The sequence below is a fragment of the Microbacterium gilvum genome, from assembly GCF_039543865.1.
In the GTDB taxonomy this organism is placed as follows: Bacteria; Actinomycetota; Actinomycetes; order Actinomycetales; family Microbacteriaceae; genus Microbacterium; species Microbacterium gilvum.
Genome location: NZ_BAABKO010000001.1, coordinates 162,991 through 219,796, shown reverse-complemented (window position 1 = coordinate 219,796; position 56,806 = coordinate 162,991). Strand labels below are relative to the sequence as shown.

Here is a 56,806-nt window from a genome sequence, read left to right as displayed (position 1 = left end):
GTTGGCGCCGATGACGAAGGTCGCGTCCTCGCCCTTGGCGGGAGCCGAGATGAGGACCTTCTTCGCGCCGCCCTCGATGTGCTTGCGGGCGTCGTCGGCGTTCGTGAAGCGGCCGGTCGACTCGATGACGATGTCGACGCCCAGCTCGCCCCACGGGAGCGCGGCGGGGTCGCGCTCGGCGAGCGCGGCGATCTTGTGGCCGCCGACCGTGATCGACGACTCGTCGTACGTGACGTCCTGGTCGAGCACGCCGAGGATCGAGTCGTACTTCAGCAGGTGCGCGAGGGTCTTGTTGTCGGTGAGGTCGTTGACGGCGACGATCTCGAGGTCAGCACCCTGGGCGAGAGCCGCCCGCAGGTAGTTGCGGCCGATGCGGCCGAAGCCGTTGATTCCGATCCGAACAGACACGTGGTCTTCTCCTGATTGTGTGGGGTGCGCCCGCACAGGCGCGGTGGAGGGGAGGTCGTCCGCGGCGGGCTCGCACCCCGCCGCGGACGACCGTGTCACTCAGGACGCTACCAGGAGACCGGCGGTCTTCTCGCGTGCCGTCGCGAAACGCGTCTGCACGTTGTCCCAGTTGACGATGTTCCAGAACGCCTTGACGTAGTCGGCCTTGACGTTCTGGTAGTCGAGGTAGAAGGCGTGCTCCCACATGTCGAGCAGCAGCACCGGCACCGTGCCCGCCGCGAACTGCGACTGCTGGTCGAAGAACTGCTGGATGATCAGCTGCTCGCCGATGGAGTCCCAGAAGACGCCGGCCCAGCCGGAGCCCTGGATGCCGAGCGCCGCGGCGGCGAACTGGCCCTGGAAGCCCTCGAAGCCGCCGAAGTACTCCTCGATCGCCGCGGCGATCTCGCCCTCGGGGCGCTCCTGGCCCTCGGGCGTGAGGTTGGTCCAGAAGATCGAGTGGTTGGTGTGCCCGCCGAGGTTGAACGCGAGGTCCTTCTCGAGCTTGTTCACGTTCGCGAAGTTGCCGGTGGCACGGGCCTCGGCGAGCTGCTCGAGTGCCGTGTTGGCGCCGGCGACGTACGTCGCGTGGTGCTTCGAGTGGTGGAGCTCCATGATGCGAGCGCTGATGTGCGGCTCGAGTGCCGCGTAGTCGTAGGTGAGCTCGGGGAGCGTGTACTTCGCCATGCGTCGGTTCATCCCATCTCTCGGCGCCGCGCCGCGGCGCTGTCGGTGCCTCCGCGCTGCAGCGGACGGAGGGTTCCCCTCCATCCTAGTGACGGCGCGACGGACGGGATCCGGTGTGTCGGACTACTCCGCGCCCACGGGCACGGCGGCCGCCGTGCCGGGGACGCCGTCCTGCTCCGCTCGCTTGTCGGCCATCGCGAGGAGGCGGCGAATGCGACCGGCGACGGCGTCCTTCGTGAGCGGCGGGTCCGCGTGGTGGCCGAGCTCGTCGAGGCTCGCGTCGCGGTGCGCGAGGCGGAGATCGCCGGCCTGCTTGAGGTGGTCGGGCACATCCTCGCCGAGGATCTCGAGCGCGCGCTCGACCCGCGCGCACGCGGCGACGGCCGCCTGGGCGGAGCGGCGCAGGTTCGCGTCGTCGAAGTTCACGAGCCGGTTGACGCCGGCGCGCACCTCGCGGCGCTGGCGCATCTGGTCCCACTCCGCAGCGACGTCCACGGCCCCGATCGCGTGCAGCATGGCGCGGATGCCCTCGGCCTCGCGGATGACGACGCGGGGGACGCCGCGCACCTCCCGCGACTTCGCCGAGATGCCGATGCGCCCTGCAGCGCCGACGATGGCCATCCCCGCCTCGCCCGTGGGGCAGGCGATCTCGAGCGACGCGGACCGGCCGGGCTCGGACAGGCTCCCCGCGCCGAGGAACGCCCCGCGCCAGATGGCGGCGAGGTCGTCGCGCGTGCCGGTCGTGAGCCGGTTGGGGAGGCCGCGCACCGGCCGACGACGCTGATCGAGGAGACCGGTCTGGCGGGCGAGCGTCTCGCCGCCGTCGACGACGCGCACGGCGAAGTGGTCGCCGCCCTGGGAGCCGGAGCCCTGCACGTGGGCGATCTCGGGCCGCACGCCGTAGATCTCGGCGATGTCGCGCGCGACGCGCCGCGCGAGATGCGGCGAGTCGACCTCGGCCTCGACGGCGACGCGCCCGGCGATCGAGTGCAGACCGCCCGAGAACCGCAGCAGGGCCGTCGTCTCAGCGATCCGAACCGAGGGACGCGGGTCCCGGACGGTGATCAGCTCTGCCTTGACATCGGCGGTCAGTGACACGGATTTCCCCACTCTCGAAGACGGTGATTCGCCTATTTTGGCGCAAGGATCGATCTTACCGACCGAGGTCTGCGGACGACCGGGTGCGAACTCCCAGCCGACGACGTTATGAGGGGATCGTCACTCGCGCCCGAGGTCGCGGTGCCGAACCCGGACGGCGACGCCGGGGAGGTCGGCGAGGCGCTCCGCGAGGGCATGCGCCATGGCCACCGACCGGTGCTTCCCGCCCGTGCAGCCGACCGCCACCGTCGAGTGGCTCTTGTTCTCGCGCTGGTAGCCCGCGAGCACGGGAGCGAGCGCGGAGGCATAGCCGTCCAGGAACTCCTCCGCGCCCTCCTGGCCGCGCACATACGCGGCGACGGCGGCGTCCTGCCCCGTGAGATCGCGCAGCTCGTCGACCCAGAACGGGTTCGGCAGGAAGCGCATGTCGGCCACGAGGTCGGCATCGGGCGGGAGACCGTACTTGAAGCCGAAGCTCAGGACCGTGACGCGGTGGCGCGGCGCGCCGTCGTCCTGGAGCAGGTCGGTGACGTGGTTCGCGAGCTGGTGGATGTTGTAGCGCGACGTGTCGATGATCACGTCGGCGTTCTCGCGCACGGCCGCGAGCACCTCCCGCTCGCGTCGGATGCCGTCGAGGAGCGTGCCGTCGCCCTGCAGGGGATGCGGGCGCCGCACCGCCTCGAACCGGCGCACGAGCACCTCGTCGGAGGCGTCGAGGAAGATGACCCGGAGGTCGCTGCGCTCGCGCACGGCCTGCGCCGCCGCGGGGAGCTCCGCGAAGAGGTCGCGTCCGCGCACGTCGACCACGGCGGCGACGCGCGGCAGCTGCTCACCGAGACGTCCCGACAGGTCCAGGAGAGGACGCAGCATCTGCGGCGGGAGGTTGTCGACGACGTACCAGTCGAGATCCTCGAGGGCGTTGGCGACCGTCGAGCGGCCGGCGCCGCTCATGCCCGTGACGATGAGGAACTCGCCCGCCGTGTCAGCCATCGCGGTCAGCCTACCGATCTTCCGGCTGCGCGGTGGCGCCGCCCTCCGCCCCGTCGTCGCGATGCAGGTGCTCGAAGACGGTCGCCGCGAGCTTGGGACCGATCCCCGGGAGCTCCTCGATCTGCGCGATCGTCCCCTCGCGCAGGGCGGCGACCGACCCGAAGTGGCGCAGGAGGGCGCGGATGCGGGCGTCTCCGAGGCCGGGCACCTCGCTCAGCACCGTGCGGATGTCGCGCTTGCGGCGCTTGCGCTGGTGGGTGATCGCGAACCGGTGCGCCTCGTCGCGCAGGCGCTGCACGAGATACAGCGCCTCCGACGTCCGCGGAAGGATGACGGGGTAGTCCTCCCCCGGCAGCCAAAGCTCCTCGAGGCGCTTGGCGATCCCGCACAGCGCGATCTCGGTGTGCCCGCTCTCCTCGAGCGCCCGTGCGGCGGCGGCCACCTGCGGCTGGCCGCCGTCGACGATGAGGAGCTGCGGCGGGTAGGCGAAGCGCCGTCGTCGTGCAGGACCCGTGACGACCTCGCCCTCGTCGCTCGTGGCGAGCTCCGCGGCGTCGGGCTCCGCCTCCTCCGGGCGGTCGAGGTGGGCGAGCCGGCGCGTGAGGACCTGGTGCATCGAGTCGGTGTCGTCGGTCGTCTCCGCGATGGAGAAGGAGCGGTACTGATCCTTGCGCGGCAGGCCGTCCTCGAAGACGACCATCGACGCCACGACGTTCGTGCCCTGCAGATGCGAGATGTCGAAGCACTCGATCCGCAGCGGAGCCTCGGTCATCCCGAGCGCCTCCTGCAGGTCGGCGAGCGCTTCGGTCCGGGAGGCGTAGTCGCTCGTACGGCGCGTCTTGTGGCGCAGCAGCGCCTGCTGGGCGTTGAGCGTGGCGTTGCGCAGCAGCTCGGCGCGCTGCCCCCGCTGTGCCACGGCGATCTCCACCCGCCGGCCGCGCTTGGCCGCCAGCCACTCCTCGAGCTCCGCGACGTCGGGCGGGAGGACGGGGACGAGCACACGGCGGGGCACGTCGGCGGGCGCCGCGTCGCCGTAGACGCGCTGGAGGATCTGGTCGACGAGCTCGGGGCCCGAGATGTCGAGCTCCTTGTCGATCGTCGTGGAGTGCACGCCGCGCACGCGTCCACCGCGGATCACGAAGTGGTGGACGGCGGCGGAGAGCTCGTCCTCGGCGATGCCGAACAGGTCGGCCTCGGCGTCGTCCGACAGGACGAGCGCGCTCTTGTTCAGCACCGCGTCAATCGACGCCAGCTTGTCGCGGTAGACCGCGGCCTGCTCGTAGTCCATCGCCGCCGCCGCCTCCTTCATGCGCGCGGTGAGCTCGCGCGTGAAGCGCTCGTCCCCGCCGTTCATGAAGGCGATGAAGTCGTCGACGACCGCGCGATGCTCCGCGACCGTCACCCTGTGGGAGCAGGGCCCCCCGCACTTGCCGATCTGGCCGGGGAAGCAGGGCCGGCCGGTCTGCATCGCGCGCTTGTACGACGCGTCGCTGCAGGTGCGGATGGGGAACACCTTGATCATGAGGTCGATCGTGTCGCGCACGGCCCAGATCTTGGGGTAGGGCCCGAAGTACTTCGCTCCCGCGATGCGCCGGTTGCGCGTCACCATGACCCGCGGCGCCTCGTCGCCCAGCGTGACGGCGAGGAACGGGTAGGACTTGTCGTCCTTGTACCGGACGTTGAACGGCGGGTCGAACTCCTTGATCCACTGGTACTCGAGCTGGAGCGAGTCGACGTCGGTGGGCACGACCGTCCACTCCACGGAGGAGGCGGTCGTGACCATCCGACGGGTGCGCTCGTGGAGCGTGTGGAGCGGCGCGAAGTAGTTCGACAGCCGCTGGCGCAGGTTCTTCGCCTTGCCGACGTAGAGGACGCGCCCGCCCGCATCCCGGAACCGGTAGACCCCGGGGTTGGTCGGGATCTCGCCGGCACGCGGCTTGTAGGGCAGCTGGTCTGCCACGTCAGCCGGCCTTGCGCTGCCGTTCGGCCATCCCGAGCGCCTCGGCGAGGAACGCGCCGGTGTGGCTGCCGTCCGTGCGCGCCACCTGCTCGGGCGTGCCGGTGGCGACGATCGTGCCCCCTCCGGACCCGCCCTCGGGTCCGAGGTCGACGATCCAGTCCGCCGACTTCACGACGTCGAGGTTGTGCTCGATGACGATGACGCTGTTGCCCTTGTCGACGAGTCCGTTGAGCACCTCGAGGAGCTTGCGCACGTCCTCGAAGTGGAGGCCGGTGGTCGGCTCGTCGAGCACGTAGACCGATCGGCCGTTGCTGCGCTTCTGCAGCTCGGTCGCGAGCTTGACGCGCTGCGCCTCGCCGCCCGACAGCGTCGTGGCCGCCTGCCCCAGGCGGACGTAGCCGAGGCCGACGTCGACGAGCGTCTTCATGTAGCGGTGGATGGCCTGGATCGGCTCGAAGAAGCGCTCCGCCTCCGCGATCGACATCTCGAGCACCTCGGCGATGTTCTTGCCCTTGTAGTGCACCTGCAGGGTGTCGCGGTTGTACCGCTTGCCGTGGCAGACCTCGCAGTCGACGTACACGTCGGGGAGGAAGTTCATCTCGATCTTCAGCGTGCCGTCGCCCGAGCACGCCTCGCAGCGCCCGCCCTTGACGTTGAAGCTGAAGCGCCCCGCCTTGTAGCCGCGGACCTTCGCCTCCGGCGTCTCCGCGAACAGGTTGCGGATGCGGTCGAACACGCCCGTGTAGGTGGCGGGGTTCGATCGCGGCGTCCGGCCGATCGGGGCCTGGTCGACATGCACGACCTTGTCGAGGTGCTCGAGCCCCGTGACGCGGGTGTGCTTGCCCGGGACGGTGCGCGCTCCGTTGAGGCGCTGCGCGAGCACCTCGTACAGGATGTCGTTCACGAGCGTCGACTTGCCAGAGCCGCTCACGCCCGTGACGGCCGTGAGCACGCCGAGCGGGAACTCGGCGGTGACGTTCTTCAGGTTGTTCGCGCGGGCGCCGACGACGCCGAGCGTGCGCTTGCGGTCGATCTTCCGCCGCTTCTTCGGCACGGCGATCTCGCGACGACCCGAGAGGTAGTCGCCCGTGAGCGAGCGCTCGTCGCCGACGAGCGCCTCGAACGGCCCGGAGTGGATGACCTCCCCGCCCTCGATGCCGGCACGCGGCCCGATGTCGACGACCCAGTCGGAGGCCTCGATGGTCTCCTCGTCGTGCTCGACGACGACGAGCGTGTTGCCGAGGTCGCGGAGCGTGACGAGGGTCTCGATCAGCCGGCGGTTGTCGCGCTGGTGCAGGCCGATCGACGGCTCGTCGAGCACGTAGAGCACGCCCGTCAGACCCGTTCCGATCTGCGTGGCGAGGCGGATGCGCTGCGCCTCGCCGCCCGAGAGCGAGCCGGCGGCGCGACTGAGCGTGAGGTAGTTGAGCCCGACCTGGATGAGGAACTCGAGCCGCACGCGGATCTCGCGCAGGATCTGCGCCGCGATCTGCTTCTCGCGGTCGGTGAGCACGACGCCGTCCATCATGGCGAGGGCGTCCTCGAGGCTGAGGTCCGCGGTCTCCGCGATCGAGCGTCCGTCGACCTTCACCGCGAGCACCTCGGGCTTGAGGCGCGCGCCGTCGCAGACCGGGCACGGCACCTCGCGGAGGTACTCCGCCCAGCGGGCGCGCGTCGTGTCGGTCTCGGCCTGCGCGTACTGGCGCTCGATGTACGGCACGACACCCTCGAACCCGCTCGCATAGCGCACCTCGCGGCCCCAGCGGTTCTTGAAGCGCACGTTGACCTTGTAGTCCTGACCGTGCAGCACGGAATCGCGCACGATCTGCGGCAGCGCGCGCCAGGGGGTGTCGAGCGAGAACGCGAGCTCCTCCGAGAGCCCTTCGAGGAGGCGCTCGTAGTACTGGAAGAGCCCCTTGCCCTGGGTCGTCCACGGGACGATCACGCCCTCGCGGATGGAGAGCTCCTCGTCGGCCAGCATCAGCTCGACGTCGACCGACATGCGCGTGCCGAGCCCCGAGCAGGCGGGGCACGCGCCGAACGGCGCGTTGAACGAGAACGTGCGGGGCTCGATCTCGGTGAGCTGCAGCGGGTGCCCGTTCGGGCAGGCGAGCTTCTCCGAGAACGACTGCCAGGCGTCGTCGCCCTCCTCGTCCACGAAGTTGACCTGCAGCACGCCGCCCGCCAGCCCGAGCGCGGTCTCGACGGAGTCGGTGACGCGGCCGAGGATGTCGTCGCGCGCGACGAGACGGTCGACCACGACGGCGATGTCGTGCTTGTAGGACTTCTTGAGCACGGGCGGCTCGGCCAGTTGCACGAGCTCGCCGTCGACGACGGCGCGCGCGTACCCCTTCGCCGCGAGCTCCTTGAAGAGGTCGACGAACTCGCCCTTCTTCTGCGTCACGACGGGGGCGACGACCTGATACCGCGTGCCCTCGGGCAGCGTCATCAGCTGGTCGGCGATCTGCTGCACCGTCTGCCGCTGGATGCGCTCTCCGCACTGCGGGCAGTGCGGCACGCCGATGCGCGCCCACAGCAGGCGGAGGTAGTCGTAGATCTCGGTGATGGTGCCGACCGTCGAGCGCGGGTTGCGGTTCGTCGACTTCTGGTCGATCGAGACCGCGGGGCTGAGCCCCTCGATGAGATCGACGTCCGGCCGGTCGACCTGTCCCAGGAACTGGCGCGCATACGCGCTCAGCGATTCGACGTACCGGCGCTGCCCCTCCGCGAAGATCGTGTCGAACGCCAGGCTCGACTTGCCCGAGCCGGACAGCCCCGTGAACACGACGAGGGCGTCGCGCGGGATGTCGAGGTCGACGTTCTTGAGGTTGTGGACGCGGGCGCCGCGGACGCTGATCTTGCCGGACGAGGCGACAGGGGTGATGGGCACCCGACAATCCTACGGACTCCCACGGACATCTGGACGTTTGTTCGACGTATCCACTCAGGGGATTCGAAGATCCGCGCACCCCGAGCTGCCCGCGCGGATCGCACGCGTCGACCTCGCGTGCGGTCTCACGCGTGTCCGGCCTTCTCCATCTGCCGCAGCTCCCGCTTGAGGTCCTGCACCTCGTCGCGCAGGCGCGCGGCGAGTTCGAACTTCAGCTCCTCCGCAGCCGTCAGCATCTGCCCCGTGAGGTCGGCGATCGTCTCCTCGAGCTGGTTCGCCCCTTCGGCCGCGATGCCCTCCCGCAGGCGCGGGGTGGGGCTCTTGCCCCTGCCCGACTTCGTCCGCGCGGAATCGCGCTTCGAGAGCAGGTCGGCCGTGTCGGCCTCCTCGCGCGCGAGCGAGTCGGTGATGTCGGCGATGCGCTTGCGCAGGGGCTGCGGGTCGATGCCGTGCTCGCGGTTGTACGCCGTCTGGATCTCCCGACGCCGCTCGGTCTCCTCGATGGCCTTCCGCATCGAGTCGGTCATGTTGTCGGCGTACATGTGCACCTGGCCCGATACGTTGCGGGCGGCTCGGCCGATCGTCTGGATCAGCGACGTCCCCGAGCGCAGGAACCCCTCCTTGTCGGCGTCGAGGATGGACACGAGCGACACCTCGGGGAGGTCGAGTCCCTCGCGCAGGAGGTTGATGCCGACGAGCACGTCGTAGACGCCCTGCCGCAGCTCGGTGAGCAGCTCGACGCGGCGCAGCGTGTCGACGTCGGAATGCAGGTAGCGCACGCGCACGCCGTGCTCGCCGAGGAAGTCGGTGAGCTCCTCCGCCATCTTCTTCGTGAGCGTCGTGACGAGCACGCGCTCGTCCTTCTCCACGCGCACGCGGATCTCCTCGAGCAGGTCGTCGATCTGCCCCTTCGAGGGCTTGACGACGATCTCGGGGTCGACCAGGCCCGTGGGTCGGATGATCTGCTCCACGACGCCGTCGGCGATTCCCATCTCGTAGCGCCCCGGCGTCGCGGAGAGGTAGACCGTCTGGCCGATGCGGTTCTTGAACTCGTCCCACCGCAGGGGCCGGTTGTCCATGGCGCTCGGGAGCCGGAAGCCGTGCTCGACGAGCGTGCGCTTGCGCGATGCGTCGCCCTCGTACATCGCGCCGATCTGCGGCACGGTGACGTGGGACTCGTCGATGACGAGGAGGAAGTCGTCGGGGAAGAAGTCGAGCAGCGTGTGAGGGGGCTCGCCCCCCTCCCTGCCGTCGAGATGGCGCGAGTAGTTCTCGATGCCCGAGCAGAAGCCGAGCTGCTGCAGCATCTCGAGGTCGAACGTCGTGCGCATCCGCAGCCGCTGCGCCTCGAGGAGCTTGCCCTGCCGTTCGAGCTCCTGCAGCCGCTCGGCGAGCTCCTCCTCGATCGTCTTGATGGCGCGCTGGACCGTGTCGGTGCCCGCCGCGTAGTGCGTGGCGGGGAAGATCGCGACGGCGTCCAGCCTCTCCAGCACATCGCCCGTGAGCGGATGGAGCCGGTAGAGCCCCTCGATCTCGTCGCCGAAGAGCTCGATCCGGATGGCGTACTCCTCGTACACGGGGATGATCTCGATCGTGTCGCCGCGCACCCGGAAGTTGCCGCGCGAGAAGTCGACGTCGTTGCGGTTGTACTGCATCGCGACGAACTGGCGGATGATGGCGTCGCGGTCGTACCGTTCGCCCACCTGCAGCGCCACGAGCGCACGCAGGTACTCCTCGGGCGAGCCGAGACCGTAGATGCACGACACCGTGCTCACCACGACCACGTCGCGTCGGCTGAGGAGGGCGTTCGTCGTGGAGTGGCGCAGCCGCTCCACCTCGGCGTTGATCGACGAGTCCTTCTCGATGAAGGTGTCGGTCTGCGGGACGTACGCCTCCGGCTGGTAGTAGTCGTAGTACGACACGAAGTACTCGACGGCGTTGTTCGGCAGCAGGTCGCGGAACTCGTTGGCGAGCTGCGCCGCGAGCGTCTTGTTGTGGGCGAGCACGAGGGTCGGCCGCTGCACCTGCTCGACGAGCCACGCGGTCGTGGCCGACTTGCCCGTCCCCGTGGCGCCGAGGAGGACGACGTCGGTCTCGCCCGCGTTGATGCGCGCCGCGAGCTCGGCGATGGCCTTCGGCTGGTCGCCGCTCGGCTCGTACTCGCTGATGACCTCGAACGGCCGCACGCTCCGTGTCGTCTGCATGCCCTCCAGCCTAGGAGGGCGCGCCGACATCGGGCCCGGCCGGATCGTCGTCCGGCCCCGGTGCGCCGGCAGCGGCGTCCGCTGCCGCGGGAGGCGGCGGCGTCACGGGGAAGACGATCGAGTACGACGCCGTGCCGGACCCGGCGGCGTCCACCGCCGCCGGATCGGGCGACGGGAGCGCGTCGAGCCGTCGTGAAGGAGGCTCGGGCTCGACCGGCTCGGACGGCAGCGCCGCCCACGCGTGCTGCTCCTCGTCATCGCGCTCCGCGAACACTCCCATGACGACATCATCCCCCTCCGCGCACGGCGGAGGACGCCCGCGTCACGGACGCGGCGATCGCACGCGCGCGGCGCGACGGCGGATGAGGGCGGACACGAGCAGCGCGCCGCCCAGCACCGCGCTCCCCAGCGCGGCGGTCGCACCTGCCCCTCCCCAGGAGTCGGCGGCCGCGCCGGTCGCGGCGAGCGGCGCGCCGGCACCGGGCGTCTGCGTCGGCCGGGCTGTCGGCTCCGTCGTCGGCTCTGGCGTCGCCGTCGGCTCTGGCGTCGCCGTCGGCTCTGGCGTCGCCGTCGGCTCGGTCGCCGGATCCGGCTCGGTCGCCGCGACCGCGATGAGCGGGCTCTCCGCCGTCTCGACCCCCGTCAGGCAGCGCTTCACCTCGGTCGACTTGTACCAGTGCGATCCCTCGGCGACGGGGGTGCAGCCGTCCGCGAACGGGATCTCCCGCTCGTTGTAGAGCATGCGGACGAGCGGCGTGTAGGCGGCTCCGGTCGCAGGATCCACGCCGTCGCGCGCCACGACGTCCCATTGCACGTTCGCGGCCATGGGGGTCACCTCGGCGCCGCGCCACGGGTTGTCGTCGACGTTGTACACGTCGGCGATCGACTCGGGCGTCGCATCGTCCGGCGCCGCGACCGTGGAGCCGGGGAGCTTCAGCAGCGCCGCGAACGGGACGATCGTCTCGGCGTGCGCGAAGCGGAACGTCGCCGCGACGTCGCCGCCCGCCGCTCGGGCGTCGATGGTCGCGAAGAAGTCGTCGAGGAGCGCCTCCGCCACGCGGTACGTCTCGTCGTGGCCGGCCAGGCTCGGCCCCTTCTCGTAGAAGTCCTCCGCGTCGAGCAGGTAGGCGAACCACTCCGCGTCCTCCTCGCGGCCGGCGAAGTACTGCGCGAAGTCGAACGCATGCGGCGCGACGTTCTCCTCCTCCATGTCGGCGGCGATGATGTACAGGTTGTACAGGGTCATCGCGGCGTCGACGGAGCTCTCGATCGACTTCTCCGGATCGCCGCAGGCATCCGGATCGGCGGCCGGATCCGCGCCTTCGGCGCAGGCGATCGCCCCCGTCTCTGTGCCGTCGGCCGTGTTGAACCAGATGTGCTCCTCGTCGGAGCCGATCGCCGCGATGAACTCGGCCGTGAAGATGCCGGACAGGAGGTCGTCGGCGACCTCCACCGAGCGCGGCAGCTCCTCGATGAGGTCCATGGCGGCGGCGATCGTGCCGCCGTCGTCCGTCTGCTCCTCGATGTACGCCTGGTACGCCTCCGCACGCTCGCGCTCAGGCGACCCGACCGCCTTCTCGGAGCCGTCGGGGTTCTCGACCTCGTGGAAGTAGAGCAGGTCGGGGCGCGCGTCGAGTTCGACGCCCTCCACGCCGAGCCCGAGCAGGAAGCTCTCCCCCGACTCCGTCGCGCGCGCCTCGCCCGAGGTCTCGGCGACGATCCGGCCGCCCTGCGAGAGCAGGTCGGCATTGCGCTCGGCCGTGCGCTGCCCGATGCCGTGATGCTGGGTCTCGCCCTGCCCCGTCAGCATCCCGTATCCGTTCTCGACGTTCGCCGCGGTGATCGCGTCGAGGTTCGCGACGAACGCCGCACCGATCTCGGGCGAGACGAACCCGCCCTCGGCGAGCGCGGTCTGCGCGACGAGGTGGAGCAGGGCGTCGTACTTGTAGCTCGACAGACCGCGGGAGCCGTGGCGCGCGACCGACTCGGTCGCGAGCGGCCGGTATCCGTCGGGCGCCGGCTGGTAGGCGGCGATGTCGGCCTCGGTCGGAGCGACGTACGGCTGCTTGCTGCTGTAGGAGCCGTCCTCGTCCGGCGCAGGCGATGCGGCGAGGGGAGCCGCGGCGAGCGCGGCGACGAGGAGGGAGGGCATGAGCGCGGGGAGGATCACGCTCTACCGGTACCGACGCAGGATGAACCTGCGGTGTCCGGCGGGTGGCCGGCCGTGGTCAGACGAGGCGGAAGCGCACGAGCGCGCCGGGAGGCAGCTGGCCGGCCAGGTCGAGGTCGTCGTCGACGACCGCGGCGACGACGGGGTAGCCGCCCGTGACCGGGTGGTCGGCGAGGAAGAGCACGGGCTGCCCGTCGGACGGCACCTGCACGGCGCCGGCCGCGACGCCCTCGCTCGGGAGCTCCGACTCGACCGTGCGCACGAGCGGGTGCGCCCCCTCGAGACGCACGCCCGTCCGGTCCGACCTCGGGGTGACGGTCCAGGCGTCGGCGAGGAGACGCCGCAGCGAACCGCGCGCGAACCGGTCGGCACGCGGGCCGAGGACGACGCGCAGCTCGGCGACCTCGCCCGGCGCCGGCAGCGTACGGGCGGGTGCGGCCCACGGCTCGACGAGGCGTCGCGCGGCGGACGGTCCGCGGAGCGGGAGCACGTCTCCCGCCCGCAGCCCGCGCCCGCCGAGCTCCCGCGGGCCGATCCCGCCGAGCAGGTCCGTCGCGAGGCTGCCGAGCACGGGCGCGAGCGCGAGACCGCCTCGGATCGCGATGTACGCCCGCAGTCCGCGCTCGGCGTGCCCGATGCGCAGCTCGTCGCCGTCCGCCACGGCGAAGGGGCGGCCGGCACCGAGCGGATGCACGTCGTCCCCGCGCACCAGCCGCGCCTCGACCGGGGCGCCGGCGATCGCCGCGGCTCCGGACGCGCGGAAGCGCAGCACGGCGCCGCCGAGGAGCAGCTCGAGCGCCGCCTCGCCCGGGTCGTTGCCGACCGCGACGTTCGCGTCGTGCAGCGCCGTCCGGTCGGCCGCCCCCGACGGCGACACGCCCATCGCCGCCCGTCCCGCCCGACCGGCGTCCTCGACGAGCAGCTGGAGGCCGGGCTCGACCACGACGACGGCGGGCGCGACGCGGCGCTCGCCCGGCATGTCGACCACGCGCGCGGATCCCGGTCGGGGCGTCCTGCCCGGATCCGGCGCGGATGCCGCCAGGACGTCTCGGGCCGGCAGGAACCGCACGGACGCTCCCGGGGCGAGCAGCGCGGCGGGCTCGCGGTCCGGATCCCACAGCGCGGCGTCCGTGCGGCCGATGAGCTGCCACCCGCCGGGACTGTCGCGCGGGTACACGCCCGAGTAGGGCCCGGCGAGCGCGACCGACCCCGCCGGCACGCGGGTGCGGGGCGACGCCCGCCGCGGCACGTCGAAGAGGGGGTCATCGGACACGAGGTAGGCGAATCCCGGTGCGAACCCCGCGAACGCGACGCGCCATTCCGCGGCGGCGTGCCGCGTCGCGAGGGCATCCGGCGAGGCGCCGAGGAGGTCGGCGACGGCCGCGAGGTCCTCCCCGTCGTAGACGACCGTGAGCGCGACGACGGCCGACCCTGCTGCCGCCCCCGGGTCGCGCCCGGGGATGGTCTCCAGCAGCTCGCGGAGCCCTCGCCCCGCCCCTCTCCGGAACCGCACCAGCACGGTGCGTGCACCCGCGACGAGCTCCACGACGCCGGCCGGTGTCTCCGCCGCGAGCGCGGCGTGGAGCCGCCTGGCGCCCTCGGCGTCGTCCTCCTCGACGAGGTACGCGGTGTCGGAGGCGACGAGCACCCGCCTCATGTCGCGCCCGCGAACGACGCGAGCGGGATGCCGGCGGCTTCGAGCCGCGCCCGCACGGCGCGGGCCATCCCGACCGCCCCCGGGCTGTCTCCGTGCACGCAGATCGACTCGGCGCGGACCCGCAGGGAGGTGCCGTCGACGGCGTCGATCCGCCCGTCGGACACGAGCCGCGCCATCCGCTCGGCCACGGCGCCCGTGTCATGGAGCACGGCGTCCGCCCGCGAGCGGGGGACGAGGCCGCCGTCGGGGAGGTAGGCGCGGTCGGCGAACGCCTCGGCGACGGCACGGAGGCCGGCCCGCTCGGCGAGCCGCAGGACGGCGCTGCCGGGCAGCGCGAGCACGGCGAGGCGGTCGTCGACGGCGCGCACGGCGTCGACGAGGGCGGCGGCGCGCTCCTCGTCGCGCGCGACGTCGTGGTAGAGGGCGCCGTGGGGCTTCACGTAGGCGATCCGCCCGCCCGCGGCGCGGGCGAGCGCGGCGAGCGCGCCCACCTGCTCCTCGACCTCGGCACGCAGCGCGGCGGGAGCGCCCTCGACGCGGCGCCGTCCGAATCCCGCGCGGTCGGGATAGCCCGGGTGCGCTCCGATCGTCACCCCGGCCGCGACGGCGGCCGCCAGCGTCGCGCGGATGCCCTCGGTCGTCCCGGCGTGCCGCCCGCACGAGACGTTGGCGCTCGTGACGACGTCGAGCATCGCCGCGTCGTCGGAGACGATGCGCTCCGGCTCGTTCTCGCCCAGATCGCTGTTGAGGTCGATCACGCCCGGGCCAGATCCCTCCACAGCGCGTCGGCCCGCTCGAGCGTCTCGTCGAGCGTGCCGGAGGTGTCCACGACGATGTCGGCGAACGCCAGCCGCTCCTCGTCGGACGCTTGGCGGGCGATGCGGGCGTCGGCCTCCGCCTCCGTGAGGCCGCGCTCGGTCACGAGCCTCCGCGCGCGCTGCTCGGCAGGAGCGTGCGCCACGACGACGACGTCCCACTCCCCCGAACCCCGCGCCTCGGCGAGGAGCGGCACGTCGTAGACGACGACGGCCCCGGGATCGGCGTCGAAGGCGGCGCGGAAGCGGCGTTGCGACTCGTCCTTGACGGCGGGGTGGACGATCGCGTTGAGGCGCGCGAGGCGCTCGGGGTCCCCGAACACGACGCCGCCGAGCGCTGCGCGATCGAGTGCCCCGTCTGCGCGGACCACCCCTTCGCCGAACTCGCGCTCGATCGCCGCGAGCACGGGCGTCCCCGGCTGCTGCAGCTCGCGGACGAGTGCGTCGGCGTCGACGACGACGGCGCCGTGCTCGGCCAGGCGGCGTGCGATGGTGGACTTGCCCGACGCGATCCCGCCGGTGAGGGCAACGAGTGGCATGCCGCCAGTCTAGGCAGGCGCCCGGCACCTCCTCCTCGGGGGAGGATGGACACGATGTCCTCCTCTCCCCGCCCCGCCATCGCGATCGTCGGAGGCGGCCCGCGCGGCGTCTCGCTCGTCGAGCGGATCGGCGCGAACCTCGCGGACGACGCCGTGCTCGACATCGAGATCGTCGACGACACCGAGATCGGGGCCGGCCGCATCTGGCGCACCGGTCAGACGCGCGAGCTGTGCATGAACACGCTCGCCGACGCCGTGACCCTCTTCACCGACGACGCGGCGACGATCGCGGGTCCCGTCCGCGTGGGGCCGACGCTGCACGAGTGGTGCCGGCTCGTGCGGCACGACGCGGGCGACGGAGGCGACGTCTCCGACATCCCCGCGGCGCATGCGGCGGTGTTCCGGCGCATCCCCGTGCGGCCCGGGCTCGCCGCCGACTACGCCGCCGAGCTGCGCGCGCAGCGACCTGAGTCGCACCCGTCGCGGTCGCTCTACGGCGAGTACATCGGATGGTGCTGGAGCCACGCGAAGGCGGCGCTCCCCCCGGGCGTGCGCGTCCGCGAGCGACTGGGGCGCGCCGTCGCGGCATCCGAGCGCGACGGTCGGCAGGTGCTCTCGCTCGCCGACGGGTCCGCGCTGCGCTCCGATGCCGTCATCGCGGCCACCGGGTGGCTCGAGCGCGGCGCGACGCCCGGCGAGCGGGCCGTGCGCGCCGCCGTCGACGCCGACCCCGACCTCGTGTGGGTGCGGCCGGAGTCGCCCGTCGACCAGCGGCTCGACGCCGTGCCCGACGGGGCGCACGCGATCGTGCGAGGTCTCGGGATGGGGTTCTTCGACGCCATGGCCCTGCTCACGCTGGGCAGGGGCGGACGGTTCGCCGAGACCCCGGACGGCCTCCGCTACGAGCCGTCGGGGCGCGAGCCGGTGCTGCACGTCACCTCCCACCGCGGCGTGCCGTTCCGCGCGAAGACGCAGTACGGCTCCCTCCCTCCGCGCGCGGCCCTCTCGCATCTGCGCGGCGTCGACTGGACGGCCGTGCCGCGTCCGATCGACTTCGACGCGCTCGTGTGGCCGCTCATCCTGCGCGACGCCTTCGCGGACTACCACCGCACGCTCGCGCGCGTGCGCCCCGGCGCCGTCGACCTCGAGGCCGCGCTCGCGGCGATCGCCGCGGCCGACCTCGACGCGCCGCGCGTGGGCGTCTCCGGGGCGGCGACGCGCGAGCGCGTCGCCGTGCTCGCCGACGCGGTCGCCCCCGCCGTGCCCGATCCGCGCGACCGGCTCGACCTCGTCGCCGCGATGTTCCCCGGGGACGGCCTCGCCTGGGCGTCGCCCTCCGGGTTCGACGCGTGGGTGGCCGCGTTCGTCTCCGACGACCTCGCGGCGTCGGCACTCGGTGCGGACAGCCCGCTGAAGGCGGCCCTGTGGGCGATCGCCTCGGCGCGCGGACCGGTCGGGCGCATCGGGGCGTTCGGCGGGTTCGACGCCGAGTCGCGCGCGTCCGGCTTCCGCGAGCTGGGATCCGTCGGAGGGATGGCCGGCTCCGGCCCGCCCGCGTTCCGCAACGCGCAGCTCCTCGCGCTCCAGCGCGCGGGCCTCGTGCGCTTCATCGGGCCGGCGGCGTCCGTCGCGGCCGCCCCCGGCGGCTTCCACGCCGTCTCGGCGGCCGTCCGCGGCTCGGAGGTGCGGGCGCGCGTCCTCGTCGACGCCTGGATGCACGTGCACGACGTCGACGCGACCGCCGACCCGCTCATCCGCTCCCTCGCGGACGCGGGACGCGTGCGCGCGTTCGAGGCGCCGACGCGGACGGGCGGCGGCCTCGCCACGGGCGGCGTCGACATCGATCCCGAGACGGGCCGGCTCGTCCACCCGGACGGCTCCCTCGACCGCGCGTTCCACATGGCCGGCATCCCCGTCGACCAGACGATGCACGACGCCATCATCAGCCCCATGCCGCGCACGGATCCCACGATGCTGCGCGAGACCGACCGCGTCGCCCGCTCGGCGATCGACGCCGCCCTCACGAGGAGAACGCCATGACCGCACCGCTGCCCGTCGCCGTCGTCACCGGGGCATCCGGAGGGATGGGATCGGAGATCGTGCGCGATCTCGTCCGCACCCACCGCGTCTACGCGCTCGGCCGTCGGGCCGACGTGCTCACCGCGCTCGCGGAGGAGACGGGCGCAGCCCCCCGCCGTGTCGACGTCACGGACCGCGACGCGCTCACGGCGTTCGCGGACGAGCTCGACCGCGTCGACGTGCTCGTCCACGTCGCCGCCGTGGGCGGCGCCGTCTCCGTGGAGGACGCGACGGAGGCCGATTGGCTCGCGTCCCTCACGACCAACGTCGTGGGGCCCGCGCTCCTCACCCGCGCCCTCCTCCCGCTCCTGCGCCCCGCCGAGGCGACGGTGGTGTTCATCGGCTCGGGAGCCGGAACGCGCCCCGTTCCGGGGAGCGCCGTGTACACCGCGTCCAAGCACGCGCTGCGCGCCGTGGCCGACGTCCTCCGCATCGACGAGGAGAAGCACCGCGTCCGCGTCGTGACCATCGCCCCGGGCCAGACCGACACGGCGATGCTGCGCGCCGGCATCCCCGACGCGGCGTACACGGCCGAGCGGTACATCCGGCCGACGTCGGTCGCCGAGGCCGTCCGGTACGTCGTCGACCTGCCCGCCGACGCGCAGGTCACCGACATCGCCCTGCGGCCGCGGCAGGAGATCGCCCGCCTCTAGGCTGGCGGGATGGACGCAGAGGACTGGGAGCGGCGCGTCGCCGCCGTCTGGGACGACCCCGACGAGACGACGCTCGTCGAGCGGATGTCCGATGTCGCCGCCGACGCGCCCCACCCCGCGGTCGCGGCGTTCGAGCGCGCAGGCGCGTTCGACAGCACAGGTCGCGAGCGGGAGGCGCTCGCGGAGTACGAGGCGGCCGTGCGCGCCGGCATCGCCGAGGTCGATCCGGAGCGCGCGGCGCAGCTCGCCGTGCAGCTGGCCTCGACGCTGCGCAATCTGGGCCGTGTGGACGAGGCGATCGCCCTGCTCGAGCGCACGCCGGCGCATCCGGCCGTCGGAGCGGCGCGCGAGGTGTTCCTCGCGCTCGCGCTGCACAGCGCGGGCCGCCACGCCGACGCGGTCCGCACGCTCGTCGAGCCGATCCTCCCGACGCTGCCGCGCTACCGCATCTCGGCGGCGGCCTACGCGGCCGGGCTCGCGGACGGAGACGGATGAGCGCCCCGGCCGGTGGGGGTGCCCGGCCGGGGCGCTCTCTCTCCCACGGATTCCTCTCCCGAGAATCCGCTCACGGGCCCCTCTCCCAAAGGGCCCGAGTCGGTGGGCCGCCGTCTCCAGCGGCGATGACACGACGGTAGCCCCCGAGTCTCCGTGCGCGCCGTCCCCCGACTATGCGTCCGCTGTGGGCGACGCCCTTGCCGGCGTCGTGGGCCGGGGATACGGTGGCGGCGTCACGTCGACCATCCGCCGGAAGGGGTGCGCCATGCCGCACGGAGACATCACCCACATCGACATCCCCGTCGCCGATCTCGAGAAGGCCGCGGCGTTCTACCGCGGCCTGTTCGGCTGGGAGATCTCCGCACCGCCCGGGTTCGAGGACTACCCCATGTGGCAGGCCCCGAACCGCATCTCCGGCGGCGGGCTGGCGCCGCGTGCGGAGGGTTTCACCCAGCCGAGGTCGTACGTCGAGGTCGACTCCATCGACGACGTGCTCGCGAAGGCCGAGGCGGCGGGCGCGACCGTCGTGATGGCGAAGTCGCCCATCACGGAGACGAGCTGGTGGGCGGTCCTCCGCGACCCCGACGGCAACGACATCGGCCTGTTCGAGGGCATCGTCGGGATGTGACGCCGGGGGCGCGACGGCGGGGCGGCGATGACCCGCGTCAGCGGCTGAGCAGCTGGCGCTTCGCGCTGATCACGCCGGTGTCGAAGCCCGCGAAGTGCAGGCCGCCGTGGAAGCGGGCGTGCTCGATCTTCACGCACCGGTCCATGACGACCGACAGACCGGCCCGCTCGGCGATCTCGGCCGCTCCCTCGTGCCACGACCCGAGCTGCAGCCACAGGGTCTTCGCGCCGATGTCGACGGCCTCCTGGGCGACGCCCGGCAGGTCGTCGTGGCGCCGGAACACGTCGACGATGTCGGGGACGACGGGAAGGTCGGCGAGCGAGGCGTACACGGGTCGTCCCAGGATCTCGTCCGCCCGCGGGTTCACGAAGTAGACGTCGTAGGGCGAGCTCGACAGCAGGTACGTCGCCACGAAGTAGCTGGCGCGGGCGGGGTTGCCCGATGCGCCCACGATCGCGATCGAGCGCGCCCGCCGCAGGATGCCGTAGCGCTCCTGCTGGCCGGGTCCCGTCCACGTGCGGCCGTCCGCCGGGGCGTCGGACGACGCCTGCGGACCCGCCGACGGCAGGGCGCAGGCGTCGGCGGGAGGCGTGAAGGAGCACGATTCGGTCATCGGGTCTCCCCCGTCGCGGCGGTGAGGGCCTGGTCGAGGTCCCACAGGATGTCCTCGGCGTCCTCGAGGCCCACCGAGATGCGGATGAGGTCGGCGGGGACGCCCGCCGCCGCGAGCTGAGCGGGCGTGAGCTGCTGGTGCGTCGTCGAGGCGGGGTGGATGACGAGGGTGCGGGCGTCGCCGATGTTCGCGAGGTGCGAGGCGAGCTGCAGCGCGTCGATGACCCGCTCGCCCGTCGCACGGGCCGCGGCCATCCGCGCGCCGTCGTCGGCGAACTCGCCCGATGGGCGGACGCCGAAGGCGAACACGGAGCCGGGGCCTAGCGGCAGGTAGTGCGCGGCGCGCTCGTGGTGCGGATGGCCGGGGAGCCCCGCCCAGGTGACGAACGAGACGCGGGGATCGGACTCGAGCCATTCCGCCACGACGCGCGCGTTCGCGAGGTGCGCGTCGATACGCTGCGGGAGCGTCTCGACGCCCTGCAGCAGATTGAACGCGGCCTGCGGGCTGAGCGCGGGGCCGATGTCGCGCAGCTGCTCCGAGCGGAGCTTCGTGAGGAAGCCGTACTCGCCGAAGTTGTCCCACCAGCGGATGCCCCCGTACGACGGGACGGGCTCTGTCATCTGCGGGAACCGGCCGTTGCCCCAGTCGAACGCGCCCTTCTCGACGACGATGCCGCCGAGGGTCGTCCCGTGGCCGCCGAGGAACTTCGTGACGGAGTGGATGACGATGTCGGCGCCGTGCTCGAGAGGGCGCGCGAGGTACGGTGTGGCGAGCGTCGCATCGACGACGAGCGGCACGCCTGCGGCGTGCGCGACCTCGGCGAGCCCCTCGATGTCGGCGATCTCGCCGGACGGGTTGCCGATCATCTCGACGTAGACGACCTTCGTCTCCGGGCGGATGGCCGCGGCGTAGTCGGCGGGGTCGGTGGACGGCACGAACGTCGTCTCGACGCCGAACCGCCGCAGTGTCACGTCGAGCTGCGTCACGGTGCCGCCGTAGAGCTGCGCGGACGCGACGACGTGGTCGCCCGCGCCCACGAGCGCGGCGAACGTGATGAACTCCGCGCTCATCCCCGATGCCGTCGCGACGGCCCCGATCCCGCCCTCGAGCGAAGCCAGCCGCTCCTCGAGAGCGGCGACCGTGGGGTTGCCGATGCGCGAGTAGATGTTCCCGTACTTCTGCAGCGCGAACAGGTTCGCGGCGTCTGCGGCGTCGTCGAAGACGAACGACGACGTCTGGTAGATCGGCACGGCGCGAGCGCCCGTCGCGGCATCGGGCGTCCCGCCCGCGTGCAGCGCGCGCGTGCGGAATCCGAAGCGGTGTTCTTCCGTCATGGGGTCCTCATCGGGTGGCGGGCGCGGCGGCGAGCACCTGCGCGATGTCGTCGACCGCCCACGGGTTCTGGAGGGAGGTGGTGTCGCCGAGGGGCTGCGGCTCGCGGCCGGCGCGGCGATCCTGTTCAGCCTCCCACAGCTGGGCCAGGAGGCGGCGCAGGATCTTGCCGGACCGGGTCTTGGGGAGCTCCGGCACGACGTGCACGTGCCGCGGCTTCGCGACGGGGCCGATCTCCGCGGCGACCTGCGCGCGCAGGTCGTCCACGGAGACGTCGGAGGCCCCCGACGGCACCACGAACGCCGCGACGGCCTGGCCGGTGAGGGGGTCGGACACCCCGGTCGACCCCGCCTCGCCGACCGAGGGGTGCGCGACGAGCGCAGATTCGATCTCGATCGTCGAGAGGCGGTGGCCGGAGACGTTCACGACGTCGTCCAGACGCCCGAGGATCCACACGTAGCCGTCGGCGTCGCGCGTCGCGCCGTCGCCCGCGACGTAGTACCCGCCGTGGGCGCCCCTGCCCGCATACGCCGACCAGTACGCGTCGCGGTAGCGCCTCGGATCGCCCCAGACCGTGCGGGCCATCCCCGGCCACGGGCGCCGGACGACGAGGGTGCCCGAGCGCCCCGGAGGAACCTCCTCGCCCTCGGCGTCGACGACGGCGGCGTCGATGCCGGGCAGCGCCACGGTCGCCGAGCCGGGCTTGAGCGGCGTCGCCCCCGGGAGCGGCGCGATCATCGCGGCGCCCGTCTCCGACTGCCACCAGGTGTCGACGACGGGCGTCTCGTCGCGGCCGTAGTTGCGGCGGAACCAGACCCACGCCTCGGGGTTGATCGCCTCGCCGACGGTGCCGAGCAGACGGATGGTCGAGAGGTCGTGCCCCGCGGGCACGTCGTCGCCGAACCAGGTCATGAACGTGCGGATGAGCGTGGGCGCCGTGTAGTACACCGTCACGCCGTAGCGCTCGATGATCTCCAGGTGGCGCTCGCGGTGCGGAGTGCCGGGTGTGCCCTCGTAGATCACCTGGGTCAGCCCGTTCGAGAGCGGGCCGTAGATCTCGTACGTGTGCGCCGTCACCCAGGCCAGGTCGGCCGTGCACCAGTGCACGTCGTCGGGCTTGGCGTCGAAGTGGGCCCAGTGCGCCCAGCTCGCATGCGTCAGATACCCGCCCGACGTGTGCACGAGCCCCTTGGGCTTGCCCGTCGTGCCGGAGGTGTAGATGATGAAGAGGGGGTGCTCGGCATCGAACGCCTGTGCCTCATGCGCCTCGGGCGCCGTGTCGACGACGTCGTGCCACCACACATCGCGCCCCTCCGTCCAGGGCACACCCTGTCCCGTCCGCCGCAGGACGAGCACGTGCTCGAGGGCGGGGAGGCCGTCGGCTGCCCGGTCGGCGGCCGACTTCACCTCGACGGCCGCGCCGCGGCGGAACTGGCCGTCGCTCGTGACGAGGAGCTTCGCGCCGGTGTCCTCGAGCCGGAAGCGGACGGCCTCGGCCGAGAACCCGCCGAAGACGAGCGAGTGCACGGCGCCGATGCGTGCGCAGGCGAGCGCGATGACGACGGTCTCGACGAGGACGGGCAGGTACACCACGACCCGGTCGCCCGGCCCGATGCCGAGCGCCGTGAGCGCGTGCGCGGCCTGCGCGACTCGGCGCTGCAGATCGGCGTAGGTGACGGTCGTGCGGTCGCCCGGCTCGCCTTCGAAGTGCAGCGCGACCTTGCCGCCGCGCCCCTCGTCGACATGGCGGTCGACGCAGTTGTAGGCGACGTTCAGCCGGCCGCCCTCGAACCAGCGCGCGGCGGGCACGGAGAGCTCGCCGTCCGCTCCCCTCACGGGGGGCTCCCACGAGTGCGCGGTGTGCCACGGCTCCGCCCACACGAGACGCCGCGCTGCGGCCTCCCAGAAGGCGACCGGGTCGGCCTCCGCCTCCGTGTAGAGCTCGGCTGTCGCGTTCGCCTGCGCCGCGAAGCCGTCGGAGACGGGGAAGATGCGGTGCTCGACGAGACGGGCCTCGGTGTCGGTCATGTCAGGTCCACTTCTGCAGGAGGCGACGCTCGACGAGGCCGAGCACGGCGTTCGTCACGGTGCCGAGGACGGCGAGGAGCACGATGGCGAGCAGGATGCGGTCGACGCGCCCGGTCTGCTGGGAGTCGTTGAGCAGGAAGCCGAGGCCCATGGACGACGCGATGAGCTCGGCCGCCACGAGGAACAGCCACGACTGGGCGAGTGCGAGGCGCAGGCCCGACGCGACCGACGGGACGACGGCGGGCAGCTGCACGGTGCGGAAGAGCGACCATCCGCGCAGGCTGAACGAGCGGCCCGCCTCGACGAGCTGCGGGTCGACATGGCGAAGCGCCGCGGCGACCGTCGTGAAGACGGGGAAGAAGGCGCCGATGGCGATGAGGGTGATCTTCGACTCCTCGCCGATCTTCATCCAGAGGATGAGAAGGGGCACCCAGGCGAGCGACGGCACGGCGCGCAGGGCCGAGAGCAGCGGGCTCAGCAGCACGTCGCCCGCCCGCGACAGCCCGACGATCGCCGCGGCGGCGAGCCCGACCGCCGACCCGATCGCGAACCCGATGAGCACGCGCTGCACGGAGATCGCGATGTGCGTCCACAGCTGACCCGATGCCGCGAGCTCGCCCGCCGCGGTCAGGACGGAGCCGGGCGTCGGCAGCTGGTACGCCGGCACGGCACCCGTCGTCGTGACGAGCTGCCAGACGGCGAGCAGCGCGACGGGGAGCGCGAATCCGCCGGCGACGCGCACGAGCGGGCGATCCCATAAGGCGCGGCCGGCGCCATCCGAGCCCCGGCGCGCGTTCGTTGCGGCGTCGACCGCGTCCCGCGTCTCGGCGGGGACGACGACGCGCTCGTCCGGGAGGCCGGCGCTCATTCGCCGCCCGCCGCCTGCTCCGCGAAGTCGGCGTGGACGATGCTCTCGAGGGCGGCGTCCACGGCCTCCTGGCCGCCGGAGACGTCCCCCGACTCCGCGAGGACGGGCGCGATGCGCTCGAGCACGGCGATCTGGTCGGCACCGGGGACCCCGCTGACGTCGAGGTTCGACCGCTCCTCGATGACCGTCGTCGCGACGGCGAGGTCGATCCCCGCGACGTCGGCGAGCAGCTGGGCGGTCTCCTCGGGGTGGGCGAGCGCCCACGCGCGGGCCTCCTCGTAGGCGTCCACGACGACCTGGGCGAGGTCGGCGTGGTTCGCGATGAAGTCCTCCGTGGCGTTGAGGAAGCCGTAGGTGTTGAAGTCGACGTTGCGGTAGACGAGCTCGTCGCCCGATTCCACCTCCGCCGACGCCATGATGGGGTCGAGACCCGCCCAGGCGTCGACCGAGCCGTTGTCGAGCGCCGCGCGCCCGTCGGCGTGCTGGAGGTTCTGCACCTCGACGTCGTCGACGGAGAGCCCGGCCTCCTCGAGCGCCTGCAGGAGGAAGAAGTAGGGGTCGGTGCCCTTCGTGGCGGCGATCGACGCGCCGGCGAGGTCGTCGACCGACGCGATGTCGCTGTCGGGGCCGACGACGATGGCCGACCATTCCGGCTGGGAGTAGATGTCGATCACCTGGATGGGCGACCCGTTGGCGCGCGCGAGGAGCGCAGCGGAGCCCGCGGTCGACCCCACGTCGATCGATCCGGAGCGGAGCAGCTCGTTGGCCTTGTTCGACCCTGCGGACTGCACCCACTCGACGTCGACGTCTTCGCCCAGCGCCTCCTCGATGAGGCCCTGGTCGCGCACGACGAGGCTCAGCGGGTTGTACGTGGCGAAGTCGAGCGAGAGCGCCGTGTCCGACCACTCCCCGCTCGAGGCCGCTGCGTCCTCGGCCGGTGCGGCGTTCTCGCCGGCGACGCAGCCCGTCGCGAGGAGGGCCATGGCGCCCGTGAGGGCGAGCGCGGGAACGGTGCGGCGGATGGCGGCGGTCAACGGGACTCCTGGGGTGCATGGTGGTGGATGTCGACGCCGAGCCCGTCCAGGAGCTCGGCGCGGAGGTCGGCGATGGCGCGGTCCGCGCGGTCACGCGGGCGCGCACCGGGGACGTCGATGACGCGGGCGATCGACGTCGCCGCGTCGGCGTCGTCGGCGAGCGAGCGCAGGAGGAGGACCCGGTCGGCGAGGTAGAGCGCCTCCTCGACGTCGTGCGTGACGAGCAGCACGGTCGTCGGCTGGGCGGCGTGGATGTCGAGAAGGAGGTCCTGCATCCGCAGGCGGGTGAGCGCATCGAGCGCGCCGAACGGCTCGTCGAGGAGCAGGACGCCCGGGTCGCGGGCGAGGGCGCGCGCGAGCGACGCGCGCTGGGCCATCCCTCCGGACACCTCTCGCGGACGCTGGCCGGCGGCGTGGGCGAGGCCGACGAGGCGCAGCAGCTCGTCGACGCGCGCCCGACCCGTGCGTCGGTCGCCGCCGCGCGGAAGGCCGATCTCGACGTTCTGCGCGAGGGTCCGCCACGGCAGCAGCCGCGGCTCCTGGAACGCGACGGCGGTGCGCTCGTCCGTGTCGCGGATGCGCGTGCCGTCGAGGGCGATGGCACCGTCCGTCGGGGCGTCGAGGCCGCCGAGGAGACGGAGGAGGGTCGACTTGCCGCATCCCGACGGACCGACGATGGCGACGATCTCCCCCGCCGCGACCGCCAGGTCGACGCCGCGCAGGACGACGCGGTCCCCGCCCGGCACGGGGAAGGCGCGCCCGACGCCGTCGAATCGGATGGCGCCGGCCGCGCGGGCGGCACGGGGCGCGACGGACGGGGCGGGCATGTCGTCCATGCTCGCGGACGGAGTCGTCCGGATCGAATCATCCGTAACGGACCGTCATCCGGCGCCGCCGCTGCGCAGTTTGTGCTTAACAGGAAGGTTGCCCGCGCATGCTGCGCGACGCGGACCCTCCGGGTACGACGAAGGGCCGGCTCCGAGGAGCCGGCCCTTCGCCGTCGTCTCAGCGGATCAGGTCCGCCGGGACGTCAGCGCGTCTCAACGACCGGAGAGCTTCTCGCGCAGCGCGGCGAGAGCCTCGTCGTCCGCGAGCGTGCCGGCACCGGCCGACTCGGTCGAGAACGTCTGGGCGCCGAAGTCGTCGCCCTGCTCCGCCTCGGCCTCGAGGGCCTTGGCGACCTGCGACTTGTGCGACTCCCAGCGAGCCTGGGCGGCGGCGTACTCCTGCTCCCACTTCTCGCGGGCGTCGTCGAAGCCCTCGAGCCACTGGCCCGACTCGGCGTCGAAGCCCTCGGGGTACTTGTACTCGCCGTTCTCGTCGTACTCGGTCGCCATGCCGTACAGCGCCGGGTCGAACTCGGTGCCGTTGGGGTCGACGAGGTCGTTCGCCTGCTTGAGCGAGAGCGAGATGCGGCGACGGTCGAGGTCGATGTCGATGACGCGGACGAAGACCTCCTCGCCGACCGACACGACCTGCTCGGCGAGCTCGACGTGCTTGTTCGAGAGCTCCGAGATGTGCACGAGGCCCTCGATGCCGTCCGCGACGCGCACGAACGCGCCGAACGGGACGAGCTTGGTGACCTTGCCGGGCGTGATCTGGCCGATCGCGTGCGTGCGCGCGAAGACCTGCCACGGGTCCTCCTGGGTCGCCTTCAGCGACAGCGAGACGCGCTCGCGGTCGAGGTCGACCTCGAGGATCTCGACGGTGACCTCCTGGCCGACCTCGACGACCTCGGAGGCGTGCTCGATGTGCTTCCACGACAGCTCGGAGACGTGCACGAGGCCGTCCACGCCGCCGAGGTCGACGAACGCGCCGAAGTTGACGATCGAGGACACGACGCCCTTGCGGACCTGGCCCTTGTGCAGGTTGTTGAGGAACTGCGTGCGCGTGGCCGACTGCGTCTCCTCGAGGAGGGCGCGGCGCGACAGCACGACGTTGTTGCGGTTCTTGTCGAGCTCGAGGATCTTCGCCTCGATCTCCTGGCCGAGGTACGGCGTCAGGTCGCGCACGCGGCGGAGCTCGATGAGCGACGCGGGGAGGAAGCCGCGCAGGCCGATGTCGACGATGAGACCGCCCTTGACGACCTCGATGACAGTGCCGGTGACGACGCCGTCGTTCTCCTTGATCTTCTCCACGTCGCCCCACGCGCGCTCGTACTGCGCACGCTTCTTCGACAGGATCAGACGGCCTTCCTTGTCCTCCTTCTGGAGGACGAGGGCCTCGACGTGGTCGCCGACCGTGACGACCTCGTTGGGGTCGACGTCGTGCTTGATGGAGAGCTCGCGCGAGGGGATGACGCCCTCGGTCTTGTATCCGACATCGAGGAGGACCTCGTCGCGGTCGATCTTGACGATCGTGCCGTCGATGATGTCGCCGTCGTTGAAGAACTTCAGCGTCTTCTCGACCGCGGCCAGGAAGTCCTCAGCAGAGCCGATGTCGTTGATCGCGACCTGCTTGGTGGCCGGGGCGGTCGTTGCGTTAGTCATGTAGTGGGTTGTCCTTGTTGGGGATGGTCGGGCCCCTGGCTCGGATGCCGCTTCGCCGGACGGGCCGACGGGCGCCACCGCGGATGAACCGGGGCAGTTGATGGGATTGCCGTGCTGTCACGCGGTGGGGATCCCGACGGGCACGCCGAGCCCGCGCACGCGCGTGACAGTCCATGCTAGCAGAGGATCGCCGCGGCGCGAGGGGACCGGTCGCACCGCCGCGGGCATGTCCGACCCCTGCGCCACAATCGGGCTCATGGACACCGCCCTCCCCCTCCTCCTCGTCGCCCTCGTCATCGCCGCGCTCGCCGGCGCCGTCGGCTTCCTCCTCGGACGGCAGCGCGGGGCGGCCTCCGCCGCCTCCGATCTGGAGGAGAGGATCGCGCAGGAGCGCCACCGCGGCGAGCAGGCCGTCCTGGCGGCGAGGCGCGAGGCGCAGGAGCGGCTGGCCGAGCTGCGCGACGACCGCCGGCGGCTCGCCGACGAGTTCGACGCCCTCAGCCGCCGGGCGCTCCAGGCCAACGCCGAGACGTTCCTCACGCAGGCCGAGGAACGGCTGAGGCGCAGCCAGGGCGAGGGCGCCGCGGAGCTCCGTCGTCGGCAGGAGGCGGTGGAGAGGCTGGTCGAGCCGATCCGGCAGTCGCTCGACACGGTCCACACGTCGGTCGCGACGGCAGAGCGGGCGCGCGCCGATGCGGCCGTCGCGCTCGCCGAGCAGCTGAAGGTCATGCGGCAGGCATCCGACTCGCTCGGCGCGGAGACCCGCCGGCTCGTGAACGCGCTGCGGGCGCCGCAGGTGCGCGGGCGGTGGGGCGAGCTCCAGCTGCGGCGGGTCGTGGAGGCCGCCGGCATGCTCAACCACGTCGACTTCGCCGAGCAGGAGCACCACGCCGGCGACGACGGCGCGCTTCGCCCCGACCTCGTCGTGCACCTCGCCGGGGACAAGACGGTCGTCGTCGACGCCAAGGTCGCCTTCTCCGGATACCTCGAGGCGATGGAGGCGGCCGACGACGCCGTGCGCACGGAGCGGCTGCAGGCGCATGCCCGGCATCTCCGCCGGCACATCGACGACCTCGGCGGGAAGCAGTACTGGGACGCCGTCCCCGGCTCGCCCGAGTTCGTCGTGATGTTCGTGCCAGCCGAGCCGTTCCTCGCGGCGGCGCTCGATCAGGACGCCTCCCTGTACGAGCACGCGTTCGCTCGCAACGTCGTCATCGCCACGCCCGCGACGCTCGTCGCGCTGCTGCGCACGGTCGGGCACGCATGGCGGCAGGACCAGCTCGCTCGGGAGGCGCAGCAGATCTTCGCGGTCGGGAAGGAGCTGCACAAGCGCCTGGGCACTCTCGGCGGGCATCTCGCCGCGCTCGGCAAGCGGCTCAATGCGACCGTCGAGGCGTACAACCGCGTCGCGGGCTCGCTCGACAGGAACGTCGTGACGCAGGCGCGGCGCTTCAGCGCCCTGCAGGGCCTCGACGACGTCCTCACCGAGACCGAGCCCGTCGAGGCTCTTGCGATCGCGCCGCAGAAGCCCGATCTCTACGACGAGCCGGCCGGCTCGTCGGCGCTGCCAGACGAGATAGAGCGCATCCGCGCCGAACGCACCTGAGAGCGCCACGCGCCGCGACCGATCCCGACCGGTGCGGGATGGCCGTCGGCGGGCGAGCGGTCAGCGGCGGTGCGCGGCGCACGCGACGCAGCGCACCGCCGTCGGCACCGCGTCCATCCGCTCCTCGGGGATCGTCCTGCCGCAGCGCTCGCAGCGCCCGTACGTGCCGGCGGCGACGCGCAGGACCGCCGCCTCCAGCAGCGTCCGATCGCGCAGCGCCGCGGCCCGCAGGCCCGTGAGCCGCGACCATTCGTCGGAGAGGGTCGCCCCCTCCGGGTCGTGCTCGTCGTCGCCGTCGGCCGTTCCCCTCGCGTCCGCGAGCTCGGCGAGCTCCCGGTCGCGCGCGATGATCCGTGCGTCGATCTCCGTGGCGAGTCGGAGCAGACGCGGCGGCAGCTCCTGGGTCACGACGGCTCCCTCCGACTCCCCCAGCCTGCCACGCGCGTCGCACCCTGAGGCCTCGGTAGGCTCGCGGGATGCCCTCCCCGCTTCCGTTCTGCGAACTCCACCTCCACATCGAGGGCACCCTCGAGCCCGCGACGATCTTCGAGCTCGCGGCGCGCCACGGCGCGACGCTCCGCGACGCGACCCCCGACGAGCTCGCCGCGCGGTACGACTTCGCGAACCTGCAGGGTTTCCTCGACCTGTACTACGAGAACATGGGCGTGCTGCGCACCGAGGACGACTTCGCGCACCTCGCCGAGGCGTACTTCCTCCGCGCCCATCGCGCGGGCGTCGCGCACGTCGAGCTCTTCGTCGACCCGCAGGCGCACACGGCGCGGGGCGTGCCAGCGGCGACCGTGCTGCGCGGCCTCGACCGCGCGGCGCGCGCCGCAGAGGAGCGGCTCGGGATCACGTCCGGGATCATCGCGTGCGTCCTGCGCGACGAGCCCGTCGCGTCCGCCCAGCGGATGCTCGACGAGGTGCTCGACGCCGGCGTCCCGCTGCTCGGCATCGGACTCGACTCCGCCGAGGTCGGCCATCCCCCGCGGCTCTTCCGCGACGTGTTCGCGCGCGCGGCCGACGCGGGTCTGCGGCGCGTCGCGCATGCCGGCGAGGAGGGGCCGGCCGACTACATCCGCGAGGCGCTCGACGAGCTCGGAGCCGAGCGCATCGACCACGGCGTGCGCGCGCTCGACGACGCCGCCCTCGTGGAGCGTCTCGCACGCGAGCGCATCCCGCTCACGCTCTGCCCGCTGTCGAACGTGCGCCTGCGCGTCGTCGACGATGTCGCGCGGCTCCCGTTCCGCACGCTGCTCGAGGCCGGCCTCGTCGTCACCGTCAACTCCGACGACCCCGCCTACTTCGGCGGATACCTGGACGACAACGTGGCCGCCCTGCGCAACGCGTTCGCGCTCACCGACGACGAGGTCCGGCTCCTCGCCCGCAACTCGGTCGAGGCGTCGTTCGCCTCGGACGCCCGCCGCGACGAGCTGCTCCGGCAGCTGACCTGAGGGCCCTCCTACCGCGTCCGCGCCCTCGTGTAAAGCCTTCGAGGCCGTTCTCGCGACCTGCATAGCGTGGGGCGATGCCCCCGCTGCGAGACGAGCTCCTGCACATCCGAGACGAGGTCGCCGCCCTCCGGTCCGACGCCCTCGAGGCGGAGAGGCGCGCGGCCACGGAGATCGCCGCGGTCCATCCGAGCCACCGGCCGGGTGCGCGCAACCTCGTGCACTACCTCGCCCTGCGCGCATACGATCTGAGACCGCTGCAGGCGCGCCTGAGCGACGTCGGCCTGTCGTCGCTCGGCCGCATGGAGGCGGACGTGCTCCGCAACCTCGACGCCGTGACCGCGCTCATCGACGCCGCCCTCGGCGACGCCGGGGCCGGGGACGCCGGGGCCGGGGACGCGGCCGACGAGGAGGACGACCGCGGGGCGCTCCGCACCCACGCCGACGATCTGCTCGGCCGCGTGACGCACGCGCGCACGACCCGCATCATGGTCACGCTGCCCTCCGAGGCCGCCGACGACGGCGACCTCGTCGCCGAGTTCGCCGCCTCGGGCATGGACCTCGCTCGCATCAACTGCGCGCACGACGACGAGCCGGCCTGGCGTCGGATGGCCGACCACGTCCGCGCCGCCGACGACCGCATCCGCATCGCGATGGACCTGGGCGGCCCCAAGCTCCGCACCGGCACCCTCCCCGAGGGCCCGCACGTCCGCAAGGCCAAGCCCGTGCGCGACGCCGCCGGGCGCGTCGAGGTCCCCGCGCGCATCCGCTTCGCCCCCGCCGATGTCGCGGCCGACGAGCCGGATGCCGTCACGGTGCCCGTGCGCGATGCCGGCTGGCTCGGGCGGCGGGCGGTGGGCGACGTCATCCGGTTCCGCGACGCGCGGGGGCGCGCGCGCCGCGTGACGGTCGTCGAGACCGGGCGCGCGGGCGTCGTCGCCGAGGGCGACCGGACCTCCTACCTCGAGGAGGGAGCGGACCTCCGCTGCGACGACGACGCGACGACCGTCGCCGCGCTCCCACCCGTGCCGGGCGCGCTGCGCGTGCACGTCGAAGACACCATCGTGCTCGCCGCCGACGGCGCCCCGGCGCGCAGCGCCGACGGCGTGCACCGCATCGCCTGCTCGCTTCCGGAGGCGGTCGCCGCCGCGCGCGTCGGCGACCGCGTGTCGTTCGACGACGGCCGCATCGACGGGGTCGTGCGCGACGCGCGCGACGGCGAGCTCGAGATCGAGGTGACGGCGGCCAGGGAGGGGGGCGCGAAGCTGCGCGCGGAGAAGGGCGTGAACCTGCCGGACACGGCCATCCCCGTCGGTGCCGTCGCCGATGACGATCTCGCGGCGCTCGATGTCGTCGTCGACATCGCCGACATCGTGCAGCTCTCCTTCGCGCGCTCCGCCGACGACGTCGACCTGCTCCTCGCCGCGCTCGACGCGCGCGGCGCGCAGGACATCGGGGTCGTCGTGAAGCTCGAGACCGTCGACGGATTCCTCGCCCTCCCCGAGATCCTCCTCGCCCTCATGACGCGGCGGCGGGCCGGCGTCATGATCGCGCGCGGCGACCTCGCCGTGGAGGCCGGGTTCGAGCGCCTCGCCGAGGTGCAGGAGGAGATGCTGTGGCTCTGCGAGGCGGCGCACCTCCCCGTCGTCTGGGCGACGCAGGTGCTCGAGGACCTCGCCAAGCGCGGAGTGCCGACGCGGGCGGAGATCACCGACGCCGCGTCCGCGAACCGCGCGGAGTGCGTCATGCTCAACAAAGGCCCGCGCATCACCGACGCCATCCGCACGCTCGACGGCATCCTCGGCCGTATGGCGGGCCACCTCGACAAGAAGAGACCGCTGCTGCGCCGCCTGCGCTCGTGGAGCGCCGAGCGCTGACTCCCGGCGCTGCGCCTCAGAACGCGAACAGGTTGCGGCGCAGCGGCCCCGGCTCCAGCCCATCGCGGAGGATCCCGCGCCTGCGGAGGATCGGGACGAGCTCGTCGAGCGTGCGGTGCACCGTCACGGGATGCACGTCGCCCCAGAGCAGGACGCCGTCGTTCCCCCATTCGCCGAGCTCCTCGATCCGGTCGGCGAACTCGTCCGCCGTCCCCACGAATCCCGAACCGTCCGACAGCCGGCCGAGCCGCGCGTGCGCGCCGAGGATGGTCCGCAGCGGCGTCGTGGCGATGTCATGGCCGCCGATGAGGCGGCGGATGCTCCCCTGCGAGACGTGATCGCCGAAGACGCCGGGGTCGAGCGGAGCATCCGGATCGAGCGCCGTGAGGTCCGTCTCGAGATCGCTCGACTGACGTTGCGCGATGCGGAGGATCTCCTCCTCCCCCGGATGCGCCGAGGCGGCCACGATGCGCTCGGCCTCCTCGCGCGACGGCACGATGACCGCGGGGATGGCGAAGAGGATCTTGATGTCCTCGGCGGCGCGGCCCGCTGCCCGCGCCGCGTCGTGGATGCGCGCCCGGTAGGACCGGATGCTCTCCTCGTCGAGCGATGACAGGGCCAGCTGGATGTCCGAGTTCGCGCCGGCGAAGCCGAGGCCGCGCCCTGATCCGCCCGGAGACGCGATGACCGGTTCGCCGTCGGTGAAGGGGATGGCGTTCAGGGGTCCGTCGAACGCGAAGTACTCCCCCCGATGGCGGGTCGCCGCGAGCAGCGTCCCGTCGGCGTACCGCCCGCTCGCGGGATCGGCGACGAGCGCGCCGTCCGGCCAGCTCCGCCACAGGTCGCGCACGCCCGAGAGCCATTCCTCCGCGCGGTCGTACGCCGCGTCGTGACCGAGCTGCGGGGCGTCGCCGAAGTGCCGCGCGCTGCCCGTGTCGGTGACGACGTTGAGCCCCAGCCGATGCCCGCTCAGGTGCTGCAGCGTCGCGAACTGCCGTGCGGCCGTGTAGGGCAGGAGCGCCGCGGGGTTCACGGTCGGCAGCACGCCGAGCGCCTCCGTCGCGGAGAAGAGATAGGGGGCGAGCAGGAGGGGATCGTGCTTGGGCCCGCCGAACGCATGGCGCACCCGCAGGTCGATCGTCTCGGGGCTGCCGAGCGAGGGCGCATCCTCGATGATGAGGACGTCGAAGCCGGCCTGCTCGAGCGTCCTCGCCGACTCCTGATAGAGCCGGGGCTCGGTCCATCGGTAGTTCCACTCGAGAGAGGGAAGCCCCCACCCGTGCGGGCCGAATCCTCGCCCGAGGAACCAGCCGAAGTGCTGCAGGCGGGTCACGCCGCGCTCCTCTCCAGGACGGCCGCCCGCGCCGCGATGGCGACGAGTGCCTGCTCGAGGTCGGCGACGAGATCGGAGGCGTCCTCGATCCCCACGGAGAGGCGCAGGGTCCCGGGGTGGACCCCGTGGCTGCGGCGCTCCTCGTCCGTGCGGCCCGCGTGACTCGTCGTCGCGGGGTGGAGGACGAGCGTCCGGACGTCGCCGAGGTGCGTCATGTGGGTGATGATACGGAGCGACTCGACGAAGACGCGAGCGGCGTCGATGCCGCCGCGCAGGGTGAAGGTGAAGACCGATCCCGATCCGCCGCGGAGGTAGCGGGCGCCGAGCGCGTGGTCGGGGTGCGAGGCGAGCCCGACGTAGTCGACCGACTCCACCTCGGGACGCCCCTCCAGCCACCGCGCGATCGCGAGCGCGTTCGCCGACTGGCGCTCGACGCGCAGGCTGAGCGTCTCCGCGCCCTGGCCGATGAGGAAGGCGTTGAGCGGCGACGGCGTGGGGCCCAGGCGCGGCGCGACCGTCTCGCGCAGATAGGCCATCCGCGCCCGGCCCCCGTGCCGCTGCCACGGGGAGGCGCCGCCCGTGCGGGTGGACTCGGTCAGCTGCGGGAAGCGGCCTCCCGCCCGGTCGGCGTCGAACCGGCCGCTGTCGACGACGACGCCGCCGAGTGCCGCGCCCTGGCCGGCGAGGAACTTGCTCGCGGAGTGGATGACGACATCCGCCCCGTGCTCGAGCGGACGCACGAGATACGGCGTCGCGAAGGTGTTGTCGATGACGAGCGGGATGCCGTGCTCGGCGGCGACGGCAGCCACGGCAGCGATGTCGAGGACGTCGTTGCGCGCGTTGGCGATGGACTCGGCGAACAGCACGCGCGTGTGCGGCCCGATGAGCGCGCGCCACGCATCGGGATCGTGGATGTCCTCGACGAAGTCGGCCGTCACCCCGGCGCGCGACAGGTTGTCGAGGAGGAGCCCCCGCGTCCCCTCGTAGATGTGCGTCGAGCTCACGACGTGCTCGCCCGCGGACACGAGCCCGAGGAGCGCCACCGCGAGCGCCGCCTGCCCGCTCGCCAGCAGCAGCGCCTCCGCGCCTCCCTCGAGGGAGGCGAGCTTGCGTTCGACGGCGTCGACGGTCGGGTTGCCCGTGCGCGTGTAGCCGAAGCCGTCTCCGCTGCCGAAGTGCGCGGCCGCGTCGTCGAAGGCGTCGAAGGTGAATCCGGCCGTGAGGTGGATGGGCACCGTCCGCGGGGTCGCCTGGGCGGCCGCCGACCCGATGTGCACCTGCCGCGTCGCGAAGCCCGCGTCGATCGATTCCGACATCCGCATACGTCCCTTCCCGGAGTCCGTCCGTACAGGGAAGCACGGATGATGCGACGGTCCCGGCGAATGCGACGCCGGATGACGGCGGGTGCGGGAGGATGGCTCTGCCGGCTCGCGACAGGATCGGGCGGCGGCGGGAGGAGACGGCCATGTCCGACGTCAGCACGGGCGGCGCTCCGCCCGCGTACGCGCCGGTGCGCGCGCCGCGGCCTCCGCGCCCCGGCCGTGCGCTCGCCGTGACCGCGCTCGCGCTCGCGATCGGCGGGGTGGTCGCGGCGTTCACCCCGCTCGCGATCGTGGGAGCGGTGCTCCTGCTCGCCCCCGCGCTCGTGCTCGCCGTCGTCGCGCTCGCCCGCCGTGGGCGCGGCGCGGGAACGAGCGTCGCCGCGCTCGTGCTCGCCGTCGTCGGCGGGGCCGTCACGGCCGCGGCGGTGGTGGGCTACTTCTCCACGGCGCAGCCGACGGTGTACGGATCGCCGTACACGATCGACGAGCCGGCGGCGCCGACTGGCGCATCCGACGAGGACGTCGACCCGCGCGCGGCGCTCGAGCCCCTCGCGCTCGCGGTGGGCGAGACCGCATCGGGTCGGGTGGGGCAGTCGTCGACCTGGTGGTTCGTCGCGATCGTCGACGCGGCCGACCGGGGTGCGGCCGCGGGCGTCGCGGCGGTGGATGTCGATGCGATCTCCCTCGACGGCGAGGTTCTCCAGACGTTCTCGACGTACCGCGCCTTCCTCCCCGGGAGGACCGCCGTCGCGGGGTACTTCTCCGACCTCGCCGGGGCGGAGGTGGCCGAGATCTCGGTGTCGGAGCCTCTCGTCGACCCGCGCTACGACGAGCCCGTCGACGCCTGCGGCGGCGTCGAGGTGTCGGAGGCCGCGGTGTCGTCCGAGCCCGGTCTCCCGACGACGGTCGCCGGCGAGCTCTCCGTGGAACGGGACGGGGGGTGCCTCTCCCCCGGTGTCGTGGTCGTCGCGCGCGACGCGGAGGGCGCGATCCTCGAAGCGGCGACCGGCTGGGCGGCGCGGACCCCCGCCGACGGCGACGCGGCGACGTTCGAGGCGTCGTTCCTCCAGGTGCTCCCTGCCGACGCGGTGTTCGAGACCTACCCGCTGCCCTGATCGGCCAGCGCCCACGGGGAAGAAGATCGGCCGCCGCCCTTCGTGGGGGCGGCGGCCGGGTCTCGGGCGTCGGGGATCAGCGCGCGGCGGAGCCCTCGACGTAGTCGGCGTCCTGCTGCTTCCAGGCGAACAGCGAGCGGAGCTCCTTGCCGGTCACCTCGATGGGGTGCTGCTGCTCCTTCTCGCGCAGGCCGAGGAACTCGGGGGCTCCTGCGTCCTGGTCGTCGATGAAGCGCTTCGCGAAGGCCCCGGACTGGATGTCGGCGAGGACCGCCTTCATGTTCTCCTTGACCTGGGCGTCGACGACGCGCGGGCCGGAGACGTAGTCGCCGAACTCGGCCGTGTCGGAGATCGACCAGCGCTGCTTGGCGATGCCGCCCTCCCACATGAGGTCGACGATGAGCTTGAGCTCGTGGAGCACCTCGAAGTAGGCGATCTGGGGCTGGTAGCCCGCCTCGGTGAGCACCTCGAAGCCCGCCTGCACGAGGTGGCTCATCCCGCCGCACAGCACGGCCTGCTCGCCGAACAGGTCGGTCTCGGTCTCCTCGGTGAACGTCGTCTTGATGACGCCGGCGCGCGTTCCGCCGATCGCCTTCGCGTACGAGAGGGCGACGTCCCATGCCTGGCCGGACGCGTCGCGCTCGACGGCGATGATGTCGGGGATGCCGCGCCCCGCGACGAACTCGCGGCGCACCGTGTGGCCGGGGGCTTTCGGCGCGATGAGGATGACGTCGACGCCCTCGGGGGCGTCGATGTAGCCGAAGCGGATGTTGAAGCCGTGCGCGAAGGCGAGCGTCTTGCCGGCGGCCAGGTTCGGCGCGATCGAGTCCGCGTAGATCGAGCGCTGGTGCTGGTCGGGCGCGAGGATCATGATGAGGTCGGCCCAGGCGGTCGCGTCGGCGACGTTCTTGACCTCGAAGCCCTCCTCCTGGGCCTTCTGGGTCGACTTCGACCCCTCCTTCAGCGCGATGACGACCTCGACACCCGAGTCGCGGAGGTTCTGCGCGTGGGCGTGGCCCTGCGAGCCGTAGCCGACGATCGCGACCTTCTTGTTCTGGATGATCGACAGATCGGCGTCTGCGTCGTAGAGGATCTCGGTCACTTTGTGTCTCTCTCTTTCGGATTCGGTTCTGGGTCAGCCGCGCAGGACGCGCTCGGTGATGGACTTGCCGCCGCGGCCGAGGGCGAGCAGGCCCGACTGGGCGAGCTCCTTGATCCCGAACGGCTCGATGGCCTTGAGGAACGCGTCGACCTTGCCCTGGTCGCCCGTGACCTCGATCACGAGCGCGTCGGGCGCGTAGTCGACGACGTTCGCGCGGAACAGGTTGACGATCTCGAGCACGTTGGAGCGCGACGCGTTGTCGGCGCGCACCTTGACGAGCATGTGCTCGCGCTGCACGGAGGCCGCGGGCTCGAGCTCGACGATCTTCACGACGTTGATGAGCTTGTTGAGCTGCTTCGTGACCTGCTCGAGCGGGAGGTCCTCGACGTCCACGACCACCGTGATGCGGGACAGCCCGGGGATCTCGGTGACGCCGACGGCGAGCGAGTGGATGTTGAAGCCGCGTCGGGCGAACAGACCCGCCACGCGCGTGAGCAGGCCGGGGCGGTCCTCCACGAGGAGGCTCAGCACGTGAGACGACATGTCAGTCCTCCTCGGAGAAGGCGGGCGAGTGATCGCGCGCGTACTGGACGTAGCTGTTGCTGACGCCCTGCGGCACCATGGGCCACACCATGGCGTCTGCGCTCACGACGAAGTCGATCACGACGGGGCGGTCGTTCGTCTCGAGGGCGAGGCGGATCGCGTCGTCGATCTCCTCCTCCTTCTCGACGCGGATGGCGAGGCAGCCGTACGCCTCCGCGAGCTTGACGAAGTCGGGGATGCGGACGGTGTCGTGCCCCGTCTGCAGGTCGGTGTTGGAGTAGCGGCCGTCGTAGAACAGCGTCTGCCACTGGCGCACCATGCCGAGCGACGAGTTGTTGATGATCGCGACCTTGATCGGGATGTCGTTGAGCGCGCACGTGGCGAGCTCCTGGTTCGTCATCTGGAAGCAGCCGTCGCCGTCGATCGCCCACACCACGCGGTCGGGCTGGGCGACCTTCGCACCCATGGCCGCGGGGACGGAGTAGCCCATGGTGCCGGCCCCGCCCGAGTTGAGCCACGAGTTCGGCCGCTCGTAGCGGATGAACTGCGCGGCCCACATCTGGTGCTGGCCGACGCCCGCTGCGTACACGCCCTCGGGCCCGGTGAGCTCGCCGATGCGCTGGATGATGTGCTGCGGGGCGAGCAGGCCGTCGGTCGTGGGCGTGTAGCCGAGGGGGTACTGGTCCTGCAGCCCTCGGAGGTACGCCCACCACTCGGCGTAGTCGGCGCCGTCGGACGCCGTCGCCGACCGGAAGGCGGTGTCGAGGTCGACGAGCACCTCCTTGAGGTCGCCCACGATCGGGACGTCGGCGGTGCGGATCTTCGAGATCTCGGCGGGATCGATGTCGACGTGCACGACCTTGGCGTTCGGGGCGAACAGCGCCGCCTTGCCCGTGACGCGGTCGTCGAAGCGCGCTCCGAGTGCCACGATGAGGTCGCTCTCCTGCAGCGCGAGCACGGCGGGAACCGACCCGTGCATGCCGGGCATGCCGAGGTGCTGACCGTGCGAGTCGGGGAACGCTCCGCGCGCCATGAGCGTCGTCACGACGGGAGCGCCGGTCGCCTCGGCGAAGGTCTTCAGCTCCTCGGACGCCCGGGCGCGGATGACGCCGCCGCCCACGTACAGCACGGGCTTGCGCGCCTCGGCGAGGAGGGCGACGGCCGCCTGGATCTGCTTGCCGTGCGCCTTCGTGACGGGGCGGTAGCCGGGCAGGTCGTAGCGCGGCGGCCACACGAACGGCGCCTCCGCCTGCTGCGCGTCCTTCGTGATGTCGACGAGCACGGGGCCGGGGCGGCCCGTGGAGGCGACCTCGAAGGCGGCCGCGATCGCGCCGGGGATCTCGGAGGCGTCCTTCACGAGGAACGAGTGCTTCGTGATCGGCATCGTGATGCCGACGATGTCCGCCTCCTGGAACGCGTCGGTTCCCATGAGGGTGGAGAACACCTGCCCCGTGATGGCGACCATGGGCACGGAGTCCATGTACGCGTCGGCGATGGCGGTGACGAGGTTGGTGGCACCGGGACCGCTCGTCGCGATCGCGACTCCCACCTTGCCGCTCGCGGCGGCGTAGCCCTCGGCGGCGTGCCCTGCGCCCTGCTCGTGGCGCACGAGGATGTGCCGCAGCTGGGTGGCGGACAGGAGCGGGTCGTAGACGGGGAGGATGGCGCCGCCCGGGAGCCCGAAGACGTCGGTCACACCGAGCAGCTCGAGCGAGCGGACGACGGCCTCGGCACCCGTGAGCACGGGCGCTTGCGCGGAGGTGCGGGCGGGTGGGCGTGGCACGGCCGGGGCGGATTCGGCAGGCATGATGATGCTTCCTCGCTTGATAATCGGGAGGGGCTGAGCGCGTCTCGCGCCGTGATGCGCGACCGGCTCAGCCGGTCGTCGCGCCTTCGGCGGCGGAGCGCACGAGCTTGGAGTACTTGGCCAGGACGCCTCGGGTGTAGCGCGGGGGCAGGGGCTCCCAGTCGGAACGGCGGGAGCTCAGCTCTGCCTCGTCGACGAGTAGGTCGAGAGTACGAGCCGCGATATCGACCCTGATCAGATCACCATCGCGCACGAGCGCGATCGGACCTCCGTCCGCCGCCTCTGGTGCGATATGGCCGATGCACAGTCCGGTTGTGCCGCCTGAGAATCGACCGTCCGTCAAGAGTAGTACATCCTTGCCGAGCCCTGCGCCCTTGATGGCCGCGGTGATGGCGAGCATCTCGCGCATGCCCGGCCCGCCCTTGGGCCCCTCGTAGCGGATGACGACGACGTCGCCTGCGCGGATGTCGCCCTCCGCGAGCGCGTCCATGGCTCCGCGCTCGCGCTCGAAGACGCGGGCCGGCCCCTCGAAGACGGAGGCGTCGAACCCGGCGGTCTTCACCACCGCGCCCTCCGGCGCGAGCGTGCCGTGCAGGATCGTGATGCCGCCGGTGGCGTGGATGGGATCGTCGAAGCGGTGCACGACGGTGCCGTCGATCGGATCGGGGTCGAGGTCGCGCAGGTTCTCGGCCACCGTCTTCCCCGTGACGGTGAGGGCGTCTCCGTGCAGGAGCCCTTCGTCGAGCATCGCCTTCATGATGACGGGGATGCCGCCGTGCCGGTCGACGTCGTTCATGACGTACTTCCCGAACGGCTTCATGTCCGCGACGTGGGGCACCCGGTCGCCGATGCGGTTGAAGTCGTGCAGCGAGAGCTCGACCTCCGCCTCGCGGGCGATCGCGAGCAGGTGCAGCACGACGTTGGTGGAGCCGCCGAGCGCCATCGCGAGCGCGATGGCGTTCTCGAACGACTCCTTCGTGAGGATGTCCTTCGTCGTGATCCCCTGGCGGAGGAGATTCACGACGGCCTCGCCGGAGCGATGGGCGAACTGGTCGCGGCGGCGATCGGCCGACGGCGGCGCGGCGGAGCCCGGCAGGCTCAGGCCGAGGGCCTCGGCGACCGACGCCATCGTGTTGGCCGTGTACATCCCGCCGCACGCGCCCTCGCCCGGCGCGAAGGCGCACTCGATGCGCTTCAGGTCCTCCTCCGACATGAGGCCGGCCCGGCAGGCGCCGACCGCCTCGAAGGAGTCGATGATGGTGATGTCCTTCTCCGTGCCGTCGGAGAGCTTGACCCAGCCCGGCGCGATCGATCCCGCGTAGAGGAAGACGCTCGAGAGCCCCAGGCGCGCGCTCGCCATGAGCATGCCGGGGATCGACTTGTCGCAGCCGGCCAGCAGGACGGTGCCGTCGAGGCGCTCGGCCATGATGACGGTCTCGACGCTGTCGGCGATGACCTCGCGGCTCACGAGCGAGAAGTGCATGCCCTCATGGCCCATCGAGATGCCGTCGGAGACCGAGACCGTCCCGAACTGCAGCGGGTACCCGCCGCCCGAGTGGACGCCCTCCTTGGCCCCCTGGGCGAGCCGGTCGAGCGAGAGGTTGCAGGGCGTGATCTCGTTCCAGCTCGAGGCGATGCCGATCTGGGGCTTGTCCCAGTCGGCGTCTCCCATCCCGACGGCGCGGAGCATTCCGCGCGACGTCGTGGCCTCGATGCCGTCGGTCACGACGCGGCTGCGGGGTTTCATGTCGATCGAGGACGCGTCGGTCACGGTGGCAGTCTATGCCTCTCGCGCGTCGACCTCGGCCTCTCGGGCGTCGGCGATCTCGTCGAGGAGCAGGGCGAGCGCTCCGGGGTCGGCGACGCGCACCTGCGCGGCGGTCTCGCCGTCGCCCACGCGCACCCCGAGATCGCCCTCGCCGAGCGACCGCAGCGCGTCCTCGTCTGTCACGTCGTCCCCCGCGAACACGACGCCCGTCGCGCCCGTCTCCGCGCGGAGCGCCGCGATCGCGGTGTCCTTGCCCTCGTGCCGCCAGGCGAACTCGACGACGTCGCGGCCCGTGCGCCGACGCCATCCTGGTGCGCGCTCGGCCACCAGCGCGTCCACGGCCCTCGCGGCCGCCGAGGCGGCGGCGTCGTCGGCGAGGCGCGTGTGCAGGCCGAACCCGAACGACTTCCGCTCGATCCACGCGCCCGCGACGTCGGCCACGGCGGCCTCCGCGTCGGCGATCAGGTCGGCGGCGCCGGCCGGAGCGTCCAGAGAGGACGCTCCCTCGGAGCCGGGCCGCCAGTGCTCTGCTCCATGCGAGCCGGACAGCCAGACGGGCGAGGCGTCGTCGTGCTCGGCGATGACGCGGAGGTCGGCGAGCGAGCGGCCCGACACGAACGCCACGACGGTGTCGGGTAGCGCTGCGAGCCGCGCGACGGCGGTGCGCGCCTCGGGGAGCGCACGCGCCGTCATCGGCTCGTCGACGAGCGGGGCGAGGGTGCCGTCGAAGTCGAGCGCGACGAGCAGGCGCCGCGTCCGGGCGACCTCCGCGATCGCGTGGGCCGTCACGAGGCGGCCGCCGTCCGCTGGGAGCGGATGTGCTCCAGGTCGGCGAGGAACCGCCTGCCCCAGCGCTCGACGTCGTTCTCGAGCACGCGCCGCCGCATGCTGCGCATGCGGCGGGACTGCTCAGCCGGGGACATCTCGATGGCGCGCATGACGGCGTCCTTCATGCCGTCGATGTCGTGGGGGTTCACGAGCAGCGCGCTGGAGAGCTCGTCCGCCGCTCCCGCGAACTCGCTCAGCATGAGCACGCCCCGGTTGTCGGCGTGCACGGCGACGTACTCCTTGGCGACGAGGTTCATCCCGTCGCGCAGGGCCGTGACGAGCATGACGTCGGCCGCGAGGTACAGCGCCACCATCTCCTCGCGGGGGAACCCCTGGTGGAGGTAGCGGATGGCGGTGTGGTGGATCGTGTCGTAGTCGCCGTTGATGCGCCCGACCGTGAGCTCGATCTCGTCGCGGAGGTCCTGGTAGGCCTCGACACCGGGACGGCTGGGGCTCGCGACCTGCACGAGCGTCACGTCGCCCACCTCGACGCGGCCGTCCTCGAGGAGCTCGCCGAACGCCTTCAGGCGGTGGCGGATGCCCTTCGTGTAGTCGAGCCGGTCGACGCCGAGCAGCACCTTCGACGGGTTGCCGAGCTGCTCGCGGATCTCGACCGCCCGCGCGCGGATCGCCGGGTCCTGCGCGAGCTCGATGAACGACTGCGCGTCGATCGAGATGGGATACGCCTTCGCGATGGCGGTCCGCGTCGTCCCGTCGGGCTGCGGCACCGAGATGGTGTCGCTCTTCGTCTGGTGTCGCAGCACGCGGCGGATCGAGCGCTGGAAGTTCCCGGCGTCGGAGACGCGCTGGAAGCCGATGACGTCGGCGCCGAGCAGTCCTTCGAGCACCTGGCGCCGCCAGGGGAGCTGCGCGTACAGCCCGTACGCGGGGAACGGGATGTGATGGAAGTACCCGATGACGATGTCGGGACGCAGCTCGCGGAGCATCTGGGGGACGAGCTGCAGCTGGTAGTCCTGCACCCAGACGAATCCCCCGGGGGCGACGACCTCGGACGCCGCCTCGGCGAAGCGGCGGTTGACCCGCACGTACGCGTCCCACCACGAGCGCTTGTAGACGGGCGTCGCGATGACGTCGTGGTAGAGCGGCCAGATGGTGCCGTTCGAGAAGCCCTCGTAGTAGTCCTCGAGCTCTTCCTCGCTGAGCGACACGGGCACGAGCCGCGTGCCGTCGAAGTCGAACGGCTCGACGTCGAGATCGGCCTTTCCGGCCCAGCCCACCCATGCGCCGTCGACCTTCTGCATCACCTGCTCGAGGGCGGTGACGAGACCGCCCGGTGACCGCCGCCACGCCGGCTCGCCGTCGTCGCCGGCGATCCGGTCGACGGGGAGGCGGTTGGCGATGACGACGAGTTCTGCTTCGGGCATGACGCTCCTCTGTTCGGCTCGTTCAGTGTATCCAGCGGCCCGTCGCCGCTCCCGACGGGCCGCCGCCCTTGACGCGCGCGCGGACTGCGGCTACCGCGCGGGCGCGTGCACCCCGCGGCCGTCGCGGCGACCGGACGCGGCCTCCCCGCGCCGATGCGCTCCCGCGACCAGGGCGCTAGCGTTGACCCATGCGCAAGTACCTCCTCGGAACCGGACTCTTCGGCGCGATCACGAGCGGCTACTCGCTCCTCAAGGGCTCCGACGACCGCCGGTTCACATGGCGCGTCGCGCTCGCCTGGCTGAGCTGGGGCATCACCCTCGCCCTCGCGATCGGGGAGGCGCGCGACATCCGCACCGCGTCACGGGGCGGCACGGTGGCCGACGACTCCCCCATCTCCGGCAAGGAGTACAAGTACTCGGGAGCCGCGAAGCCGCGCGACGCGGGCCGGCGCACACGGAAGTAGCAGAACGGGGCGCCCGTAGGGGCGACCTCTTCCGTCCCACATATATAACCTACGTATATATATGGGTTATACTCATCCGCGTGGAACACGCAGCCGACCTCGAGCGCCTCATCATCGCGGCGCATGCGCTCACGCGCATCGCCGCCCTGGAGACGCGCAGCGAGGCCCCGGCCGCTCAGTGGCGCACGCTCGCGCTCCTGCGCGACAACGGGCCGCTCCGCATCGGCGAGCTCGCCCGGCTGAGCCGCGTCACGCAGCCGGGGATGACGAAGCTCGCCGGCGCCATGGAGCAGGCGGGCCTCGTCATCCGAGAGCCCGATCCCGACGACTCCCGCGCGGTGCGCGTGATCGCCACCCCCGAGGGCGAGGCCGCGTACGCCGGATGGCGCGCGCAGTTCGTCGCCGCCCTCCTCCCCCGCTTCTCCGACCTCGGGGCCGCCGACTGGGATGCCCTGCGCACCGCGGCCGACCTGCTCTCGCGCCGGACGACGGGAGAGACGCCCATCCGCCCCGCACCAGGAGAGGAGCCATCCGAGCGATGAGCTCAGGACAGCACAACGGATCCATCTGGAAGCAGCCGACCGCCGTCTGGGCGGTCGCGTTCGCGAGCGTCGTCGCCTTCATGGGGATCGGCCTCGTCGACCCCATCCTGCCCGCGATCGCCGAGCAGCTGCATGCGACGCCGGCCGAGAGCGAGCTGCTCTTCACGAGCTATCTCGTCATCACGGGGCTCGTCATGCTCTTCACGAGCGTCGTTTCGAGCCGCATCGGGGCCAAGCGGACCCTGCTCGCCGGTCTCGGCTTCATCCTCGTCTTCGCCTTCCTCTGCGCGATCAGCGGCTCGGTCGACCTCGTCATCGGATTCCGCGCCGGATGGGGCCTCGGCAACGCGCTCTTCATCTCCACGGCGCTCGCCACCATCGTGGGCGCGGCGGCGGGCGGCAGCGCGGGCGCCATCATGCTCTACGAGGCCGCGCTCGGCGTGGGCCTCGCCATCGGGCCGCTCCTGGGCGGCCTCCTCGGGTCCCTCACGTGGCGCGCGCCGTTCTTCGGCGTGGCGGTGCTCATGGCGATCGCCGTCATCGCGATCTCGGTCCTGCTGAAGACGCCCCCCGCCGCCGAGCGCCCCCAGCCCGTCCGCCTGACAGCGGCCTTCCGCGCGCTCGGCACCCCCGCGCTCGGCCTCCTCGCCGTCGCAGCGGTCTTCTACAACGTCGCCTTCTTCGTGCTCCTCGCGTACTCCCCGTTCCCTCTCGGGTTCGACGCCATGGGCATCGGGCTGACGTTCTTCGGATGGGGTCTCGCGCTCGCGATCTCGTCGGTGTGGGGCGCCCCCCTCCTCCTCCGGGTCGTGAAGCGCACGACCGCAATCGTCATCGTGCTGCCTCTCATCGCCGTCGACCTCGTCGTCGCCGGGATCCTCGTGGAGAGCAAGGCCGCCCTCGTCGCCTGCATCGTCGCGGGCGGGTTCCTCTTCGGGTTCATGAACACGATCCTCACGGAGACCGTCATGGACGCCACCGACATCCCGCGGCCGATCGCGTCGTCCGCCTACTCCGGCGTGCGCTTCCTGGGCGGAGCCGCCGCACCCCCCGTGGCCGCGCTCCTCGCCGAGCTCGGCGGCCACACCGCCCCGTACGTCTTCGGCGCCGCCGCGGCGGTCGTCGCCGCGATCGTCGTCCTCACGGGACGCCGCCTGCTGGCCCGTGCGGACGCCGCGCATGAGACGCCGGCGCGGCAGGCGGAGGCCGTGGCGCTCGGCGACGCCGGCTGAGGCGCATCGCATGCCCAGGAGGCGCCGCCCGACCGGGCGGCGCCTCCTGGGCATGTGCACGAAACATTTCCGAAACGGAACGTACCGTAATCTGACGGCATGTCATCCCACGACGGCCCCGGCCGCCCCGCCGACGCCGAGCTGACGGCCCGCATCCTCGACGCCGTCGTCGCCGAGCTCGAAGACGGCGGCTACGCCGGTCTCCGGATCGAGCGCGTCGCCGCACGAGCGGGCTGCGGCAAGACCGCGATCTACCGGCGCTACGCGGATCGCGGTGTGCTGGCCGCCGCCGCCATCCGTCGGCACCTCGTGCTCGGCGAGATGCCCGACACGGGCTCGGTCGTCGACGACCTGCTCGCCCATGTCGAGCAGAACCAGGCGAACCAGGCCCAGAACGCGGCGCGCATCGGCTTCTCGTCGGTCGCGCGCAGCGCCTTCGCGAGCGACGTCTTCCCGCACCTGTGGGAGAGCTTCTTCGCCGCGCGCCGCGACCAGGGCGTCGCCATCCTCCGCCGCGGCGCCGCCCGCGGCGAGCTGTCCGCCGACGCGGACCCCGATCTCATCCTCGACGCGCTCGCCGGACTCACCCTCTACCGGCAGGGCGTGAAGGGCGTCACCATCGCCCGCGAGGAGTACCGCGACGTGATCGCGGCCCTGCTCCGCCTGCCGCCTCGGCGGCACCCCCTCGCCCCCTGACCGCGGCACGGCCGCGACCCGAGAAAAAGGCCATCATGACCGACTCCCCCGCCGTGCGCACCTCCGTGCGCGCGATCGTCGGATTCCTCCTCTTCTGCGAGCTCGCGAGCGGATTCGTGCAGGGCTACTACGCCCCGCTGCTCGCCGACATCGCCCGTCATCTCGGCGTCAACGACGCCGACATCACCTGGTTCCTCACCGTGCAGACGCTCGCGGCCGCCGTGTGCGTCCCGCTCCTGTCGAAGCTCGGCGACATCTTCGGCCACCGGCGCATGCTCCGGATCGCCGTCGTGTCGGTGCTCGTCGGCGTGCTCGTGACGGCGCTCGTGCCGCACTACGGCGTCGTTCTCGCCTCCCGCGTGCTCGTCGGCCCTCTCGCCGTCTGGCTCCCGCTCGAGATCGCTCTCGTGCACAACCGCATCACGGGCGACGGCGCCCGCAAGGCGATCGGCATGCTCGTCTCCGTGCTCACCTTCGGCGCGATCCTCGGCACCGTGGCCTCGGGGATCGTGAGCGCCGTATCGCCCTCGCTCACCATCACGCTGCTCGTGCCGGGCGTCCTCGTCGTCGTGAGCGTGTACGCCGTGTTCGCCAAGGTGCCGGAGTCGACCAGCCGCACGCACCCGCACGTCGACGTGCTCGGCTTCGTCGGGCTCGGCGTCGCGATGGTCTCCCTCCTGCTCGGCCTCCACCTCGCCTCCGACCACGGCTTCGCCTCCCCGCTCACGCTCGGCGTGCTCGCCTTCGCCCTCGTCGTCTTCGCGGCGTGGGTCGTGTGGGAGCGCCGTGCGGAGGCTCCCGCCGTCGACGTCGCACTCGTGACCTCGCGCCGGCTCGGCCCGATCTACCTCACCGCCTTCGGGTTCGGCGCCGTCATGTTCGGCGGTCAGGCGCCGTCGTCGACCTTCCTCGCGGCCGATCGCGCGGTGGCCGGCTACGGCTTCGACGCCGACGCGAGCCTCATCTCGGCCATGACCGCTCTCGTGACGATCCTCGCGACGATCGGCGCGGCGACGTTCTCGACGCTCGCCCGGCGCATCGGGATGCGCGCCGTGCTCATCCTCGGCGCATCGCTCGCCGCGTTCGGCAACGCGCTCGTCATCCCCTTCCACGACGAGCTCTGGCAGCTGTGGATGACGAACGGCTTCAAGGGGGTCGGCATGGGCCTGCTGCTGGGGGCGCTGCCCGCGACCCTCGCCGAGCTCGCCCCGAGCGATCAGACCGGCATCGCCGCGGGCGTGTACAACTCGCTGCGCACGCTCGGCGGAGCTGCGGCCGGCGCCGTGTTCGCCCTCGTCCTCTCGACGGCGCTCGCCCCCGGCGCCGACTTCCCCGGCATCGATGGCTACATCACGATCTGGGCCGTGGAGGCCTGCGCGTTCGCCGTCGGCGTCGTCGCCCTCGCCTTCCTGCGTCTGCCGGCCGGCACGCGCACCGCCCAGCCCGTCGCCGCGCACTGACCACCCCCCCCCGATCGGAGAGCACCACCCATGACCGCACCCGACTTCCGCGCGGCAGGCGCCGAGATCCTTCCCGACCTCGTCGCCCTTCGTCGCGCGCTCCACGCCGAGCCCGAGCTGGGCCTCGACCTGCCCGCGACGCAGCGCAGGGTCATCGACGCCCTCTCCGGACTCGATCTCGAGATCTCCCTCGGCACGGGCCTCACCTCGGTCGTCGCCGTGCTGCGCGGCGGGCGGCCGGGCCCCACGGTGCTGCTGCGCGGCGACATGGACGCCCTGCCGATCGTCGAGCTCGCGCCGGTCGACTTCGCGTCGGCCAACGGCTCCATGCACGCGTGCGGCCACGACCTGCACACCGCGGGGCTCGTGGGCGCCGCCCGGCTGCTGCACGCGCACCGCGCCGACCTCGCGGGCGATGTCGTCTTCATGTTCCAGCCGGGCGAGGAGGGGCAGGGGGGCGCCCGCATCATGATCGAGGAGGGCCTGCTCGATGCCTCGGGATCGAAGCCCGTCGCGGCCTACGCCGTGCACGTCGCCCCCGGCCCGCGCGGCGTGTTCGCGACCCGCGCCGGTGCGGCGTGCGCGGGCTCCAACCAGCTCGCGGTGACCGTGAAGGGCCGCGGCGGGCACGGCTCGCAGCCGCATCAGACGATCGATCCCGTGCCCGTGGCCGCGGAGATCGTGCTGGCGCTGCAGACGTTCGCCAACCGGCGCTTCGACGCCTTCGACCCGGTCATCCTCTCCGTCACGAAGCTCGACGCCGGCGACGCCGTCAACGTCATCCCGGAGAGCGCACGCCTCGCGGCGACGATCCGGACGCTCTCCCCCGCCTCGCTCGCGATCCTCCAGGACGAGATGCCGCGACTGGTCAGGGGGATCGCCGAGGCGCACGGCTGCACCGCCGATGTCGAGTTCGACGTGATGTACCCCGTCACCGTCAACGACGCCGTCACGACCGCCGCCGCCGTGGCGGCCCTGCGAGACGCGTTCGGCACCGGGCGGGTGCTCGAGATGCCGACGCCCATGATGGGCTCGGAGGACTTCTCCTTCGTCCTCGACGAGGTCCCCGGCACGTTCGTCGCGCTGATGACCTCGCCTCCCGACCTCGATCCCGCGACGATCGAGTGGAACCACTCGCCCCGCGTGCAGTTCGACGACGCGGTGCTCGGCGATCAGGCCGCCGCGCTCGCCACGCTCGCGTGGCGACGCCTCGCCGCCGGGTGACGACCATCCGGGTACCCCGCGGAGGCCCTTGCGTGGTCCTCTCGCGGGGCACCCGGACTGCACAGGCGCCGCGTCCTACAATTCGAGGATGCCCGCTACCCGCACGGCCGCATGAGCGGCTTCGCCCCCCTCAACGCACCGACGCCGACCCGCCTGAGCGACGTCGTGTTCGAGAAGATCGCCGCGTCGATCATCTCCGGCGAGTTCGCGCCCGGCACGCAGCTCAAGGACGACGAGCTCGCCACCTCGCTCGGCGTCTCGCGCATGCCCGTGCGGGAGGCGTTCCTGCGCCTCGAGCGCACCGGCATGATCGAGATGGTCGCGAGCCGCTACACGCGCGTCGCCGACCTCACCCCCGAGCTCGTCCGCGACGCCTTCGAGTTCGCCGGCAACCAGGCCGGATGGGCCGCTCTGCTCGCCGTGCAGCGCATGGCCGACGACGAGCTCGACGCGGCGCTCGGGCTCCTCGACGGCGTCATCGCCGGCGACAGCTCCACGGCCGAGCAGCGGCTGCGTGCCGACGCGTTCTACATGCACCTCGTCGCCCACTCGCGCAGCCCCCACCTCGTGCTCGTCACGCGCGACATCACGCTCGCGCTCGCACGCGCCGTCCACAGCGTCGACTTCGACGTCATCCCGGAGGATCTGCGGGCCCGGATGGACGACGGCTACCGTCGGCTGCGCACCGCTCTCGAGGCGCGGGACGCGGCCGCGGCCGAGCGCACCGTGCGCGAGATCCACGCGGTCTACGCGTCCGCCGTCTGACTCGCCGAAGCCGTCCGACTCGAGAAGGGGTGCCGCGCGCCGAAGACGTCCAGCAGCGCGGCGCTCTTCGCGACCGTCTCGTCGGCCTCCGACGAGACCTCGCTGTCGATCGTGATGGCGCCGCCGGTGCCGATGACGGCCTCGCCGTCGCGGATGACCGCGGTGCGGATGACGACGGACAGGTCCACCGCGCCGCATCGTGAGAAGAGTCCCAGCACTCCCGAGTACACGCCGCGCGGCGCGGCCTCGAGCCGGTCCAGCAGCTCGACGGTGCGCCGTTTCGGCGCTCCCGTCATCGACCCTGGCGGGAAGAGCGCCTGCGCCGCCCGCACGCCGGCGGACGGACCGGGGAGCAGCCTCGAGCGGACGACCGTCACGAGCTGGTGGACCGTCGCGTAGCTCTCCACGGCCATCAGGTCGGGGACCTCGACGCTGCCGGGCGCGCTCACCCGGCCGAGGTCGTTGCGCAGGAGGTCGACGATCATGAGGTTCTCGGCGCGCGTCTTGGGGTCGGCCGCGAGCGCCCGCGCCGCCGCCGAGTCTCCGATCGGGTCGTCGACGCGGCGCGCGGTGCCCTTGATGGGCTTCGTCTCCGCGCGGCCGTCGGGGGCGACCGCGAGGTAGCGCTCCGGTGAGCACGACAGCACGGATCGACCCGGGAGGCGGAGGAAGGCGGCGTAGGGGGCGGGGTTCGCCCTGCGGAGCCGGCGGTACGCGCCGAGGGGCTCCTCCGCGACGGGGACGCGGAGCGCATAGGTGTAGCACGCCTCGTAGGAGTCGCCGGCCTCGAGCCAGGTGCGCACCTCGGCGAGATCGGCGCCGTAGCGCGCGCGGTCGACGGATGCCGTCGCCGCGACCGGCGATGGCGCGGGAGGGACGGCCGGGGCCGGCGGGCACGCCTCGATGCGCGCGAGCGTGCGGTCGAGCCAGGCGCGGCCATCCGCCGCGTCGGCCTCGGGGCCGACGGCCACGGCGTGGACGACGTGCTCGCGGTGGTCGACGACGACGAACCTGCTGAGCCGCACGAGCTGGGCGATCGGCTCTCCCGGCGCGGCGGACGCGCCGATGTCCTTGGCGCCGTATCCGATCCATCCGACCCATCCGCCGGCGAACGGCAGGCCGGGGATGGGCGCCACGGGCCGTGCGGCGATGTCGTCGGCGACCGCCGTCCAGGGGTCGTCGCCCGGCGCGAAGTCGCGGACGTCGGCCCGTCCGCCGTCCGGCGCGCCGAGGATCGACCAGCGGCCCATCCCGTACGCCGTCTGCGCGCTGTCGAGCCAGACGGCGATCTCGTCGTCGGCGTGGAGGTGGGTGAAGAGCGCCTCGCCGTCGACGCGGAGGGGCCGGCTCTCCGTCCACGCGCGCCAGCGTGCATCCACCGTGTCACTCATGCCCCGCTCCCTCCTGGTGCAGGAAGCGGGCGAGGATGGCCGCGCCGTGCGGCGTGCCGATCGACTCGGGATGGAACTGCACTCCGAACCATCCCCGTTCCGGGTCCTCTCCTGCCATCGCGACGCCGTCGGCCGTGCGGGCGGTGATCCGCAGCGGCGCGGGATCCGCGACGGCGAGCGAGTGGTAGCGCGTCGCCTCGAACCTCCGAGGGGTGTCGGCCAGCAGCACCGACGATCCGTCATGCGCGACGACGTCGACGCGTCCGTGGGCGGGACGAGGCGCGGGCACGACGCTCCCGCCGAGCGCGACCGCCATGGTCTGGAAGCCGAGGCACACCCCGAGGACGGGGACGCTCGCGACGGCGAGGAGGTCGAGCGCGCGGCCGACGTCGTCCGCGCGGTGGGGCGTGCCTGGCCCCGGCCCCAGCACGATGTGCGAGTAGGCGTCGACGGAGCCGAGGTCGATCCGGTCGCTCTCCACGAGGTCGGGCCGCGCTCCCGTCTCGCACCAGAGCAGCTGCAGGAGATTGCCGGTGTACGAGTCGTAGTTGTCGACGAGGAGCACGCGCCGACGCGGCTGGGGACCCTTCGTCATCGCCTCCATTGTGCGGCATGCGCGGCGTCGAGGGTGCCAGACTGGCTCCATGCAGCAGCTCGACGGCGCCCCCGCACCGCCCTCGGAGCTGCAGGCGCTCGCGCTCGTGAACTTCGGGCACTTCACGACCATGCGGGTGACGCGGGCGGCGGTGCGCGGGCGGGATCTCCACCTCGCGCGCCTCGCGCGCGACGCGCGGACCCTGTTCGACATCGCGCTCGACCCCGTCCTCGTGCGCACGCGGCTGCGCGAGGCGCTCGCCGACGAGCCGGATGACGTCGTCGCCCGCGTGACGGTGTTCGACCCCGCGCTCCCGCTCGAGCGCACGGGCGCGCCGGCGAGCCCCCGCATCCTCGTGACGCCGAGGCCGGCGCCCCGGGGGCCGGCCTCTGCTCTGCGACTGCGCTCGACCGCGTACCGGAGGGACGCGCCGCGCATCAAGCACACGGGGCTCTTCGGCGCGCTGGCCGAACGACGCGCCGCGCAGCGGGCCGGGTTCGACGACGCGGTGTTCGCCGATGCGGAGGGGCGGCTGTCGGAGGGCCCGACGTGGAGCCTCGGGTTCTGGGACGGCGACGGGATCGTGTGGCCGGAGGCCGACGTGCTCGAGGGCGTCACCCGCTCCCTCCTCGGGGGCGGGACACGGGAGATCCGGCGGCGCGACCTCTCCCGCATGCGCGCCGCCTTCACCGCGAACGCGGGCACCGGCATCCGCCCCGTCGCGTCGATCGACGACGTGACGTGGGATGCCGGGCATCCCGCGCTCGCACGGATCGCCGCCTCGTACGAGGCGATCGCGCCTCAGCCGCTGTAGGCCGACAGCACGCGCTCGGCCTCGCGAGCCGTGTCTTCCGTGTTGTTGACGAGCTGACGCGATCCGCGCAGCTTCGCCGCGATGTGCTCGCCGACCGTGACGGGCGCGTAGAGGGGCTGCTCCCCCGGTGCGACGGTCCCGGGGATCGTCTCGATGACCGCGTCGACATTGCCGTCGAAGAAGAACGCGGCCGATCGGCGGCGACGGATGGTGCCGTCGATGACGGGCGGCTTCACGCGGTGCAGCGTCGAGCGCCAGCGCTCGTTGGTCATGCGCGCCGTGACGTCGCCGAGGTTGACGAGCAGCGCGCCGGGCAGCGGCGAGACGTCGTGCCATCCGCCGTCGGCGTCGAGCACCTGGAGCCCCTTGACGTCGTCCGCCCAGAGCAGGGTGACGATGCCGAAGTCGGTGTGCTCGCCCATCCCGATGAGATCGCCGTCGAGATCGACGCGTGTGCCGTCGGGGAGGGCGTAGTTGTTCATCCGCAGCACGTTGAGGGAGTGGTCCGTCATGAGGTCGAAGTGCCCGGGGGCGAGGCCGAGCGCATCGGCGAAGATGCGCATCATGACGCGGGCCACGTCGTCGGCCTCGGCGAGCCACCCTTCGACGTCCTCGCGGAAGGACTCCGCCTCGGCCGGCCAGATGTTGTCGGCGTACTCCGCGCCGTCGAGGTCGGCATGCGGGTAGTGGGCCGCGGTGAAGCCGACGTTGAACGCCTCGAAGAAGTCGTTCATGCGCTCCGCCTTCTCGACGCCGAGGCTCAGGCTCAGCCGCTCCGACTTCGGGGGCGTGTAGCCGCGGTTGATCCCCTTCGGCGCGCGGTAGCCCGCCTTGACGTCGGCGGGCAGGGCGAAGAACCGGTCGATGGCGCGGCCGAGGCGCGCCCATGCCTCCAGGCCGATGCCATGCCCCGTGATCTGCATGAAGCCGACGGTGCGCGCGGCCTCGTCGAACGCCGCCGCGACCGCGGCGCGCGCCGCCTCGTCGCCGTCGGCGATGTACGGGGTGATGTCGATCGCCGGTACCGTGAACTCGGACATCGAGAACCTCCTTCTGCGGCGCCCCCGGCGCCGAAATGATAAGTATTGGTAATCATGACGGATGACCGAGAGCCGCGGGTTTCCGCGACGTTACAGATCGACGACGACGTCACGGCCGCCGTGGGGCGCGCCCTCGCCGCCGCGCGCGCCGACGCCGGCATGTCGATGCGCGAGCTCGCTCGCCGCGCCGAGGTGAGCCAGCCGTTCCTCAGCCAGGTCGAGAGGGGGCGCGCCATCCCGTCGATCCTGACGCTCTACCGGATCGCCGAGGCGCTCGGCCTGTCTCCGCGCGCGCTCATGCCCCGCACGGGAGACGTCCGCGCGGGCGCGCGCATCGTGCGGAGCGCCGAGGGCGTGCGGATGGCCGTGTCGGAGAGCCCCGACGCCGCCCGCGCCCGTCTCCTCACGGCCGGCGGCGACCACCGGCTCGAGGTCGTCGAGTACGACGTCGCACCGGGCCAGGATCTCGGCGACGCGTTCCGCAGCGCCGGCGAGATGACGGTGTACGTCCTCTCCGGCGAGCTGATCGTCGACGTCGAGGGCGAGGCGACCGCGACCCTCTCGGCGGGCGACGCCATCTCGCACGACGCGGCGCTGCCGCATCGCTGGCGCGCCCCGCGGGGCGCGCGCGTCCTCCTCGCGGTCAGCCACGCGTAGGGTCGGGGCATGAGCGACGTCGTGATCACCGTCCGCGGCGAGGACGAGGAGCGGGTCGCACCCGAGCTCGGCACCGCGCATGTCGTCGTGCGGGCCGAAGGGGCCGTGCGCACGGAGGTCGTCGATGCGCTCACCGCTCTCGCTGCACCCGTGCGCGCGTCGCTCGACGCGCGCGAGACGTCGGGAGCCGTCGGCGAGTGGTCGATCGGTCGGATGGCGCTGCACACCGAACGGCCGTGGACGCCGACGGGCGAGGGCACCGAGCCCGTGCACCACGCGTCGCTCGACGTCTCGGCGTCGTTCGCCGACGCAGGCGACCTGTCCGAGTGGCTTGCGGAGATCTCCCCGTGGGACGGCGTCGAGATCAGCCGGGTCGAGTGGCGCCTGACCGCCGCGACGCGGGCCGCGGTCGAGCGCACCGTGGCCGCGCGCGCGATCCGGTCCGCGGTCGCGCGTGCGACGGCGTACGCGGCGGCGATCGGACGCGACGAGGTCGTCCCCCTCGAGCTCGCCGACGCCGGCCTGCTCGGGCGATCGGACGACGTCGCCGCGTTCGCCAAGGCCGTGAGCGCCGACGGGGCGGGGTCGACCTCGCTGCGACCGGAGGACCTCGTCATCGGCGCCGTCGTCGAGGCGCGCTTCGCCGCGCGCTGAGGCCGCGGGCGCGTCGCCCCGGGGCCTCGCCCCGTCTCTGCCGGATGATCAGCTCCGGCCGGGCTTGCCGACCGTGAGCGCAGCCGGCTCGCTGCGGACGACGCCGTGCGCGTTCTCGACGACGGCACGGACGAGCAGGTCGCCGCGCACCCTGTCGACGCGGTAGGCCGCGATCCCGTCGACCGCCCGCTCCGCGCGCGATCCCGCGGCGGCCGTCCACGTCGCGCCGCCGTCCGACGAGGTCTCCCACGTGACGACGGGGGCCGGGGACCCCGTCACCTCGACCGTGAACTCCGCCGACCGGTTCTTCCGCACCGATGCGTCCTGCGGCGCCGTCACGATCACGGCGGGCTCCGCCGTCTCGTCGGCGACGGGCCATCCGTCCACCCACTCGAGGCGCTGCAGGCCGAGACGCGGGAAGTACGGGATCTCGGCGTTCGCCGCGTCGTAGTAGTGGAACGCGAGTACGCCGTCCGCGACCGACTGACCGCCCGGGCCGACGATCGCGCCGTGCGCGTCGAGCAGCGTCGTGCCCCCGCCGCCGAGCATGTCCCTGCCGTCCCGGTCGAGGTACGGGCCCGTGACCGACGACGAGCGCCCGACGGCGACGTGGTACGTGCTGTCCGCTCCCTGGCAGCACGCGTCGAACGACACGAAGAGGTAGTACCAGCCGTCGTGCTCCTCGATGAAGGGGGCCTCCACGCGGTTTCCCGGCGCGAAGCGGTCGACCAGGTGCACGGCGTCCTCGAGCGCTCCCGCGACGGGCTTGCCGCTGGGCCACTCCAGCTCGACGAGGAAGATGCCGTACCAGTGCGACCCGATCGCCATGTAGGGCGTGCCGTCGGCGTCCTCGACGATGCCGGCGTCGATCGCGTTGAACTCCTTGCCGTCGGCGATGGTCTGCGGCGACGAGATGACGGGCCCCTGGTCGACCCACTCGTAGGCGGGATCGTCGGGATCGAGCGTCGTGTTGGTCGCGAGGGCGGTGACCGACGTGTTCGTCCCGAAGCGGGACGCCGAGTAGTAGAGGTAGTACACGCCGTCGTGCTCGTGGATCTCGGGCGCCCACAGGTTGTCGGGCAGCGCCCCGTCGGAGAAGTCGGCGTCGATCCATGCCGGGATCTCGTCCCAGACGTTGTCGCCGCGCTCCCATGTCACGCCGGCGTCGTCCGACGACCAGGTGAGGATGGTGCCTCCGCCCGCGCGTCCGACCTCGCCCGTGGAGTACACGTACCACGTGCCCGTCTCCTCGTCGATGAACAGCGAGGGGTCATGGACGGGAGCGGTCTCCCCCGTGATCGACAGACCTCCCGAGGGCTCGGCCGCGGCGGGGCCCGCGAGAGTCGGGGCGGCGATGGCGACGGTCGTGAGGACCGCCGCCCCCGCGACCGCGAGGGATCGGATGACTGTTCTGCGTGCCGGCATGTCCACCCTTTACAACGTTGTATACAGGTCGACG

The 56,806-nt window shown here is 72.5% G+C and carries 50 protein-coding genes (1 of these 50 cut by a window edge); 18 read left to right on the top strand and 32 right to left on the bottom strand.

The window, feature by feature from the left end; all coding sequences use genetic code 11:
• From gap to coaE, 12 genes are all read right to left on the bottom strand, one after another.
• Positions 1–408 carry the 5' end (the start) of a type I glyceraldehyde-3-phosphate dehydrogenase gene (gap, locus tag ABD998_RS01130; RefSeq protein ID WP_345435077.1) on the bottom strand. 597 nt of this gene lie to the left of the window's left edge, so 408 of the gene's 1,005 nt are visible here — the first part of the coding sequence; its start codon is at positions 406–408; its stop codon lies beyond the left edge, outside the window.
• A gap of 99 nt (positions 409–507) precedes the next feature.
• Positions 508–1,134, bottom strand: coding sequence for a superoxide dismutase (locus tag ABD998_RS01125; protein WP_345435075.1), 627 nt, complete (start codon positions 1,132–1,134; stop codon positions 508–510).
• Between the two features lie 123 nt (positions 1,135–1,257).
• Entirely contained in the window at positions 1,258–2,232 is a 975-nt protein-coding gene (gene whiA / locus ABD998_RS01120; protein ID WP_345435073.1) for a DNA-binding protein WhiA, read from the bottom strand.
• Positions 2,233–2,352: 120 nt separating this feature from the next.
• Positions 2,353–3,222 (bottom strand): RNase adapter RapZ, encoded by an 870-nt coding sequence (gene rapZ, locus ABD998_RS01115; protein WP_345435071.1) that lies wholly within the window; start codon positions 3,220–3,222, stop codon positions 2,353–2,355.
• Positions 3,223–3,232: 10 nt separating this feature from the next.
• Positions 3,233–5,182, bottom strand: coding sequence for an excinuclease ABC subunit UvrC (gene uvrC / locus ABD998_RS01110; RefSeq protein ID WP_345435069.1), 1,950 nt, complete (start codon positions 5,180–5,182; stop codon positions 3,233–3,235).
• Between the two features lies 1 nt (position 5,183).
• On the bottom strand, positions 5,184–8,072 hold the full coding sequence (gene uvrA / locus ABD998_RS01105; RefSeq protein ID WP_345435066.1) for an excinuclease ABC subunit UvrA: 2,889 nt from the start codon (positions 8,070–8,072) through the stop codon (positions 5,184–5,186).
• Positions 8,073–8,197: 125 nt separating this feature from the next.
• The gene (uvrB, locus tag ABD998_RS01100; protein WP_345435064.1) at positions 8,198–10,276 is read right to left on the bottom strand and encodes an excinuclease ABC subunit UvrB; all 2,079 of its coding nucleotides are present in this window, start codon (positions 10,274–10,276) and stop codon (positions 8,198–8,200) included.
• A 10-nt stretch (positions 10,277–10,286) separates the two neighbouring features.
• Entirely contained in the window at positions 10,287–10,556 is a 270-nt protein-coding gene (locus ABD998_RS01095; RefSeq protein ID WP_345435062.1) for a hypothetical protein, read from the bottom strand.
• 42 nt (positions 10,557–10,598) lie between these two features.
• The gene (locus ABD998_RS01090) at positions 10,599–12,446 is read right to left on the bottom strand and encodes a histidine phosphatase family protein (protein WP_345435060.1); all 1,848 of its coding nucleotides are present in this window, start codon (positions 12,444–12,446) and stop codon (positions 10,599–10,601) included.
• A 58-nt stretch (positions 12,447–12,504) separates the two neighbouring features.
• Positions 12,505–14,103, bottom strand: coding sequence for a 5-oxoprolinase subunit B/C family protein (locus tag ABD998_RS01085; protein ID WP_345435058.1), 1,599 nt, complete (start codon positions 14,101–14,103; stop codon positions 12,505–12,507).
• A complete protein-coding gene (locus ABD998_RS01080; protein WP_345435056.1) occupies positions 14,100–14,861 on the bottom strand; it encodes a LamB/YcsF family protein in 762 nt (253 codons plus the stop codon). The genes ABD998_RS01085 and ABD998_RS01080 overlap by 4 nt, the downstream gene beginning before the upstream one ends.
• Positions 14,858–15,457 carry a dephospho-CoA kinase gene (coaE, locus tag ABD998_RS01075; RefSeq protein WP_345435054.1) on the bottom strand — a complete coding sequence of 200 codons (600 nt, stop codon included), beginning with the start codon at positions 15,455–15,457 and terminating at the stop codon, positions 14,858–14,860. The genes ABD998_RS01080 and coaE overlap by 4 nt, the downstream gene beginning before the upstream one ends.
• Positions 15,458–15,511: 54 nt before the next feature.
• Between coaE and ABD998_RS01070 the strand changes: the two genes are divergently transcribed.
• From ABD998_RS01070 to ABD998_RS01055, 4 genes are all read left to right on the top strand, one after another.
• Complete coding sequence (locus ABD998_RS01070) at positions 15,512–17,497, top strand: FAD/NAD(P)-binding protein (RefSeq protein ID WP_345435052.1); 1,986 nt, start codon at positions 15,512–15,514, stop codon at positions 17,495–17,497.
• Positions 17,494–18,189: an SDR family oxidoreductase gene (locus tag ABD998_RS01065; RefSeq protein ID WP_345435050.1), complete on the top strand. Its 696-nt coding sequence runs from the start codon at positions 17,494–17,496 to the stop codon at positions 18,187–18,189. Before ABD998_RS01070 ends, ABD998_RS01065 begins: the two co-directional genes overlap by 4 nt.
• Positions 18,190–18,198: 9 nt before the next feature.
• A complete protein-coding gene (locus tag ABD998_RS01060; protein WP_345435048.1) occupies positions 18,199–18,684 on the top strand; it encodes a tetratricopeptide repeat protein in 486 nt (161 codons plus the stop codon).
• 265 nt (positions 18,685–18,949) lie between these two features.
• The gene (locus ABD998_RS01055; RefSeq protein WP_345435046.1) at positions 18,950–19,312 is read left to right on the top strand and encodes a VOC family protein; all 363 of its coding nucleotides are present in this window, start codon (positions 18,950–18,952) and stop codon (positions 19,310–19,312) included.
• 37 nt (positions 19,313–19,349) lie between these two features.
• Here the strand turns inward: ABD998_RS01055 and ABD998_RS01050 are convergent, their stop codons facing one another.
• From ABD998_RS01050 to rpsA, 7 genes are all read right to left on the bottom strand, one after another.
• The gene (locus ABD998_RS01050; RefSeq protein ID WP_345435043.1) at positions 19,350–19,925 is read right to left on the bottom strand and encodes a CoA-binding protein; all 576 of its coding nucleotides are present in this window, start codon (positions 19,923–19,925) and stop codon (positions 19,350–19,352) included.
• Positions 19,922–21,259: an O-acetylhomoserine aminocarboxypropyltransferase/cysteine synthase family protein gene (locus tag ABD998_RS01045; RefSeq protein ID WP_345435040.1), complete on the bottom strand. Its 1,338-nt coding sequence runs from the start codon at positions 21,257–21,259 to the stop codon at positions 19,922–19,924. Before ABD998_RS01045 ends, ABD998_RS01050 begins: the two co-directional genes overlap by 4 nt.
• Before the next feature lie 7 nt (positions 21,260–21,266).
• Entirely contained in the window at positions 21,267–23,285 is a 2,019-nt protein-coding gene (acs, locus tag ABD998_RS01040; RefSeq protein ID WP_345435038.1) for an acetate--CoA ligase, read from the bottom strand.
• 1 nt (position 23,286) lies between these two features.
• On the bottom strand, positions 23,287–24,153 hold the full coding sequence (locus tag ABD998_RS01035; RefSeq protein ID WP_345435036.1) for an ABC transporter permease: 867 nt from the start codon (positions 24,151–24,153) through the stop codon (positions 23,287–23,289).
• Positions 24,150–25,136 (bottom strand): aliphatic sulfonate ABC transporter substrate-binding protein, encoded by a 987-nt coding sequence (locus tag ABD998_RS01030; protein WP_425562941.1) that lies wholly within the window; start codon positions 25,134–25,136, stop codon positions 24,150–24,152. Before ABD998_RS01030 ends, ABD998_RS01035 begins: the two co-directional genes overlap by 4 nt.
• A gap of 47 nt (positions 25,137–25,183) precedes the next feature.
• Positions 25,184–26,014 carry an ABC transporter ATP-binding protein gene (locus ABD998_RS01025; RefSeq protein WP_345435032.1) on the bottom strand — a complete coding sequence of 277 codons (831 nt, stop codon included), beginning with the start codon at positions 26,012–26,014 and terminating at the stop codon, positions 25,184–25,186.
• Positions 26,015–26,227: 213 nt separating this feature from the next.
• On the bottom strand, positions 26,228–27,676 hold the full coding sequence (gene rpsA / locus ABD998_RS01020) for a 30S ribosomal protein S1 (protein WP_345435030.1): 1,449 nt from the start codon (positions 27,674–27,676) through the stop codon (positions 26,228–26,230).
• Between the two features lie 256 nt (positions 27,677–27,932).
• Between rpsA and rmuC the strand changes: the two genes are divergently transcribed.
• A complete protein-coding gene (gene rmuC, locus ABD998_RS01015; protein WP_345435028.1) occupies positions 27,933–29,282 on the top strand; it encodes a DNA recombination protein RmuC in 1,350 nt (449 codons plus the stop codon).
• A gap of 60 nt (positions 29,283–29,342) precedes the next feature.
• On the opposite strand, the gene ABD998_RS01010 is transcribed toward rmuC, so the two are convergent.
• The gene (locus ABD998_RS01010; RefSeq protein WP_345435025.1) at positions 29,343–29,690 is read right to left on the bottom strand and encodes a TraR/DksA family transcriptional regulator; all 348 of its coding nucleotides are present in this window, start codon (positions 29,688–29,690) and stop codon (positions 29,343–29,345) included.
• A 68-nt stretch (positions 29,691–29,758) separates the two neighbouring features.
• Between ABD998_RS01010 and ABD998_RS01005 the strand changes: the two genes are divergently transcribed.
• Both ABD998_RS01005 and ABD998_RS01000 read left to right on the top strand, forming a co-directional pair.
• The gene (locus ABD998_RS01005) at positions 29,759–30,736 is read left to right on the top strand and encodes an adenosine deaminase (protein WP_345435023.1); all 978 of its coding nucleotides are present in this window, start codon (positions 29,759–29,761) and stop codon (positions 30,734–30,736) included.
• A 74-nt stretch (positions 30,737–30,810) separates the two neighbouring features.
• On the top strand, positions 30,811–32,610 hold the full coding sequence (locus ABD998_RS01000) for a pyruvate kinase (protein WP_345435021.1): 1,800 nt from the start codon (positions 30,811–30,813) through the stop codon (positions 32,608–32,610).
• A gap of 16 nt (positions 32,611–32,626) precedes the next feature.
• Here the strand turns inward: ABD998_RS01000 and ABD998_RS00995 are convergent, their stop codons facing one another.
• Both ABD998_RS00995 and ABD998_RS00990 read right to left on the bottom strand, forming a co-directional pair.
• Entirely contained in the window at positions 32,627–33,943 is a 1,317-nt protein-coding gene (locus tag ABD998_RS00995) for an LLM class flavin-dependent oxidoreductase (RefSeq protein WP_345435019.1), read from the bottom strand.
• Positions 33,940–35,259 (bottom strand): O-acetylhomoserine aminocarboxypropyltransferase/cysteine synthase family protein, encoded by a 1,320-nt coding sequence (locus ABD998_RS00990; protein ID WP_345435017.1) that lies wholly within the window; start codon positions 35,257–35,259, stop codon positions 33,940–33,942. Before ABD998_RS00990 ends, ABD998_RS00995 begins: the two co-directional genes overlap by 4 nt.
• Before the next feature lie 149 nt (positions 35,260–35,408).
• On the opposite strand from ABD998_RS00990, the gene ABD998_RS00985 reads away from it, so the two are divergent.
• Entirely contained in the window at positions 35,409–36,380 is a 972-nt protein-coding gene (locus ABD998_RS00985; RefSeq protein ID WP_345435015.1) for a hypothetical protein, read from the top strand.
• Positions 36,381–36,456: 76 nt separating this feature from the next.
• On the opposite strand, the gene ilvC is transcribed toward ABD998_RS00985, so the two are convergent.
• The 6 genes from ilvC to otsA form a co-directional block, all read right to left on the bottom strand.
• Positions 36,457–37,482 (bottom strand): ketol-acid reductoisomerase, encoded by a 1,026-nt coding sequence (gene ilvC / locus ABD998_RS00980; RefSeq protein ID WP_345435013.1) that lies wholly within the window; start codon positions 37,480–37,482, stop codon positions 36,457–36,459.
• Positions 37,483–37,515: 33 nt separating this feature from the next.
• Positions 37,516–38,025 carry an acetolactate synthase small subunit gene (gene ilvN / locus ABD998_RS00975; protein WP_345435011.1) on the bottom strand — a complete coding sequence of 170 codons (510 nt, stop codon included), beginning with the start codon at positions 38,023–38,025 and terminating at the stop codon, positions 37,516–37,518.
• Between the two features lies 1 nt (position 38,026).
• Positions 38,027–39,832 (bottom strand): acetolactate synthase large subunit, encoded by a 1,806-nt coding sequence (locus tag ABD998_RS00970; protein ID WP_345435009.1) that lies wholly within the window; start codon positions 39,830–39,832, stop codon positions 38,027–38,029.
• Positions 39,833–39,899: 67 nt separating this feature from the next.
• Positions 39,900–41,579, bottom strand: a complete 1,680-nt coding sequence (gene ilvD, locus ABD998_RS00965) for a dihydroxy-acid dehydratase (RefSeq protein ID WP_345436881.1) — start codon at positions 41,577–41,579, stop codon at positions 39,900–39,902.
• Positions 41,580–41,612: 33 nt separating this feature from the next.
• Positions 41,613–42,389, bottom strand: a complete 777-nt coding sequence (gene otsB / locus ABD998_RS00960; protein ID WP_345435007.1) for a trehalose-phosphatase — start codon at positions 42,387–42,389, stop codon at positions 41,613–41,615.
• Positions 42,386–43,813 (bottom strand): alpha,alpha-trehalose-phosphate synthase (UDP-forming), encoded by a 1,428-nt coding sequence (gene otsA / locus ABD998_RS00955; RefSeq protein WP_345435005.1) that lies wholly within the window; start codon positions 43,811–43,813, stop codon positions 42,386–42,388. The genes otsB and otsA overlap by 4 nt, the downstream gene beginning before the upstream one ends.
• A gap of 188 nt (positions 43,814–44,001) precedes the next feature.
• On the opposite strand from otsA, the gene ABD998_RS00950 reads away from it, so the two are divergent.
• The 7 genes from ABD998_RS00950 (at position 44,002) to ABD998_RS00920 (ending at position 50,196) form a co-directional block, all read left to right on the top strand.
• Entirely contained in the window at positions 44,002–44,277 is a 276-nt protein-coding gene (locus tag ABD998_RS00950) for a hypothetical protein (RefSeq protein ID WP_345435003.1), read from the top strand.
• Positions 44,278–44,357: 80 nt separating this feature from the next.
• Positions 44,358–44,819, top strand: a complete 462-nt coding sequence (locus ABD998_RS00945; protein WP_345435001.1) for a MarR family winged helix-turn-helix transcriptional regulator — start codon at positions 44,358–44,360, stop codon at positions 44,817–44,819.
• Complete coding sequence (locus ABD998_RS00940) at positions 44,816–46,051, top strand: MFS transporter (RefSeq protein ID WP_345434999.1); 1,236 nt, start codon at positions 44,816–44,818, stop codon at positions 46,049–46,051. The genes ABD998_RS00945 and ABD998_RS00940 overlap by 4 nt, the downstream gene beginning before the upstream one ends.
• A gap of 99 nt (positions 46,052–46,150) precedes the next feature.
• The gene (locus tag ABD998_RS00935) at positions 46,151–46,747 is read left to right on the top strand and encodes a TetR/AcrR family transcriptional regulator (RefSeq protein ID WP_345434997.1); all 597 of its coding nucleotides are present in this window, start codon (positions 46,151–46,153) and stop codon (positions 46,745–46,747) included.
• Between the two features lie 35 nt (positions 46,748–46,782).
• Positions 46,783–48,207 carry an MFS transporter gene (locus tag ABD998_RS00930; RefSeq protein ID WP_345434995.1) on the top strand — a complete coding sequence of 475 codons (1,425 nt, stop codon included), beginning with the start codon at positions 46,783–46,785 and terminating at the stop codon, positions 48,205–48,207.
• Between the two features lie 30 nt (positions 48,208–48,237).
• The gene (locus ABD998_RS00925) at positions 48,238–49,431 is read left to right on the top strand and encodes a M20 metallopeptidase family protein (RefSeq protein ID WP_345434993.1); all 1,194 of its coding nucleotides are present in this window, start codon (positions 48,238–48,240) and stop codon (positions 49,429–49,431) included.
• Between the two features lie 111 nt (positions 49,432–49,542).
• Positions 49,543–50,196, top strand: coding sequence for a GntR family transcriptional regulator (locus ABD998_RS00920; protein WP_345434991.1), 654 nt, complete (start codon positions 49,543–49,545; stop codon positions 50,194–50,196).
• Here ABD998_RS00920 and ABD998_RS00915 read toward each other — a convergent pair.
• A complete protein-coding gene (locus tag ABD998_RS00915) occupies positions 50,178–51,587 on the bottom strand; it encodes an anthranilate synthase component I family protein (RefSeq protein ID WP_345434988.1) in 1,410 nt (469 codons plus the stop codon). The two genes, ABD998_RS00920 and ABD998_RS00915, sit on opposite strands and share 19 nt — an antisense overlap.
• Positions 51,580–52,182 carry an anthranilate synthase component II gene (locus ABD998_RS00910; RefSeq protein WP_345434986.1) on the bottom strand — a complete coding sequence of 201 codons (603 nt, stop codon included), beginning with the start codon at positions 52,180–52,182 and terminating at the stop codon, positions 51,580–51,582. The genes ABD998_RS00915 and ABD998_RS00910 overlap by 8 nt, the downstream gene beginning before the upstream one ends.
• Before the next feature lie 49 nt (positions 52,183–52,231).
• On the opposite strand from ABD998_RS00910, the gene ABD998_RS00905 reads away from it, so the two are divergent.
• Entirely contained in the window at positions 52,232–52,996 is a 765-nt protein-coding gene (locus ABD998_RS00905; RefSeq protein WP_345434984.1) for an aminotransferase class IV, read from the top strand.
• Here the strand turns inward: ABD998_RS00905 and ABD998_RS00900 are convergent.
• Entirely contained in the window at positions 52,984–54,036 is a 1,053-nt protein-coding gene (locus tag ABD998_RS00900; protein WP_345434982.1) for an isopenicillin N synthase family dioxygenase, read from the bottom strand. The two genes, ABD998_RS00905 and ABD998_RS00900, sit on opposite strands and share 13 nt — an antisense overlap.
• A gap of 54 nt (positions 54,037–54,090) precedes the next feature.
• Here ABD998_RS00900 and ABD998_RS00895 point away from each other — a divergent pair, with 54 nt between their 5' ends.
• Both ABD998_RS00895 and ABD998_RS00890 read left to right on the top strand, forming a co-directional pair.
• Positions 54,091–54,693: a helix-turn-helix domain-containing protein gene (locus ABD998_RS00895; protein WP_345434980.1), complete on the top strand. Its 603-nt coding sequence runs from the start codon at positions 54,091–54,093 to the stop codon at positions 54,691–54,693.
• 9 nt (positions 54,694–54,702) lie between these two features.
• A complete protein-coding gene (locus tag ABD998_RS00890; protein WP_345434978.1) occupies positions 54,703–55,347 on the top strand; it encodes an SIMPL domain-containing protein in 645 nt (214 codons plus the stop codon).
• Positions 55,348–55,395: 48 nt separating this feature from the next.
• Here ABD998_RS00890 and ABD998_RS00885 read toward each other — a convergent pair whose 3' ends face one another.
• Positions 55,396–56,772, bottom strand: a complete 1,377-nt coding sequence (locus ABD998_RS00885) for a glycoside hydrolase family 43 protein (RefSeq protein ID WP_345434976.1) — start codon at positions 56,770–56,772, stop codon at positions 55,396–55,398.
• Positions 56,773–56,806 lie beyond the last annotated feature (34 nt).

Coding starts and splice junctions, on each gene's coding strand:
- ABD998_RS01065 (WP_345435050.1), top strand. CDS start 17,494: ATGACCGCACCGCTGCCCGTCGCCGTCGTCACCGGGGCATCCGGAGGG.
- ABD998_RS00940 (WP_345434999.1), top strand. CDS start 44,816: ATGAGCTCAGGACAGCACAACGGATCCATCTGGAAGCAGCCGACCGCC.
- ABD998_RS01125 (WP_345435075.1), bottom strand. CDS start 1,134: ATGGCGAAGTACACGCTCCCCGAGCTCACCTACGACTACGCGGCACTC.
- ABD998_RS00920 (WP_345434991.1), top strand. CDS start 49,543: ATGAGCGGCTTCGCCCCCCTCAACGCACCGACGCCGACCCGCCTGAGC.
- ABD998_RS00935 (WP_345434997.1), top strand. CDS start 46,151: ATGTCATCCCACGACGGCCCCGGCCGCCCCGCCGACGCCGAGCTGACG.
- ABD998_RS01005 (WP_345435023.1), top strand. CDS start 29,759: ATGCCCTCCCCGCTTCCGTTCTGCGAACTCCACCTCCACATCGAGGGC.
- ABD998_RS01095 (WP_345435062.1), bottom strand. CDS start 10,556: ATGGGAGTGTTCGCGGAGCGCGATGACGAGGAGCAGCACGCGTGGGCG.
- ABD998_RS01000 (WP_345435021.1), top strand. CDS start 30,811: ATGCCCCCGCTGCGAGACGAGCTCCTGCACATCCGAGACGAGGTCGCC.
- coaE (WP_345435054.1), bottom strand. CDS start 15,457: ATGCCACTCGTTGCCCTCACCGGCGGGATCGCGTCGGGCAAGTCCACC.
- rapZ (WP_345435071.1), bottom strand. CDS start 3,222: ATGGCTGACACGGCGGGCGAGTTCCTCATCGTCACGGGCATGAGCGGC.
- otsA (WP_345435005.1), bottom strand. CDS start 43,813: ATGCCCGAAGCAGAACTCGTCGTCATCGCCAACCGCCTCCCCGTCGAC.
- ABD998_RS00990 (WP_345435017.1), bottom strand. CDS start 35,259: ATGTCGGAATCGATCGACGCGGGCTTCGCGACGCGGCAGGTGCACATC.
- ABD998_RS01030 (WP_425562941.1), bottom strand. CDS start 25,136: ATGGCCCTCCTCGCGACGGGCTGCGTCGCCGGCGAGAACGCCGCACCG.
- ABD998_RS00900 (WP_345434982.1), bottom strand. CDS start 54,036: ATGTCCGAGTTCACGGTACCGGCGATCGACATCACCCCGTACATCGCC.
- ABD998_RS01070 (WP_345435052.1), top strand. CDS start 15,512: ATGTCCTCCTCTCCCCGCCCCGCCATCGCGATCGTCGGAGGCGGCCCG.
- ABD998_RS00890 (WP_345434978.1), top strand. CDS start 54,703: ATGAGCGACGTCGTGATCACCGTCCGCGGCGAGGACGAGGAGCGGGTC.
- ilvD (WP_345436881.1), bottom strand. CDS start 41,579: ATGAAACCCCGCAGCCGCGTCGTGACCGACGGCATCGAGGCCACGACG.
- ABD998_RS00885 (WP_345434976.1), bottom strand. CDS start 56,772: ATGCCGGCACGCAGAACAGTCATCCGATCCCTCGCGGTCGCGGGGGCG.
- ABD998_RS01060 (WP_345435048.1), top strand. CDS start 18,199: ATGGACGCAGAGGACTGGGAGCGGCGCGTCGCCGCCGTCTGGGACGAC.
- ABD998_RS00930 (WP_345434995.1), top strand. CDS start 46,783: ATGACCGACTCCCCCGCCGTGCGCACCTCCGTGCGCGCGATCGTCGGA.
- ABD998_RS00905 (WP_345434984.1), top strand. CDS start 52,232: ATGCAGCAGCTCGACGGCGCCCCCGCACCGCCCTCGGAGCTGCAGGCG.
- ilvN (WP_345435011.1), bottom strand. CDS start 38,025: ATGTCGTCTCACGTGCTGAGCCTCCTCGTGGAGGACCGCCCCGGCCTG.
- ABD998_RS00985 (WP_345435015.1), top strand. CDS start 35,409: ATGTCCGACGTCAGCACGGGCGGCGCTCCGCCCGCGTACGCGCCGGTG.
- ABD998_RS00970 (WP_345435009.1), bottom strand. CDS start 39,832: ATGCCTGCCGAATCCGCCCCGGCCGTGCCACGCCCACCCGCCCGCACC.
- rmuC (WP_345435028.1), top strand. CDS start 27,933: ATGGACACCGCCCTCCCCCTCCTCCTCGTCGCCCTCGTCATCGCCGCG.
- ABD998_RS01035 (WP_345435036.1), bottom strand. CDS start 24,153: ATGAGCGCCGGCCTCCCGGACGAGCGCGTCGTCGTCCCCGCCGAGACG.
- ABD998_RS00950 (WP_345435003.1), top strand. CDS start 44,002: ATGCGCAAGTACCTCCTCGGAACCGGACTCTTCGGCGCGATCACGAGC.
- ABD998_RS00910 (WP_345434986.1), bottom strand. CDS start 52,182: ATGACGAAGGGTCCCCAGCCGCGTCGGCGCGTGCTCCTCGTCGACAAC.
- ABD998_RS01045 (WP_345435040.1), bottom strand. CDS start 21,259: ATGACGGAAGAACACCGCTTCGGATTCCGCACGCGCGCGCTGCACGCG.
- uvrB (WP_345435064.1), bottom strand. CDS start 10,276: ATGCAGACGACACGGAGCGTGCGGCCGTTCGAGGTCATCAGCGAGTAC.
- acs (WP_345435038.1), bottom strand. CDS start 23,285: ATGACCGACACCGAGGCCCGTCTCGTCGAGCACCGCATCTTCCCCGTC.
- ABD998_RS01055 (WP_345435046.1), top strand. CDS start 18,950: ATGCCGCACGGAGACATCACCCACATCGACATCCCCGTCGCCGATCTC.
- ABD998_RS00925 (WP_345434993.1), top strand. CDS start 48,238: ATGACCGCACCCGACTTCCGCGCGGCAGGCGCCGAGATCCTTCCCGAC.
- ABD998_RS01050 (WP_345435043.1), bottom strand. CDS start 19,925: ATGACCGAATCGTGCTCCTTCACGCCTCCCGCCGACGCCTGCGCCCTG.
- rpsA (WP_345435030.1), bottom strand. CDS start 27,676: ATGACTAACGCAACGACCGCCCCGGCCACCAAGCAGGTCGCGATCAAC.
- ABD998_RS00895 (WP_345434980.1), top strand. CDS start 54,091: ATGACGGATGACCGAGAGCCGCGGGTTTCCGCGACGTTACAGATCGAC.
- ABD998_RS01085 (WP_345435058.1), bottom strand. CDS start 14,103: ATGAGGCGGGTGCTCGTCGCCTCCGACACCGCGTACCTCGTCGAGGAG.
- ABD998_RS00915 (WP_345434988.1), bottom strand. CDS start 51,587: ATGAGTGACACGGTGGATGCACGCTGGCGCGCGTGGACGGAGAGCCGG.
- ABD998_RS01025 (WP_345435032.1), bottom strand. CDS start 26,014: ATGCCCGCCCCGTCCGTCGCGCCCCGTGCCGCCCGCGCGGCCGGCGCC.